This is a genomic window from Ensifer sp. GW821-FHT05G01, from assembly GCF_059419585.1.
The window spans coordinates 330,510-388,010 of the sequence record NZ_JBWKSC010000004.1 but is presented as its reverse complement, the minus strand read 5'-3'; the positions used below and the strand labels follow the sequence as shown (position 1 = coordinate 388,010).

General features: G+C 64.1%; 50 protein-coding genes and 1 riboswitch (2 of these 51 running past the window's edge). Of the genes, 27 read left to right on the top strand and 23 right to left on the bottom strand.

Annotated features, from left to right (window positions below; translation table 11 throughout):
- The 5 genes from AC07UR_RS13025 to AC07UR_RS13005 form a co-directional block, all read right to left on the bottom strand.
- On the bottom strand, positions 1-167 hold the beginning of the coding sequence (locus tag AC07UR_RS13025; protein WP_173420695.1) for an SRPBCC domain-containing protein. Its footprint begins 301 nt before the window's first position; only the first 167 of its 468 coding nucleotides appear in the window; it begins with the start codon at positions 165-167; its stop codon lies beyond the left edge, outside the window.
- 131 nt (positions 168-298) lie between these two features.
- The gene (locus AC07UR_RS13020) at positions 299-865 is read right to left on the bottom strand and encodes a TetR/AcrR family transcriptional regulator (RefSeq protein ID WP_209790649.1); all 567 of its coding nucleotides are present in this window, start codon (positions 863-865) and stop codon (positions 299-301) included.
- Positions 862-1,356: an HPP family protein gene (locus AC07UR_RS13015; RefSeq protein ID WP_173420693.1), complete on the bottom strand. Its 495-nt coding sequence runs from the start codon at positions 1,354-1,356 to the stop codon at positions 862-864. Before AC07UR_RS13015 ends, AC07UR_RS13020 begins: the two co-directional genes overlap by 4 nt.
- 66 nt (positions 1,357-1,422) lie before the next feature.
- A complete protein-coding gene (locus AC07UR_RS13010) occupies positions 1,423-3,417 on the bottom strand; it encodes a CocE/NonD family hydrolase (protein WP_209790650.1) in 1,995 nt (664 codons plus the stop codon).
- A gap of 109 nt (positions 3,418-3,526) precedes the next feature.
- Positions 3,527-5,116 (bottom strand): ABC transporter substrate-binding protein, encoded by a 1,590-nt coding sequence (locus AC07UR_RS13005; RefSeq protein ID WP_209790651.1) that lies wholly within the window; start codon positions 5,114-5,116, stop codon positions 3,527-3,529.
- Between the two features lie 128 nt (positions 5,117-5,244).
- Here AC07UR_RS13005 and AC07UR_RS13000 point away from each other — a divergent pair, with 128 nt between their 5' ends.
- Both AC07UR_RS13000 and AC07UR_RS12995 read left to right on the top strand, forming a co-directional pair.
- Positions 5,245-6,039, top strand: coding sequence for a helix-turn-helix domain-containing protein (locus tag AC07UR_RS13000; protein WP_209790652.1), 795 nt, complete (start codon positions 5,245-5,247; stop codon positions 6,037-6,039).
- 69 nt (positions 6,040-6,108) lie between these two features.
- A complete protein-coding gene (locus AC07UR_RS12995; RefSeq protein WP_209790653.1) occupies positions 6,109-6,447 on the top strand; it encodes a PAAR domain-containing protein in 339 nt (112 codons plus the stop codon).
- 51 nt (positions 6,448-6,498) lie between these two features.
- Here the strand turns inward: AC07UR_RS12995 and AC07UR_RS12990 are convergent, their stop codons facing one another.
- From AC07UR_RS12990 to bcoG, 9 genes are all read right to left on the bottom strand, one after another.
- Positions 6,499-8,124, bottom strand: a complete 1,626-nt coding sequence (locus AC07UR_RS12990; RefSeq protein ID WP_173421058.1) for an ABC transporter ATP-binding protein — start codon at positions 8,122-8,124, stop codon at positions 6,499-6,501.
- Positions 8,125-8,143: 19 nt separating this feature from the next.
- A complete protein-coding gene (locus tag AC07UR_RS12985; protein ID WP_173420688.1) occupies positions 8,144-8,971 on the bottom strand; it encodes an ABC transporter permease in 828 nt (275 codons plus the stop codon).
- Entirely contained in the window at positions 8,968-10,083 is a 1,116-nt protein-coding gene (locus tag AC07UR_RS12980; protein ID WP_209790654.1) for an ABC transporter permease, read from the bottom strand. The genes AC07UR_RS12985 and AC07UR_RS12980 overlap by 4 nt, the downstream gene beginning before the upstream one ends.
- Positions 10,083-11,672, bottom strand: coding sequence for an ABC transporter substrate-binding protein (locus AC07UR_RS12975; protein WP_173420686.1), 1,590 nt, complete (start codon positions 11,670-11,672; stop codon positions 10,083-10,085). The genes AC07UR_RS12980 and AC07UR_RS12975 overlap by 1 nt, the downstream gene beginning before the upstream one ends.
- 339 nt (positions 11,673-12,011) lie before the next feature.
- A complete protein-coding gene (locus AC07UR_RS12970; protein ID WP_173420685.1) occupies positions 12,012-12,794 on the bottom strand; it encodes a carnitinyl-CoA dehydratase in 783 nt (260 codons plus the stop codon).
- 4 nt (positions 12,795-12,798) lie between these two features.
- A complete protein-coding gene (locus tag AC07UR_RS12965; RefSeq protein WP_209790655.1) occupies positions 12,799-14,868 on the bottom strand; it encodes an acetate--CoA ligase family protein in 2,070 nt (689 codons plus the stop codon).
- A 267-nt stretch (positions 14,869-15,135) separates the two neighbouring features.
- A complete protein-coding gene (locus AC07UR_RS12960; protein WP_209790656.1) occupies positions 15,136-16,296 on the bottom strand; it encodes an acyl-CoA dehydrogenase family protein in 1,161 nt (386 codons plus the stop codon).
- A 284-nt stretch (positions 16,297-16,580) separates the two neighbouring features.
- Positions 16,581-18,071: a carnitine 3-dehydrogenase gene (locus tag AC07UR_RS12955; RefSeq protein ID WP_209790657.1), complete on the bottom strand. Its 1,491-nt coding sequence runs from the start codon at positions 18,069-18,071 to the stop codon at positions 16,581-16,583.
- A 169-nt stretch (positions 18,072-18,240) separates the two neighbouring features.
- Complete coding sequence (bcoG, locus tag AC07UR_RS12950) at positions 18,241-19,143, bottom strand: 3-dehydrocarnitine:acetyl-CoA trimethylamine transferase BcoG (protein ID WP_209790658.1); 903 nt, start codon at positions 19,141-19,143, stop codon at positions 18,241-18,243.
- A 108-nt stretch (positions 19,144-19,251) separates the two neighbouring features.
- On the opposite strand from bcoG, the gene AC07UR_RS12945 reads away from it, so the two are divergent.
- Positions 19,252-20,223, top strand: coding sequence for a GlxA family transcriptional regulator (locus AC07UR_RS12945; RefSeq protein WP_173420680.1), 972 nt, complete (start codon positions 19,252-19,254; stop codon positions 20,221-20,223).
- Between the two features lie 226 nt (positions 20,224-20,449).
- Here AC07UR_RS12945 and AC07UR_RS12940 read toward each other — a convergent pair whose 3' ends face one another.
- Complete coding sequence (locus AC07UR_RS12940; protein ID WP_209790659.1) at positions 20,450-21,682, bottom strand: LysR family transcriptional regulator; 1,233 nt, start codon at positions 21,680-21,682, stop codon at positions 20,450-20,452.
- A gap of 156 nt (positions 21,683-21,838) precedes the next feature.
- Here AC07UR_RS12940 and AC07UR_RS12935 point away from each other — a divergent pair, with 156 nt between their 5' ends.
- The 6 genes from AC07UR_RS12935 (at position 21,839) to ertB (ending at position 29,567) form a co-directional block, all read left to right on the top strand.
- Positions 21,839-23,377 carry an aromatic amino acid lyase gene (locus AC07UR_RS12935; RefSeq protein WP_209790660.1) on the top strand — a complete coding sequence of 513 codons (1,539 nt, stop codon included), beginning with the start codon at positions 21,839-21,841 and terminating at the stop codon, positions 23,375-23,377.
- 42 nt (positions 23,378-23,419) lie between these two features.
- Positions 23,420-24,799, top strand: coding sequence for a hydantoin-5-propionate amidohydrolase (ertD, locus tag AC07UR_RS12930; protein ID WP_209790661.1), 1,380 nt, complete (start codon positions 23,420-23,422; stop codon positions 24,797-24,799).
- A complete protein-coding gene (locus tag AC07UR_RS12925) occupies positions 24,796-26,067 on the top strand; it encodes a Zn-dependent hydrolase (protein ID WP_209790662.1) in 1,272 nt (423 codons plus the stop codon). The genes ertD and AC07UR_RS12925 overlap by 4 nt, the downstream gene beginning before the upstream one ends.
- A gap of 1 nt (position 26,068) precedes the next feature.
- Positions 26,069-27,163 (top strand): thiohydantoin desulfurase, encoded by a 1,095-nt coding sequence (gene ertC / locus AC07UR_RS12920; protein ID WP_209790663.1) that lies wholly within the window; start codon positions 26,069-26,071, stop codon positions 27,161-27,163.
- 16 nt (positions 27,164-27,179) lie between these two features.
- Complete coding sequence (locus AC07UR_RS12915) at positions 27,180-27,509, top strand: TfoX/Sxy family protein (RefSeq protein WP_209790664.1); 330 nt, start codon at positions 27,180-27,182, stop codon at positions 27,507-27,509.
- A gap of 399 nt (positions 27,510-27,908) precedes the next feature.
- Positions 27,909-29,567, top strand: coding sequence for a thiourocanate hydratase (gene ertB / locus AC07UR_RS12910; RefSeq protein WP_209790665.1), 1,659 nt, complete (start codon positions 27,909-27,911; stop codon positions 29,565-29,567).
- Positions 29,568-29,810: 243 nt separating this feature from the next.
- On the opposite strand, the gene AC07UR_RS12905 is transcribed toward ertB, so the two are convergent.
- The 5 genes from AC07UR_RS12905 to AC07UR_RS12885 form a co-directional block, all read right to left on the bottom strand.
- Positions 29,811-30,572, bottom strand: coding sequence for an SDR family NAD(P)-dependent oxidoreductase (locus AC07UR_RS12905; RefSeq protein WP_173420672.1), 762 nt, complete (start codon positions 30,570-30,572; stop codon positions 29,811-29,813).
- A gap of 4 nt (positions 30,573-30,576) precedes the next feature.
- On the bottom strand, positions 30,577-31,395 hold the full coding sequence (locus tag AC07UR_RS12900; protein WP_209790666.1) for an ABC transporter permease: 819 nt from the start codon (positions 31,393-31,395) through the stop codon (positions 30,577-30,579).
- Positions 31,395-32,261, bottom strand: coding sequence for an ABC transporter permease (locus AC07UR_RS12895; RefSeq protein WP_209790667.1), 867 nt, complete (start codon positions 32,259-32,261; stop codon positions 31,395-31,397). Before AC07UR_RS12895 ends, AC07UR_RS12900 begins: the two co-directional genes overlap by 1 nt.
- Positions 32,262-32,558: 297 nt before the next feature.
- Positions 32,559-33,719 carry a polyamine ABC transporter substrate-binding protein gene (locus AC07UR_RS12890; RefSeq protein WP_209790668.1) on the bottom strand — a complete coding sequence of 387 codons (1,161 nt, stop codon included), beginning with the start codon at positions 33,717-33,719 and terminating at the stop codon, positions 32,559-32,561.
- A gap of 65 nt (positions 33,720-33,784) precedes the next feature.
- Positions 33,785-34,873 (bottom strand): ABC transporter ATP-binding protein, encoded by a 1,089-nt coding sequence (locus AC07UR_RS12885; RefSeq protein WP_209790669.1) that lies wholly within the window; start codon positions 34,871-34,873, stop codon positions 33,785-33,787.
- A gap of 186 nt (positions 34,874-35,059) precedes the next feature.
- On the opposite strand from AC07UR_RS12885, the gene AC07UR_RS12880 reads away from it, so the two are divergent.
- The 18 genes from AC07UR_RS12880 to AC07UR_RS12795 all read left to right on the top strand — a co-directional run bounded on the left by AC07UR_RS12880 (position 35,060) and on the right by AC07UR_RS12795 (position 55,033).
- Positions 35,060-35,863 (top strand): helix-turn-helix transcriptional regulator, encoded by an 804-nt coding sequence (locus AC07UR_RS12880; protein WP_209790670.1) that lies wholly within the window; start codon positions 35,060-35,062, stop codon positions 35,861-35,863.
- Positions 35,864-36,284: 421 nt separating this feature from the next.
- Positions 36,285-37,253 (top strand): sugar-binding transcriptional regulator, encoded by a 969-nt coding sequence (locus AC07UR_RS12875; protein WP_173420666.1) that lies wholly within the window; start codon positions 36,285-36,287, stop codon positions 37,251-37,253.
- Positions 37,254-37,379: 126 nt separating this feature from the next.
- Positions 37,380-38,825 carry an ABC transporter substrate-binding protein gene (locus AC07UR_RS12870; RefSeq protein ID WP_209790671.1) on the top strand — a complete coding sequence of 482 codons (1,446 nt, stop codon included), beginning with the start codon at positions 37,380-37,382 and terminating at the stop codon, positions 38,823-38,825.
- 193 nt (positions 38,826-39,018) lie between these two features.
- Positions 39,019-39,942, top strand: coding sequence for a carbohydrate ABC transporter permease (locus AC07UR_RS12865; RefSeq protein ID WP_209790672.1), 924 nt, complete (start codon positions 39,019-39,021; stop codon positions 39,940-39,942).
- Between the two features lie 10 nt (positions 39,943-39,952).
- The gene (locus AC07UR_RS12860) at positions 39,953-40,810 is read left to right on the top strand and encodes a carbohydrate ABC transporter permease (RefSeq protein WP_173420664.1); all 858 of its coding nucleotides are present in this window, start codon (positions 39,953-39,955) and stop codon (positions 40,808-40,810) included.
- Positions 40,811-40,813: 3 nt separating this feature from the next.
- Positions 40,814-41,932, top strand: coding sequence for an ABC transporter ATP-binding protein (locus AC07UR_RS12855; RefSeq protein ID WP_209790673.1), 1,119 nt, complete (start codon positions 40,814-40,816; stop codon positions 41,930-41,932).
- The gene (locus AC07UR_RS12850) at positions 41,929-43,053 is read left to right on the top strand and encodes an ABC transporter ATP-binding protein (protein WP_209790674.1); all 1,125 of its coding nucleotides are present in this window, start codon (positions 41,929-41,931) and stop codon (positions 43,051-43,053) included. The genes AC07UR_RS12855 and AC07UR_RS12850 overlap by 4 nt, the downstream gene beginning before the upstream one ends.
- On the top strand, positions 43,053-44,630 hold the full coding sequence (locus AC07UR_RS12845; RefSeq protein ID WP_209790675.1) for an FGGY-family carbohydrate kinase: 1,578 nt from the start codon (positions 43,053-43,055) through the stop codon (positions 44,628-44,630). Before AC07UR_RS12850 ends, AC07UR_RS12845 begins: the two co-directional genes overlap by 1 nt.
- Positions 44,627-45,664, top strand: coding sequence for a 2-hydroxyacid dehydrogenase (locus tag AC07UR_RS12840; protein WP_209790676.1), 1,038 nt, complete (start codon positions 44,627-44,629; stop codon positions 45,662-45,664). The genes AC07UR_RS12845 and AC07UR_RS12840 overlap by 4 nt, the downstream gene beginning before the upstream one ends.
- Positions 45,664-47,196, top strand: coding sequence for a glycerol-3-phosphate dehydrogenase (locus AC07UR_RS12835; protein WP_209790677.1), 1,533 nt, complete (start codon positions 45,664-45,666; stop codon positions 47,194-47,196). Before AC07UR_RS12840 ends, AC07UR_RS12835 begins: the two co-directional genes overlap by 1 nt.
- A 12-nt stretch (positions 47,197-47,208) precedes the next feature.
- On the top strand, positions 47,209-48,261 hold the full coding sequence (locus tag AC07UR_RS12830) for a class II aldolase/adducin family protein (protein WP_209790678.1): 1,053 nt from the start codon (positions 47,209-47,211) through the stop codon (positions 48,259-48,261).
- On the top strand, positions 48,258-49,544 hold the full coding sequence (locus tag AC07UR_RS12825; protein WP_209790679.1) for an FGGY-family carbohydrate kinase: 1,287 nt from the start codon (positions 48,258-48,260) through the stop codon (positions 49,542-49,544). The genes AC07UR_RS12830 and AC07UR_RS12825 overlap by 4 nt, the downstream gene beginning before the upstream one ends.
- A complete protein-coding gene (locus tag AC07UR_RS12820; RefSeq protein ID WP_209790680.1) occupies positions 49,541-50,380 on the top strand; it encodes a TIGR01459 family HAD-type hydrolase in 840 nt (279 codons plus the stop codon). The genes AC07UR_RS12825 and AC07UR_RS12820 overlap by 4 nt, the downstream gene beginning before the upstream one ends.
- Positions 50,381-50,394: 14 nt before the next feature.
- Positions 50,395-51,333, top strand: coding sequence for a sugar phosphate isomerase/epimerase family protein (locus AC07UR_RS12815; protein ID WP_209790681.1), 939 nt, complete (start codon positions 50,395-50,397; stop codon positions 51,331-51,333).
- A gap of 103 nt (positions 51,334-51,436) precedes the next feature.
- Positions 51,437-52,222 (top strand): DeoR/GlpR family DNA-binding transcription regulator, encoded by a 786-nt coding sequence (locus AC07UR_RS12810; protein WP_173421057.1) that lies wholly within the window; start codon positions 51,437-51,439, stop codon positions 52,220-52,222.
- Positions 52,219-52,986 carry a triose-phosphate isomerase gene (locus AC07UR_RS12805; protein ID WP_173420654.1) on the top strand — a complete coding sequence of 256 codons (768 nt, stop codon included), beginning with the start codon at positions 52,219-52,221 and terminating at the stop codon, positions 52,984-52,986. The genes AC07UR_RS12810 and AC07UR_RS12805 overlap by 4 nt, the downstream gene beginning before the upstream one ends.
- 40 nt (positions 52,987-53,026) lie before the next feature.
- On the top strand, positions 53,027-53,464 hold the full coding sequence (derI, locus tag AC07UR_RS12800; protein ID WP_173420653.1) for a D-erythrulose-4-phosphate isomerase: 438 nt from the start codon (positions 53,027-53,029) through the stop codon (positions 53,462-53,464).
- 291 nt (positions 53,465-53,755) lie between these two features.
- Complete coding sequence (locus tag AC07UR_RS12795; protein ID WP_234941861.1) at positions 53,756-55,033, top strand: low temperature requirement protein A; 1,278 nt, start codon at positions 53,756-53,758, stop codon at positions 55,031-55,033.
- Positions 55,034-55,449: 416 nt separating this feature from the next.
- Here AC07UR_RS12795 and AC07UR_RS12790 read toward each other — a convergent pair whose 3' ends face one another.
- The 3 genes from AC07UR_RS12790 to AC07UR_RS12780 form a co-directional block, all read right to left on the bottom strand.
- A complete protein-coding gene (locus AC07UR_RS12790) occupies positions 55,450-55,923 on the bottom strand; it encodes a 6,7-dimethyl-8-ribityllumazine synthase (protein ID WP_209790682.1) in 474 nt (157 codons plus the stop codon).
- Between the two features lie 91 nt (positions 55,924-56,014).
- Positions 56,015-56,269: riboswitch (FMN riboswitch) on the bottom strand.
- Positions 56,270-56,403: 134 nt separating this feature from the next.
- Positions 56,404-57,465, bottom strand: coding sequence for an ABC transporter ATP-binding protein (locus AC07UR_RS12785; RefSeq protein WP_173420650.1), 1,062 nt, complete (start codon positions 57,463-57,465; stop codon positions 56,404-56,406).
- Between the two features lie 12 nt (positions 57,466-57,477).
- Positions 57,478-57,501 carry the 3' end of an ABC transporter permease gene (locus AC07UR_RS12780; RefSeq protein ID WP_173420649.1) on the bottom strand. It continues 759 nt past the right edge of the window, so the window shows 24 of its 783 coding nt (coding positions 760-783); its start codon lies beyond the right edge, outside the window; its stop codon occupies positions 57,478-57,480.

Here is a 57,501-nt window from a genome sequence, read left to right as displayed (position 1 = left end):
TCCATCTTCATGGAATGGGCGGTGAAGTCGCGCGGCCCCCACCAGCGCAAGGCGTGCTCGGGCGTAGACCAGACCTTGAAGACGAGGCTGCGCGGCGCATCGAAGATCCTGGTGATTTCGAGGCTCAGTCTGTGTTCGCGCGATGCGCTTTCCCCGGCCAATGCCATGACAAGCCTCCCGCGGCCAGCGCAATCGTCGTGCGTGGCGGTTCTTTAACTCGAACGTTATTTAACTTGAAGGTTAATAACTGGACGAGCAGGGCCTTGTCAAGGCGCGAGGGATCCCGACCTGATGTTTGTCAGTTTTGTGATGGCTGACAGCGCGACTTGAGGCGGGCGAGGATCCGGCTGAAGGCCTGGGGATCATCGAGGCTGCGCGCAAGGATGAGCGCGCCCTGAATGCCGCCGATGACCTCTTCGGCGAGCGCCTGCCGTTCTTTTTCCGCCATGCCCTGGCGGCCTAGCGCTTCGGCCAGCGCCGTCCGCCAGTCGGCGAAGTAGCGGTTGAGCTCGACCGAGAAGCGATCATGGGCGCCGCTCGCGGCAATGACGCCCATCAGGCAGAGGCGGCGACCCTGGCGAAAGTAGCCGTTGACGGAAGCAAACATGTCGTCGATCGCCGCTGCCGGCGTTTCGCTGTCGTTCAGCCGGTCGAAGATGTGGGTCTGGAACCATGAGGCGATGTCGCCAAGCACCGCCTCGGCCATCTCTTCCTTCCCGCCGGGAAAGAAGTGATAGAGGCTGCCCTTGCCGAGCCCGGTCTTCTCGGTGATCAGGCTCAGGCTCGCGCCGTCATAACCGTGCTCGCGAAAGACCTCGGCAAGCGTGGCGATGACGTCCTGGCGTTCGGCGACGACGCGGCTCATGCGGGCTTCCTCAAGAGCGGATACTCGACCTTGCCGAAACGATGAAACAGCGTGCCGACGGCGACCAGTATCAGCGAGCCGGTCAGCACGGGGAACAGTAGAAATTCGAAGCCGGGGTCGCTGGCAAAGACCACCAGCGGGTTGGCGCCGGCCGGCGGGTGGGTGATGCGCAGCGCCGCCATCAGCGCGATCGCCGCGCCGACGGCAAGGCCGACCGCCCACCATTCGTTGGGGAAGAGCGCGCGCAGGACGAGGCCGACGAATGTCGCGACCAGGTGGCCGCCGACGACGTTGGCGGGCTGGGAAAGCGGGCTGCCGGCCACCGAGAAGATCAGCACGCAACTGGCGCCGAACGGCGCCATCAGCAGTGGCTCGCCGACGATGTTGGTGAGGGCGCCGACGGCGGCGATGGCGACAAGGCCGCCGATGCCGGCGATCAGGCCGCGGCCGATGTGGATGGGAGGCTGGTGACGAAAGAAGAAATGGCGCATGACTGTACCGATCAGTAAATTGTTTACCGATTGGTACAGTCATGCGCCGTTGGAGTCAAGATGCGCTTACATCAGGTCGCGCGCGACCCGCTTGGAGAAGGTCTTCTCAAAGATCGGAGCGTCGTTTTCATAGGCGACGATCTTGGCTTCGGTGATCCAGTCGTTGGCGTCACAGGTGAGAACCGAGGTCGAGACGGTGCGCACCGACCAGCCGTCGCGCCTGGCGATGCAGGTCCAGGTCGAAGTGCCGACCATCGAATGCGGATCGTCGGGGGCGATCGACCAGGTCTCGTCGCGGATGTCCTGCGTCGAAAGACCGGTATCGGGGTGCTCGCTCAAGCCGCCATCCTCGTAGATCCGGTAGTGCGTGACGCCGTTGGTCATGTCGCGCTCGACGGTGCGGCTGGTGCTGCCGGCCGTATGCTCGATGTATTTCGGCAGCGGATCAGGGTTTTCCGGCTCCGGCACCACGACCTCGTTGTGCTGGCCGAGCAGCGGGAGAGACAACGCCAGGGTGGACGTGTCGATTGTCAGGCCGGGATCGCTCGGCGGCGGCAGGATCATCGGCCAATATGAGGTCGACAGCGACAGCCGGATGCGGTGACCGGCGCGCACGCGGTAGCCGCAGGCGTCGAGCACCAGGGTGATCCGGGTCCGCCGACCTTTTTCCATCGCTCGCGGTTCGGCATTGCCGTCGCGGTGCGCCAGGTTGAGCACGCCGAACGCAATGCGGGTGGATGTGCCATCCGGGTGCACATCGACGATGCGGGCGACGAGGTTGGCGGTGTCTGCGGCGCAGGTGACGTCGACCGAGAGGCTCGCCTGGCCGAGATAGTCTTCAGCCTCCAGCAGCGGCCGGGTTTCGAAGGTCAGCGCGCCGGCATCGTCGATGCGCTGGTCGCCGGCCATTTCGGCATCAGGTTTCAGGGTGAAGTACTCGCCTGACGCCGTACCGGTGTCGAGTGGCGATTTCAGGTAGACCTCGCCGATGCCCACGGCTTTGGTCTCCACCGCAAGCCGGCCGTCGAGTGTGACGCCGAGAACCTGCATCTCCGGCGTCTGCCAGACGTCCTTGGCGACCCAGCGGCCGGGGTCGTCGTCGCGCCGGACCGCCGGGCGCGGGCCGTCGAGGATATAGGCGCGCACCTGCGGCCCGCCCTCGGCGCCGTTGTTCTCGTCGCGCAGCCAGCGGTTCCACCAGCGGATCGCCTCGCCGTGGAAATCGGCGCGCGGCTTCGGCCAGGCGAAATGCGGATATTTGTGCACCCAGGGGCCGATCATCGCCTTGGCCTTCGTGCCGAGACCCTCGACGGCTTTCAGCGGCGTGTTGCGATAGCCGTCGGCCCAGCCGGCGATGACGAGCGCCGGCGTGTCGAAGCTGTCGAAATTGTCCGAGATCGAGCCGTGCTGCCAGAAGGCGTCGCGGCGCTGATGCTCAAGCCATTCCTCCATGAAATAGGGCTCGTTTTCCAGGCGCTCCAGCCACATTTCCTTCCAGCGATCGCCGACGATTTCAGGGTCCGGCGAGCGTGATTGATAGGCCAGCATCGTCGCTGCCCAGGAGAGTTGGGCAGAGAGATGGCAGCCGTTCTTGTAGTGGATGTCGTCGTTATAGCGGTCGACGGTGGAGGCGATGGAGATGACGGCTTTCAGCGCCGGCGGCTTCAAGGCTGCGACCTGCAGGCAGTTGAAGCCGCCCCAGGAGATGCCCATCATGCCGACCTTGCCGTTTGACCAGGGCTGGGCGGCGATCCACTCGATGATCTCGCAGCCGTCTGCAAGCTCGCGCGGCGTATACTCGCCGTCGATGACGCCGTCGCTTTCGCCCGAGCCGCGGATGTCGACACGCACGCCGGCAATGCCGGCGGCGGCAAACACCGGATAGGTCGATTCATCGCGCAGGCTGGTGCCGCCGCGCTTTCGGTAGGGCAGGTATTCGAGCACCGCCGGCACCGGATCGGCCTCCGTGCCGGCGGGCATCCAGATCCGGGCGGCAAGGCGGGTGCCGTCCTTCAATCGGATCCACTCGTTCTCGATCAGGGTGAAGTCACGGTCTGACATATCGCTTGTTCCGCTCATTCTCATGGTTTTCAGGCATTTCCGGCAAGACCGTCACGCGCGTTTGCTGGAAATGCCCTGTCTCTTTCTTTGCCGGCCAAAATCCGCCGTCTTAGCTGTCGAACCACACGCGGCTTGCGACATAGCCGTTCGACAGGTCGTTGCCGATGTCGTGCACGAAGCCCTTCAGCGAGGCGGTGGCCGCGTTCACGTAGTCGTTGAACACCGGCAGGATCAGGCCGCCTTCGTCGCGCACCGTCATCGCCATCGTCTTGTACATCTCCTTGCGCTTGGCATCGTCGAGTTCCGAGCGGGCCTGGAGCAGGAGCTTGTCGAAGTCTTCGCGCTTGAAGCGGGTGTCGTTCCACTCGGCGCTCGAGAGGTAGGAGGTGGAGTAACGCGAATCCTGCGTTGGGCGGCCGCCCCAGTAGGAGGCGCAGAAGGGCTGGACGTTCCAGACATTGGTCCAGTAGCCATCCTCCGGCTCGCGGCGAACCTCGAGCTCGATGCCGGCCTTCTTGGCGCTTTCCTGGAACAGGACCGCCGCGTCGATGGCGCCGGGGAAGGCGGCATCCGAGGTGCGCAAGAGGATCGGCCGGTCGTGGCCCGACTTCTTGAAGTGGAAGGCGGCCTTGTCGGGGTCGTAGGCGCGCTGCTCGATGCCCTCGGGCGCCAGCGCATAGTTCTCGTTGACGGGGTAGTCGTTGCCGAGCGTGCCGAAGCCGCCGACGACCCGGTCGAGGATCGCCTGACGGTCGATCGCATACTTCAGCGCCAGCCGGAGGTCGTTGTTGTCGAAGGGGGCGGTGTCGCAGTGCATCAGGAAGCTGTAGAAGCCCTTGCCGGCGGTCCTGAGGATCTCGACGCGCGGCGCGCGCTTCAAGAGCGGCACGGTCTTCGGATCGATGTTGTTGATGAAATGCACCTGGCCGGAGGAGAGCGCCGCAATGCGGGCGGTCGTGTCGTTCATCACGATGATTTCGACACTGTCGACGAAGCCACGATCCTGGCGCCAGTCGTTGGCATTCTTCTCGAAGGTCGAGCGCAGGCCCGCCTCGTAGCTTGCAAGCTTGTAGGGGCCGGTGCCGATCGGCGAGGCGGGGTTGTCGACGCCGCCGCGCGGCTGGATGATCAGGTGGTAATCGGTGAGCAGCAGCGGCAGGTCGGCATTGCCTTCGGTCAGCGTCAGCACCAGGCTGCCTGCCTTCTCCTCGATCGTCTTGATCGAGCGCATCAGGCCGAGCGCGCCCGATTTCGAACCTTCGTCCGAATGCCGCTTCAGCGTGGCGATGACATCGGCGATGGTCATCTTGTTGCCGTCATGGAAGCTGACGTCGCTGCGGATCTTGAAGGTCCATTGCGACGCATCCGCCGAGGGCTCCCAGGATTCGGCAAGGGCCGGCAGCGGCGCGCCGGTCTTCGGATCGGATTCGACCAGCGTGTCGCCCCAGAGATGGCCGATGACGAAGGAGACCGAGCCGCTGTAGCCGGCGGGATCGAGCGTATCGGTGGTGGCGCCGCCCTTGAGGCCGAGCTTCAGGTGGCCGCCGCGCTTGGGCTCTTCGGCGCGCGCATCGCCTGCCAGCATCGTGCCGCCAAGGCCTGCAGCCAGACCGAGGGCTGCGGTGCCGGCCAGAAAGCCGCGGCGGTTGATGCCGGCCGGTACCAGAAGGCCGTCGGGACGCTTGGTGAAATCGGTCATGTGCAGGTTCCCTCTTATGTGTTGTTTCAAGGGAAAACCTAACCGCTGCAGCAGGTCGCACAATTTCGCGACTTGACGCTGTTTTACGCGACTTTACGCTACCCGCTCAGGACCATTGGGAGCCGCATGTGCACGACGCCGACCTGTTTGCCGCCAACCTTCGTTTCGCCTGCGCGACGCGACGTTCGATCTCGCAGATCTGCCGCGAGATCGGCATCAATCGCCAGCAGTTCAACCGCTATATCAGCGGCGAGGCGCGGCCTTCAGCGCACAATGTCGCCCGCATCGCCAGTTTCTTCGGGCTGCAGGCGCAGGACTTTTCGCTGTCGCCGAAACTGTTCGAAGCCCGGGTGGTCAGGCCCGATCGCGACCGCTCTGAAGCCGGGCTGCTGCTCGAAGGCTTTCCAGGTGATCTCGCGAGCCTTCGCCGCCATGTCGGCTATTACCAGACCTATCATCTGTCGCCGTCCTGGCCGGGCCGCGTCGTCTGCTCCTGCGCCCGTATCCATGAGGAGAGCGGCTCGATCCGGGTGAAATCGATCGAGCGCATCCGCGACGCTGCCAACGAAATCCAGCAGTTTTCCAAGTATGTCGGCCTCGTCACCTTCTGGCGCAACCGCATCTTCATCGCCGAGCGCAGCGTCGGGCGCCAGCCTATGCTGTCGCAGACGATCCTGATGCCGTTCGAGGTGCATCAGCGCGTCTATCTGCGCGGCACGACCATGGGCGTCTCCTGGCGCAAGGAGAACCTGCCCTATGCCTCGCGGATGATCTGGCGCACGCTTGGTCAGGAGCCGGATCTGCGGCAGATGCTGTCGCGCTGCGGGGTGCTGGCTGCGGGGTCGCGGCAATTGCCAGCGACGGTGCGAACCTTTCTCGAAACGCCTGACGCCGACGTGCTGACGGTGCCGACCGATTATTGAGGTGGCGGCCTTGGCGTTGCCGTCCTAGATTGCGCCAGGAGCAAGTGACCGTATCGTTGAGGGAAGCCGATGAAATCTGCTGTTGTCGTGTCAGGATTTCTGTTCGTGGTCTCGGCCATGCCGTCGGAGACGCAAGACGCGCGCCCACCGATCCCGGCCTGCGCGCTTTCGGGCTCCACCAGTGTCATGATCGGCGGCCAACCGGCGCTCAGGCTTTCCGACGTCGCCAACTGCCCGCCGGAGCTTTACGAGGTGGTGCCGAGCATCATGATCGAGGGGCAGCCGGTGGTGCATTTTCGCTCCGGCAGTGGTGCTGCGGGAGATTGCACCGCCAAGGGAGAACCGACGGTGACCTTCGAAGGCCAGGCGGCGCAGCGGCTGGGCGATGTCGCCTGCAAGGCGAAATGATCGCTGCTTTCTCCCCTCCCTGTGAGCCGGGAGAGGAGACCGTGTCGGTCCTCAGTTGCCGGCGCTTTCCATGCGCCGCGTCTTCAGCACCCGTTCCAGCCAGCCGATTTCCATCTCGGGCACGGATTTGAGCAAGAGGTCGGTATAGTCGTCGAAGGGTGGCGCCAGCACTTTCGACTTCGGCCCGAACCGCACAAGCTTGCCGCGATGCATCACGGCGACGCTGTCGGCAATCGCCCTGACGATGGCGATATCGTGGGTGATAAAGACATAGGAAACAGCGGTTTCCTCCTGCAGCTTCAGAAGCAGATTCAGGATGCCTTCGGCCACCAGCGGATCGAGCGCCGAGGTCGGTTCGTCGCAGAGGATCAGTTCCGGCTCTGCGGCAAGCGCTCGTGCAATGGCGACACGCTGCTTCTGTCCGCCGGAAAGCTCGGCCGGATAACGATCGAGGAAACGCGTTCCCATCTCGATCTGGTCGAGCAGTTCCTTGACCCGCGCCGTCTTCTTGGCGCCGTGCATGCCGAAGTAGAAGGAGAGCGGCCTGCCGACGATGTCGCGCACCGTCTGGCGCGGATTCATCGCCGTATCGGCCATCTGGTAGATCATCTGGATCCGGCGCAGCTCGTCATTGCTGCGGCCCTTCAGCGCCCGCGGCAGTTCCTTGCCTTCGAAGGTGATGCGGCCCTCGGTCGGCGGTAGCAGGCCAGTGATGACGCGCGCCAGCGTCGACTTGCCAGAACCGCTTTCGCCGACGATCGCCAGTGTCTGGCCCTTGGGCAGATGCATGGAGACGTCGTGCAGCACCTTGAAGCCGTTGGCATAGCCGGCGCTGATATGCTCGATCTTCAGCTGCGTGCCGGTCTGATCAGGCGCCTCGTCGCGCTTGGTCTGGCGCACGCTGACGAGGGCGCGCGTATAGTCTTCCTTTGGTGCCTCGATGATCTGCTGGGTCGTGCCATATTCCACTGTCTTGCCGTGGCGCAGCACCATGATGTCGTCGGAGATCTGGGCGACGACCGCGAGATCGTGGGTGATGTAGAGGGCTGCGGTGTGCGTTTCCTCGATCGCGTGCTTGATGGCGGCAAGCACGTCGATCTGGGTGGTGACGTCGAGCGCCGTCGTCGGTTCGTCGAAGACGATCAGCTCCGGATTGGGGCAGAGTGCCATCGCGGTCATCGCCCGCTGCAACTGGCCGCCCGAGACCTGATGAGGGTAACGGTCGCCGAAGGTCTCCGGGTTCGGCAGGCCGAGCACCCGGAAGAGATAGAGTGCGCGCTTCTTCGCCTCTTCGCGGTTCATGATGCCGTGGCGAAGCGACGCCTCGATCACCTGGTCGCCGAGCCGGTGCGCCGGGTTGAAGGCGGCGGCTGCCGATTGGGCGACGTAGCAGACACGCGCGCCGCGGATCGAGCGGATGCCGTTCTTGTCAAGCGTCAGGATATCCTTGCCATCGAGCAGGGCCTGGCCGCCGGTGATGCGCACGCCGCCGCGGCCATAGGCGAGCGCCGACAGGCCGATGGTCGATTTGCCGGCACCGGATTCTCCGATCAGGCCGAGCACCTTTCCCTTCTCAAGGTCGAAGGACACACCTTCGACAAGCGTCACGGTTTTCGGTGGTTCGCCCGGTGGATAGCTGGTTGCTTCGATCTTCAGGTTTCTGACCGAAAGAAGCATGTTCTTTGCAGATGAAGACTCAGGCATCGCCGCGTCCTCCCTTGAGGCTGGAGGTTCGCTTCATCAGCCAGTCGACCACGAGGTTGACGCAGATCGCCAGCGTCGCGATCGCCGCACCCGGGATGAGGGCTGCGGAGATGCCGAAGATGATGCCGTCCTTGTTGTCCTTGACCATGCCACCCCAGTCGGCTGCAGGCGGCTGGATGCCGAGGCCGAGGAAGGAGAGGGTGGAGAGAAACAGGATGGAAAAGGCAAAGCGCAGGCCGAACTCGGCCAAGAGCGGTGACAACGTGTTGGGCAGGATTTCGCGGAAGATGATCCACGTGCTGCCTTCGCCGCGCAGCCGTGCCGCCTCGACGAACTCCATGACGGCAACATCGAGTGCGACGGCTCGGCCGATACGGAAAACGCGGGTGCTATCGAGCACCGCCATGACCAGGATCAGGATCCACAGATGCTGCGGCAGCACCGCCAGCACGACGAGGGCGAAGATCAGCGTCGGGATCGCCATCATCAGATCGTTGAAGCGGGAAAAGAACTGGTCGACGAAGCCGCCCATGACAGCCGCCGTGAACGACAGGATCATGCCGAGCGAGAAGGACAGCACGGTTGCCGCCAAAGCCACGAAGATGGTGGTGCGGGCGCCATAGATCAGGCGCGACAGCAGGTCGCGACCGAGATTGTCGGTGCCGAGCAGGAAGTCGCCGCCGGCAGGAAGCCAGACGTCGCCGACGACTTCGCGTTCGCCGAACGGGGCGATAACAGGCGCAAACAGCGCGCAGAAGATCGCGATCGTTATGCCGGCAATGCCGATCCAGGCGCTCAGAGGGATGGATCTCAGGTTCATCGCGGGTGCCTCAGTCTCGGATTGGCGAGAATGGCGATAATGTCCGCCGCCATGTTGAGGAAGATGTAGAAGGCCGCAAAGATCAGGCCGCAGGCCTGAACCACCGGCATGTCACGCACGGTCACCGCATCCACCATGTACTGCCCCATGCCGGGATAGACGAACACCACCTCGACCACGACGACCCCGACGACGAGATAGGCGAGATTGAGGGCGATGACGTTGATGACGGGCGCCACGGCATTGGGAGCGGCGTGGCGGGCGATGATACGGAACATGCCGAGGCCCTTGAGCTCGGCCGTCTCGACATAGGCCGACGACATGACGTTGAGGATCGCGGCCCTGGTCATGCGCATCATGTGGGCGAGAACGACGAGCACGAGGGTTGCGACCGGCAGCGCGATCGCGGAGAGGCGCTCGGTGAAGCTCATGCTGTCATAAACCGTCGCCGGGAAGGTGGCGACGCCGAATTTGACGGCGAAGAACATGATCAGAAGATAACCGACGAAGAACTCGGGCAGCGAGATGGCCGCAAGCGAGACGACGTTGATGATCTTGTCGGGCAGCCGGTTGCGGAACTGCACCGCCAGCATGCCGAGGCCGACGGCAAGCGGTACGGAGACGATTGCGGCGAAGAAGGCGAGGAACAGCGAATTGCCGAGCCGCTTGCCGATCTGTTCGCCGACCGAATTCTTGCTGGCCCAGGAGGTGCCGAAGTCACCCTGCACGGCACCACCGAGCCAGGAGAGATATCGCTCGCTCCAGGGCTTGTCGAGGCCAAGATCCTTGCGGATGTTTTCGACGGCCTGCGGCGTTGCCGACTGGCCGAGATAGGTGGTGGCGAAATCGCCCGGAAGCGCCTCGATGCCGCCGAAAATCATCAGCGACACGGCAAAAAGCAGCCCGACGCTCAAGCCGAGGCGCTGCAGGATCAGCGCCGCGAGCGGGCGGCGAAAGGTGAAGCGCCGCCAGAAGGTGCCGTCGATTTCACCCTTGGCATCGGCGGGGTTGGGTTTTGCTGGTACACCGGAAAGAGCGGCAGACCGCGGATGTGTTCCATCCGCGGTCCCATCCGTCGGAACCGGACCAGTGAGCGGTCCGCTTTCCATCATCAGGCGTCGAGCCAGACGCGGGTGGCGACGTAGCCGTTCGACATGTCGTTGCCGATATCGTGGACGAAGCCCTTCACCTGCTTGGTGGAGGCGTTCACGAAGTCGTTGAACATCGGCAGGATCAGGCCGCCTTCGTCGCGCACCATCATTGCCATGGTGCGATACATGTCCTTGCGCTTGGCCTCATCCAGTTCGGCGCGGGCCTCGAGCAGGATCTTGTCGAAGTCGGGCCTGAGGAAGCGGGTGTCGTTCCAGTCGGCGGTCGACAGATAGGCCGTCGAATACATCTGATCCTGGGTCGGGCGACCGCCCCAGTAGGATGTCGAGAAGGGCTGGACGTTCCAGACGTTGGTCCAGTAGCCGTCGCCCGGTTCGCGCTTGACCTCGATCTCGATGCCGGCCTTCTTGGCGCTTTCCTGGTAGAGAACGGCCGCGTCGACCGCGCCCGGGAAGGCGACGTCGGAGGTGCGCAGCAGCACCGGGCCGCTGTGGCCGGACTTCTTGTAGTGGAAGGCCGCCTTGTCAGGGTCGTAGGCGCGCTGCTCGATGCCTTCGGGGAAGAGGGCATAGGTGTCGTTGATCGGGAAGTCGTTGCCGACCTTGCCGTAGCCGCCGAGGATGCGCTGGACCATGGTTTCGCGGTCCATCGAATATTTCAGCGCCATGCGCAGGTCGTTGTTGTCGAACGGCGCGGTGTTGGCGTGCATGATGAAGACGTAATGGCCGCGGCCGGACGTATTCAGGATTTCGACGGTCGGCGCCTTCTTCAGGAGGTTGACGGTTTTCGGGTCCACGCGGTTGATGAAGTGGACCTGACCGGAGGACAGGGCCGCGATGCGGGCCGTGGCGTCGTTCATTGCGATCAGTTCGACCGAATCGACGAAGCCGCGATCGGTGCGCCAGTCGTCGGCATTGCGCTCGAACGTTGCGCGCACGCCGGCTTCGAAGCTTGCGACCTTGTAGGGGCCGGTGCCGATCATGGCGTCGGGAGCGTCGAGACCGCCGTTCGGCTGGATGATCAGGTGGTAATCGGTCAGGAGCAGCGGCAGGTCGGCATTGCCTTCCGTCAGGGTCAAGACCAGCTTGTCGCCGTCCGCCTTGATCTCCTTGATCGACTTCATCACGCCAAGCGCGCCGGACTCCGACTTTTCGTCGGTGTGGCGCTGCAGTGTCTTGATGACGTCGTCGATCGTCAGTTCCTTGCCGTCGTGAAACTTCACGCCCTTGCGGATGGCGAAGGTCCAGGTCGAGGCGTCGGCTGACGGCTCCCAGGATTCGGCAAGCGCCGGCACCGGCGCGCCTGTGGTCGGATGGCTTTCGACGAGCATGTCGCCCCAGTTGCGGCCGACTACGAACATGAATTGTGAGAGTGCCTTTGCCGGGTCCTTGCTGTCGGTGGCGGCAGCGCCTTCGAGGCCAAGCTTCAGATGGCCGCCGCGCTTGGGCTCCTGGGCCTCTGCGCTTGTGGCAAACAGCGTGCCGGCGGTCGATGCGAGGATGCCGGCTGCAGCCGCGCGTCCGAGAAATTCACGCCGGTTCATCTTGCCGAGCATGACCTGTCGTGTGAGGTAATCCTTGTAATCGCTCATTCCCCTGTTCCCTTCTTTGTCGGCATTCGCCGTTCGTTGTGGTTGGTAGAGATTGCTGCGTACCGCCACCTTGCGGATGGCTTTCGGATCGGCCGTTCGGGCCATTTTTCATCTTCGATTGCCTGTTGTCTCCTTTCCCGGGCGGACGCTTTTGGCTTCAGATCGATAAGCCTAATCGCTTGGATGAACCTTGTAACGTCCTAAATTATCATTTATTTCCATAAGCATGACTTATGCATGACCTTCGGCGGCGCGCGAGTATGCCCCCGCGCGTTCCATGCCGTCGTTTGGCCGGATCACCGGCACGTTTTTCAGTCCTGCGTCGCCGCACGCAGCGTGTCAGCGCCCCTTCCAGACCGGGTCGCGCTTTTCGGCAAAGGCCTTTGCGCCCTCCAGCTGGTCCTCGCTCGAATAGAGAATGTCGACGGTCTTGAACTGCCGGCGGGTGATCTTGTTCATCGTCGTCTGGAAGGTCTCGCCCTCGGCAGCGCGCACCACTTCCTTGATCGCGGCATAGACGAGCGGTGGGCCGCTTTCGAGCAGCCGTGCCAGCTCCCAGGCGCGTGCCATCAGCTTATCCGCGGGCAGGATCTCGTTGACGAAGCCCCAGCGGTTTGCCTCGACGACATCGAGCCAGCGGCCGGTCAGGAGCATGTCCATGGCGATGTGATAGGGGATGCGCTTCGGCAGCTTGATGGAGGCGGCGTCGGCAACGGTGCCCGAGCGGATTTCCGGCAGCGCGAAGGTCGCATGCTCTGCCGCCAGGATCAGGTCGGTGGAGAGCGCAATCTCGAGACCGCCACCGCAGCAGATGCCGTTGACGGCGGCGATGACCGGCTTGTTGAGGTCGCGCAGCTCCTGCAGGCCACCGAAGCCGCCGATGCCGTAATCGCCATCGACCGCATCGCCGGCGGCAGCCGCCTTCAGGTCCCATCCCGGACAGAAGAATTTTTCGCCGGCGCCGGTGATGATGGCGACGCGTAAGCTGTCGTCGTCCCGGAAGTCGGCGAAGATTTCGCCCATGACCCGGCTGGTCTTCAGGTCGATGGCATTCGCCTTCGGCCGGTCGATCGTCACTTCCAGAATGCCGCCTTCGCGGCGTGTCAGGATCGGTCCGGTCATGGCGTCAGTTCCTCCGGCGTATCAGGGCGTCGGCGGCGATGGCTCCATGGCCTTCCGGTAACACCATCAAAGGATTGATATCGAGTTCTTCGAGCATTGAAGCGTTTGAAACGACATAGGATGCTGCAGCGGCGACAGCGTCGGCAAGGGCGGCAAAATCCCCCTTCGGTCCACCGCGATAGCCGTCGAGAAGCTTGCGGATCTTCAGGCCGTCGATCGCCTCGCGGATGAGATCCGGCGTCGTCGGCAGCGTCAGGATGGCGGAATCATCCAGCAGTTCCACGAGGATGCCGCCGGCACCGATGGTCAGCACCGGGCCGGCCACCGGATCGCGCATCGCGCCGATGATCAGTTCGGCCACCGGCTTTGCCACCATCTTCTCGACGAGATAGCCCGACGCCACAGAAGCCATGGCTTCCGCCGCCGCAAGCACCTCCTCGCGGGTTGCCAGATTGAGCTTGACCGCGCCCGCCTCGGTCTTGTGGGCAACGCCCAGACCCTTGAGAACGACCGGAAAGCCGAGGCTTTCGGCAGCATTGGCAGCATCCTGCGGCGTCGATGCAGTTCTGCCTGCCGGGATGCTCAAGCCCGAGGCGGAAAGCTCCGTCTTGGCGTCATGCTCGCTGAGCGTGATCGACGCTCCGCCACCGCCGGAAACACCGCCATTGAGGAGCTTCGGCGGTGCTGGCTTTGCCCAGGCCGCGCCGATGCCGGCCGCGGTTTCGACCGCCGCCAAAGCCTCGTCGATGCCGAAGAAGGGGATGACGCCGGCGGCCATCAGCGACAGCGCCGTCTGTTCCGGCATGTTTTCGCCAAGGCTTGCGACGATGCCGGCGCGGGCGCCGGTTGCCGTCGCCGCGTCGATCACCGCGTCGCAGGTCGTCACCCAGTCGGCCGCGTCGCAGCGGTCCTGGCGGGGAAAGTCGAGCACGATCAGGTTCAGCGCATAGCCGCCCTTCATCATGGCGCTGAAGGCCGTCGTCTGCTTCTCGCGATTGCCCCAGACGAAGGTGTGGTAGTCGAGCGGGTTGGCGATCGTGACCATCTCGCCGAGCGCTTCCTTCAAGGGGCGGCGTTGCTCGTCTCGCAGCGCCCGGTAGTTCACCCGGTAGCGCACGCCGGCATCGGCCATCAGCGAGGCCTCGCCACCCGAGCAGCTCATCGAGGAGATCTCGTTGCTCTCGAGCGGGCCGGCCACATGCAGCAGCTTCAGCGTTTCGAGCAGCGCCGGCAGCGTGTCGACGCGGCCGATGCCGAGGCGGGCAAGCAGTGCCGACGAGACCCGGTCGTTGCCGGCAAGCGAGGCCGTGTGCGAGACGGTGGCAAGCTGGGCTGCCTCCGACTTGCCGACCTTCAGCGTCACCACCGGCTTGCCGAGTTCGCGGGCGCGCGCTGCTAACCGCTCGAGGCTGGCAATGCTGTCGAAGCCTTCGATATGCAGGCCGACGGCCGTGACGCGCGGGTCTTCGAGCACGGCGCAGGCAATGTCTGAGAGGCCCGTCTGCGCCTGGTTGCCGGCGGTCATCAGGTAGGCAAGCGGCAGGCCGCGCGTCTGCATCGAGATGTTGCAGGCGATGTTGGAGGATTGTGTCAGCACGGCGACGCCCCTGTCGACACGCTGCATGCCATGCTGGTCGGGCCAGAGCAGGGCGCCATCGAGCATGTTGATGAAGCCGTAGCAATTGGGGCCAACGATCGGCATGTCGCCGGCCGCCGCGACCAACGCCTCCTGCATGTCGTTGCCGTCGTCGAGTTCGCTTGCCGCCTCGCGGAAACCCGAGGCATAGCAGACAGCGCCGCCGGCACCGCGCGAAGCCAGCGCCGCAATGATATCGATGGTGAGCTGTCGGTTGACGCCGACGAAGGAGGCATCCGGGGCGCCGGGCAGTTCCGCCACCGAGCGGTAGCATTTGCGGCCGAGGATCCGGTCCTCTCTCGGATGCACCGGCCAGATATCGCCGGCAAAACCCATCTTGTCACATTGTTCGATGACCCGACGCGCCTCCTTGCCGCCGAAGACGGCGATGGATTTCGGTCGGATCAGACGGTCGAGGGAACGGGGAGCGTGGATCATGCCGCTTCGCACTCCCTCATGTCGATGGCCGCAGGAGCGCCTGGCGCCGGGTCGCTGGCCGTCTGACTGCTAGCCGCCAACGCCCTCATTCCTGTGCTTGTCAGAGGAATCCAGCCGGCTTGCGTCGGCAAGCCCGTAGGTGCGCTCTTTTTCACGGCGCCAACGCCGGTCCGGTTCTGGTCTTGCGCGGCACGGACGTGCCGCTGCTGGATTCCTGTGACGAGCACAGGAATGAGGAAGGGAGAGGACGCCTGCTCGATCATCCGATCACGCTCCCAGCGGCCTGAGCAGATCGCGGCTGATGATGTGGCGCTGGATTTCGGAGGTGCCGTCCCAGATGCGCTCGACGCGGGCGTCGCGCCAGAAACGGGCGAGCGGCAGGTCGTCCATCAGCCCCATGCCGCCGAAGATCTGGATCGCCTCGTCGGTGACGCGGGCGAGCATTTCGGTGGCGTAGACCTTGGCAGACGCGATCTCGCGGTTGGACGGCAGGCCCTGGTCGAGGCGCCAGGCGGCCGACAGCGTCAGGAGATCGGCGGCGTCGATCTCGGTGATCATGTCGGCGAGCTTGAAGGAGACGCCCTGGTTGGCGCCGATCGGCTTGCCGAACTGCTTGCGCTCGGCGGCATAGTTGAGCGCATAGTCGAAGGCGCGACGGGCGCGGCCGACCGACGTTGCCGCCACCGTCAGCCGGGTTGCGAACAGCCAGTCGTTGGCGACGTCGAAGCCCTTGTGCACCTCGCCGAGGATCTGGGCGGAGGGCAGGCGGCAGTCGTCAAAGGTCAGGACGCAATTGTTGTAGCCGCGGTGCGAGACGGAGTTGTAGCCCTTGCGGATCTCGAAGCCCGGCGTGCCGCGGTCAACGAGGAAGCAGGTGATCTTCTTCTTCGGGCCGCGCGGCGTGTCCTCCTCGCCGGTGGCGATGAAGACGATGACGAAATCGGCGATGTCGGCATGGCTGATGAAATGCTTGGTGCCGTTGACGATCCAGTCGTCGCCGTCCTTGCGGGCAAAACACTTCATGCCCCGCACGTCGGAGCCGGCGTCCGGCTCGGTCATGGCGAGTGCGTCGAACTTGTCGCCCTTGACAGCCGGAAGCAGGTATTTTTCGCGCTGCTCGTCGTTGCAGGCCATCAGGATGCCCGAAGGACGGCCGAAGAAGACGGTGAGGCCCATCGAGCCGCGGCCAAGCTCGCGCTCGACCAGCGTGAAGGACGTGTGATCCAGACCGGCGCCGCCGACTTCTTCGGGGAAATTGCAGCCGAAGAATCCAAGCTCCTTGCACTTGCGGGCAATGTCCTGGCCGAGTTCGCGCGGCACCACGCCGGTGCGCTCGACCTCGTCTTCATGCGGATAGATTTCGGTTTCTACAAAGCTCCTGACCGTGTCGACGATCATCTGCTGTTCTTCGGTCAGTGCAAAATTCATGTGTTCTCCCTCGCAATTCGTTTGGCGCGTTCTGCGGTCAATCTCCCCATCGACCGCAGGCGTGCTTATTCTGCCCCTCACCCTAACCCTCTCCCCGCAGGCGGGGAGAGGGGACGCCTCTCGCGCAGCTCATCGCTGCGGCCACCAGAACCGCTGCGACCTTTGAAGGAGCCAGCGGTTGCGGCAGATCCCTTCTCCCCGTCTACGGGGAGAAGGTCGCGGCAGCGGGATGAGGGGCTTGACCCGACGTTACCCGCGATCCCTCCGAAGGTGGAGGCCCAATCTCAGCGCTTCTGCCCGACAAACCGTCCGACGCCTTCGGGTGTCGGCAAGCCGGCATGCGCCTCGGTGATCGCCTTCAGCTTGTCGAGGACCTTGGCAGGCGCTGCGACCGACTTGCCGGCCTTGCTGTCGACATGCAGCATCATCTGCTCGGCAGTCGCGACCGCTTCCTTCGTTTCGGCATTGTAGATCGTCGAGAACAGATGCAGGCGCTTTTCGTCCGAGGACAGGAGCTGGCAGGTCGAGTAGAGCGCGTCCCCAAGCTTGGCCTCGCCGAGATTACGGATATGGGTCTCGACCGTATAGTAGCTGTGGCCGTCGCGGACGTATTCGAGGTCGACGCCGATCAGGCGCAAGAGGCCATCCGAGGTGTCGCCGAAGACCTGGAGATAGCGGTGTTCGGTCATGTGGCCGTTGTAGTCGACCCAGGCGGCGCTGACCTTGGTGTCGAGAATGTGCAGCGGCTTGACGTCGCCGAGATCGGCTTCAGGTTTCTTGGCGTTGGCCCAGAGCTTCGCCTCGAAATCGGCGAGCAGCTTGCCGGCCCCCCAGCCTTCGCCGCCATTGCCCGATTTCAGCGCGTGCATGATGCCGACGAGGTTTTCGTCGCGGATGCGCTCAAGCTCGCGGATGGAGCGGCCGGCGGCCTGCGCGTCCGACTGGGCGCCGATCTTCTCCACCAGTGCATCGTCGAGGTCGACGACGTCGGTGAACTTGGTCCAGGGCCATTTCAGGCAGGGTCCGAACTGGGCGAGGAAGTGGCGCATGCCGGCTTCGCCGCCGGCAATGCGGTAGGTCTCGAACAGGCCCATCTGCGCCCAGCGCATGCCGAAGGAATAGCGCATGACGTTGTCGAGCGTCTCGGTATCGCAGATATCGTCCTGGATCAGCCACAGCGCCTCGCGCCACAGCGCTTCCAGCAGGCGGTCACCGACGAAGGCCTCGATCTCCTTGGCGATGACGACGCCCTTCATGCCGATCTGCTCGACGCCCTGCATGGCGCGCTCGATCGTCGCCTTCGAGGTCTTCTTGCCGCCGACGAGTTCGACCAACGGCAGCAGGTAGACGGGGTTATAGGGATGCGCCACGAACATGCGCTCGGGATGTTTCATCTCGGCTTGCAGGTCGGAGGGCAGCAGGCCCGAGGTCGACGAACCGATCAGCGCGTCGGGCCTTGCCGCCGCATCGATCTGCGTGATCACGCCACGCTTGAGCTCGAGCCGCTCGGGCACGCTTTCCTGAATCCAATCAGCGTCCTTGACGGTTTCTTCGATGCTTTTGCAGAAGGTGAGTTTTCCCTTCGGCGGCAGCGGCGCCATGGTCAGCATGGCATAGGCGCGCTCGGCATTGGCCATGACTTCGCCGATGATGCGCTCGGCTTCCGGATGCGGATCGAAGATCTTCACGTCGATGCCGGCAAGGGCGAAGCGCGCCACCCAGGCGCCGCCGATAACACCGCCACCAACGCAGGCTGCATTCTTGATTTCAGTCATTCCTCACCTCGACTTGTAAAATGGCAAACTGCTCTTGACCTGACCCTGTCCCCGCTCCGGTGGGGAGGGGACTGTGCGCCTTCGGCCTTCTTCCCGTCCTGCGGGGAGAAGGTGCCGGCAGGCGGATGAGGGGCCTCCCTCACCGCGCGGATGAGGGGTCGCGGCAGGCTCAGCGCTTCGTCAGCTTCAGTTTCTTGCGGACTTCATCCGGCCCGATGATCTTGGCGCCCATGCCCTCGATGACGCCGACAGCCTTTTCGACGAGCTGGCCGTTGGTGGCGAGCTGGCCCTTGCCGATATAGAGGTTGTCTTCGAGGCCGACGCGAACGTTGCCGCCGGCAAGGACGGCTGCTGCCGGATAGGCAACCGCGTTGCGACCGATGGAGAAGGCCGAGAAGGTCCAGTTGGAAGGCACGTTGTTGACCATGGCCATGTAGGTGTTGAGATCGTCGGGCGCACCCCACGGAATGCCCATGCAGAGCTGGATCAGCACCGGATCCTCGATCAGGCCTTCCTCGGCGAGCTGCTTGGCGAACCAGAGATGGCCCGTATCGAAGGCCTCGATTTCAGGCCGAACGCCGAGCGCCGTCATCTGGCGGGCCATTTCGCGCAGCATCGACGGCGTGTTGGTCATGACGTAGTCGCCGAGCGAGAAGTTCATGGTGCCGCAATCGAGCGTGCAGATCTCCGGCAGGCAGTCGGCCACATGGGCGACACGCTCGGTGGCGCCGGCCATGTCTGTGAATTTCTCGTTGACGGGCAAGGGGCTCTCGACATTGCCGAACACCAGGTCGCCGCCCATGCCGGCCGTCAGGTTCAGCACGATGTCGATATCGGCGGAGCGAATACGGTCGGTGACTTCCCTGTAGAGATCGAGCCTGCGGGAGGGTGCGCCGGTCTCCGGATCGCGAACGTGGCAGTGGATCACGGCGGCGCCGGCCTTGGCTGCCTCGACCGCCGCTTCGGCGATCTGTTTCGGCGTGATCGGAACGTGGCTGGACTTTGAAACGGTGTCTCCCGAGCCGGTGACGGCACAGGTGATGAATACCTCGCGGTTCATGCTGAGCGGCATTGCTGTCTCCCTTTTATTGCCCTCATTACGAGCCAAGAAAGAGCGCGCTGCTTTTCATTATCGGTTCCATCCTATACATTATCGGCGGTAGGCTGGAGAAGTTTGGGCATGGATCAGAACGTTTCGCAGGTGCAGCACGTCGATATCCTGGTGCTGCCGGAGACCAATCTGATCCTGGTTGCCTCGGTTATCGAGCCGATGCGCGCCGCCAACCGCATCGCAGGGCGGCCGCTCTATGACTGGACGATCTACAGCCCTGACGGCGAGCCGATCGAGACAAAAAGCGGCATTCCTATTCCCGTCTCCGGCGCCTTCCGGCCGCAGCGCGAGACGGCGCCACTGTTCATTCTCTCAAGCTACAACTGGCAGAGGAGCGCCACCTCGCAGCTGAAGATGATGCTGTCGCAAACGGCCCGGCACCGTGAGATGATGGCGGGCATCGAGTCCGGCTCGTGGCTGCTGGCAGAAACCAGCTTGCTCGACAGTTCGAAGGCCACCACCCACTGGGAAGACTTCGAGGATTTTACCGCCAGCTATCCGCAGGTGACGATGGTGCCCGAACGCTTCGTCATCGACGGCAAGCGCATCACGACGGGAGGATCGCTGCCGACGCTCGACCTGATGCTGGAGTTGATCCGCCGGGCGCACGGCTACTCGCTGGCGCTCGAAGTGTCGCGACTGTTCATCTACGAGCAGGAGCGCACGCGCGGCGACCTCTTGCAGATGCCGGCAATCGGCAACATGCGCATTCTCGACCCCCGCGTCGGCACTGCCGTCAAGCTCATGGAAGAAACAGTGGAAGCGCCGCTGACACTCGCGCGTCTCGCCCGCCGCATCGGCGTCAGCGTCCGTCACCTGCAGGACCTGTTTCGCGACACAATGGGGGTGGGGCCGCACGAGCATTACCTGGCGCTGCGGCTCAACGCTGCACGGCGCAAGGTGATCGAGACGCGCATGGAATTTGCCGATATCGCCGCGATCTCCGGCTTCAACTCGTCGTCGTCCTTCTCGCGCAGCTATCGTGCCCATTATCGCGAAAGCCCGAGCGAGACGCGCAGGCGACTGAAGCTGAAGGGCTGAAAGCGCACTTCAAGTACTGATTCAGGGTACGAATTCGGGAGTCGTTTCAGGTGGTTGGCCGCGGATGATCAGGAATTGATTCCAAAGCCGTTGCTTCAGTCATTGGGCCTGCCTTCGTCGACGATGGGTTCTCCATCCCTCATTCCTGTGCTCGTCACAGGAATGAGGGATGGAGAACCCGAGTTCGCGAAATTTTGTGCTGAACCCTGCGTGACACCGCACGCCGTCACGTCTGCGCGCTTGTTCGCATCATCGAAATCATCAGCTCGCCGACCTCGCTGGAAAAGGCGCCACGCGGCCAGATCAGCGTCAGCGACTGGCGGTATTGGGGCCCGAGCCTGATCATCGCGGGTGGACGGTGGATGCGCGACAGGGAGGTTTCCGGCAGCACCGAGAGATAGCCGTGATGCGTGACCAGGTTGATGATGACGGGGATGGAATCGACCTCGACCAACGTCACCCGGCGCCGCTCCGCATCGCTCAACCTGTCTTCGAGAAAGCGCGTGACCTCGCGGCGCAGACCGCTGCGTGCGCTCGGCACGGCGATCGGGCAGGTGGCGAGCAGCCGCGGGAAATCGCCACCCATATCGGACAAGGCCGGCGCCGGGCCGGCAAGCACCAGCGGTGTCTCTGTGACGAGCCGGCCGTCGAAATCGGGGGGGATGCCGGCGATGTCGAGCAGGGCTGCGTCGAAGCGCCGGCTCTTGAGGCCGGCCAGAAGCTCATCGGCGGTGGTGCTGGAAATGAACAGCGACTGGCGCGGGCGGGAGCGGTGCCAGGTGGCCGTCAATGCCGCCAGCATGCGGGCGATCTCGCTTTCCGGCCCGAGCGGCATTACGGCGCCGAGGCGCCAGGTGGTGACGTCGCGCCGGAAGCGGTCGGCAGACGCGCGCGTCAACCGCGCCCAGATGTCGAGCAGGCGTTCGACGTCGGGGATGAGGTCGAGAGCGGCCTTCGTGCAGGCGATGCCGCCATGGGAGCGCTCGAACAGCCGGCATTGCAGATGGTGTTCGAGATCGGCGATCTGTCGCGTCAGCTGTGGCTGGCCTAGGCCGAGGACGCGGGCGGCAGCTCGGATGCTGCCGGCGCGAGCGATGCGCACGAACCGATCGAGCGCGACGAGGCCGACAGGCGGGATTGCCGCTGTCGGTTCGGTGTTGGCGGTGGCGAGCAGTGCCCGGATGGTGGTGCTCGCCGCCGCCACATCGGCCTGGCGCGAGCGGGCCTCGAGGGTGAGCGCCAGGAGGTTGCCATCGCGACGAAAGAGCGGGATCGAAACGGCCTGCTCGAAGCGGCGAACGGCGGCGCTGACACTCGAGGGTGCACGTTTGGTCGAGGCGGCAGCGCGCCGGATGCCGCCTTCGTTCATCAGGGCCTCGACGAGCAGGATCGTGGCAATATCCATCGCAAAGGGTTCTCCGCCGCTAGCGCCACCCGAACCACGTTCGGCTTTAGGCATCAGCCGTTCCGGATTTGGGATATATCACGAGAGCGAACAAAACGCATAGCATGCCTGCAGGCGATCCCTCGCCCAACGGGGCGGGATAGGATCAAGTCTTTGCATCCACGCATCGTTTCGACGTCGGGGCGGCTCGCGTGGTAAGGTTCTCTAGGCATGCTGCAACAGGTCAAGTCCATCGTTCTCTGCGGGAAACCGCTCGACTTCGCGACGCTCGAGGAAATCGGCTCCGGGGCGGCGCGGCCTGTTGCGGACGAGGGCGGCATGGAGCGGGTCGCGGCTGCCCATAAGGTGATTGCCGATCGCGTCGCGCTCGGCCTGCCGGTTTACGGCTCCAACACCGGCGTCGGCTCGATGAAGGACCGGTTGTGGACGGCGGACGATCTGGCCGAGTTCAACACTTCGCTGGTGCGCGCCCACCATTTCGGCACCGGCGAGTTCTTCACGGTGCCGATCGTGCGCAAGGCGATCGCCATCCGCTGCAACACCGCGATGCGCGGGCATACCGGCTGCAGCCCCGACCTGATCACCGCTTTCCTCGCCCTCATCGAACACGACATCATTCCGGCGGTGCGTCGCCACGGCTCGATGGGCTGCGCCGATATCGGCCTGATGGGGCAGATTGCCGCCGTGTTGACTGGGGTCGGCGAAGCCTATCATCGTGGCCGGCTGGTGCCGGCCGAAACAGCCCTTGCCGATGCCGGGCTCAGTCCCCTGGTGATGCGGCCGCGCGATGCGCTGGCCGCCCTCAGCGTCAACGCAATCGCCTATTCGGCAGCAGGTGACGTGTTGCGCGAGGCGGCAGCGGCCATTCGCGTTTTGCTCGTCACCGGTGTCATGTCCTCCCAGGCGCTCGGCGCCTCTGCCGATCCGTGGCGGGTGGCAGCGACGCTGTCGACACGCGGCGAGGCGCTGGTCGGCTCCTGGCTCTACGGCCAGTCCGGCGTTGCCGACTGGCCGTTGCCGACGGCGATCCACGATCCCTTGAGCCTGCGCATGACTGCCCAGGTGTTCGGCGCCGTCGTCGATACGCTGCTGGTCGCCGCCGGCCGGCTGGTCGAGGCGACCTATCTTTCCGACGACAATCCGGTGGTGCTCGGCGGCCAGGTGCATGCCTCGGGCGCGTCGCTGCCCCTGACGACGACGCTCTATGTCGAGACGGCGCAGATCGCCTTTTCGCATGTGGCGCGCAACGTGCTCAATCGCTGCATCCTCCTGTCGAACGGCGGGCGCCGCAACCTGTCGGTCAATCTGGTGGCACCGGGGGAAGTCGCGACTGGTCTCGGCCCGCTGATGAAGCTTGCCGTCGAACTCTACATGCGCGTGCAGTCGATGGCGGTACCGCTCTCTGCCCAGTCGATCGTCGTTGCCGGCGGGCTGGAAGAAGAGGCGACGTTCCTGCCTCTGATCGTCGAACGCATGGAAACCCAGGTGCGCGATCTCCGACAGCTGGCGGCGATCGAGGCGATCCTGTCGTCGCAGGCAATCGATCTTGTCGGCGATGCGCCGCAGGGGATCGTCAAGCTTGCGCATGAGCGCACCCGGTCGATCAGCCCGATGTACATCAAGGACAGGCCGCTTTCGAAGGAGATCGAGGCGCTACAGCAGGCCTTCACCTGCCATGACCTCTTGCGCACCTTCGTCGCCATGGCGCCGATGCCGGAGTTCGACGACTTCTTTGCGCTGAGCAAGTGACCGAGCACTGATCCAACCAGCCTGATCCGAGGGAAGAGCACGATGTCCGATTTCGATCTTGTCCTGAAAGGCACCGTGGTCCTTCCGCACCGGATCGTCGAGGGTGGACATGTGGCGGTGCGCGACGGCAAGGTCGTGCATGTCGGGCAGGGGGTGGCACCCGCAGCCCGCGAGCGCCACGATCTCGGGACCGCGATGATCCTGCCCGGCGCCGTTGATGCGCAGGTGCATTCGCTGTCGCAGAAGAACCAGGAGGATTTCGTCTGGTCGACACGGTCGGCTGCGGCCGGGGGCGTGACGACGATTGTCGACATGCCCTATGACGAGGGCAATCTCGTCTGCTCGGCCGAGGCGGTTGCCTACAAGGTGGAGCATGCGAGCCCGCAGGCGCGCGTCGACTTCGCACTCTACGGCACCGTCGATCCCGAGGAGGGACCGGCCCGCATCCTCGAAATGGTCGAGGCCGGCGTTGCCGCCTTCAAGTTCTCCACCTTCGGCACCGATCCCAAGCGCTTTCCGCGCATTCCGGCAGCCCTGCTCGAGGATTGCTTTCGCGCCATCGCGCCGACGGGACTGGCCGCAGGCGTGCACAATGAGGATGACGAGGCGGTGCGCGCTGCGATCGAGCGCGTGAGGGCCGCTGGCATTGCCGACTATCGCGCCCACGGCCTGTCGCGCCCGCCGCTGACGGAGTTGCTTGCCACCAACCAGATTTACGAGACCGGGGCTGCGACCGGATGCCCGGCGCATGTGGTGCATTGCTCGCTCGGGCGCGGCTACGAGATCGCCGCCGCCTACCGCGCTCAAGGCCATGCGGCGACGATCGAGTGCTGCATCCACTATCTGACGCTGGATGAAGAGAACGACGTTCGCCGCCTCGGCGGCAAGGCCAAGATCAACCCGCCGATCCGCCCGCGCGCCGAGGTGGAAAAGCTTTGGCGGCATGTGGCTGACGGCACGGTGACGATGGTTTCGACCGATCATGTGAGCTGGTCCGAGGATCGCAAGACCAATCCTGATATGCTCGCCAACGCCTCCGGCGTGCCGGGCCTCGAAGTGATGGTGCCGCTGTTCGTCAAGGGCGCGCTGGAGCGCGGCATTCCGTTGACGCGGGCGGCCGAGCTGATGACGCTGAACCCGGCGCGGCATTTCCGGCTCGACCATTGCAAGGGCGCGCTCGAAGCCGGCAAGGATGCCGACATCATCGTCATGACGCCGGAGCCCTATGTCTACGATGCGGCAGCGAGCGGCAACAATGTCGTGGGATGGTCGCCCTATAACGGCATCCGGCTGCCCTGGCGGGTGTCTGCCACCTATCTGCGCGGTGCGCTTGTCTTCGATGGACGCACCGTCGTCGCCAAACCCGGCACCGGCGCCTTTGTTCGTCCGCTTCAGACCCTGGCCCTGCAGGAGGCCCGATGACAACCAACGTCAAGACCAATCTGCCGGTGGACGCCAACCGGATCGCCGGCATCGTCAACGGGCTCGCCGGCATTACCGAGCCGGACCGCCCCTATACCCGTCGCGCCTTCACGCCGCTGTTCCTGGAGGGCCGGGCGTTCCTCGATCGCCGCTTCCGCGCGGCCGGGCTCGAAACCCGCATCGATGCGGCCGGCAATCTCATCGGCCGGCGCAAGGGGCGGAAATCGGCATTGGGTACGCTGATGCTCGGCTCTCATTCCGACACGGTGCCGGAGGGCGGGCGCTTCGACGGCATCGCCGGCGTTGCCGCGGCCCTCGAGGTGGCGCGCGCATTGACAGACGCCGGCATCGAACTCGACCACGACCTGGAGATCGTCGACTTCCTGGCGGAGGAAGTGTCGATCTTCGGTGTTTCCTGCGTCGGCAGCCGCGGCATGGCCGGCATCCTGCCGGATGGCTGGCTGAGCCGGGTGCAGGGTGAATTGAGCCTGCGGCAGGGCATCGTCGAAGTCGGTGGCGATCCGTCACGGCTGTCAGCGCTGAAACGCTCCGACATCAAGGCGTTTCTGGAGCTGCATATCGAGCAGGGGCCGGTGCTGGAGACCGGGCGGCTTGATATCGGCGTGGTCACGGCCATCTCCGGCATCACCCGCATCGAGATCATCGTCGAGGGCCAGGCGGACCACGCCGGCACGACGCCGATGGGCCACCGGCGTGACGCGCTGGTTGCGGCCTCGCGGCTGGTGCTCGCGATCGAGGCGCTGGCGACAGAGTTTTCCAGGGGCGAGGGGCATTTCACCGCGACGGTCGGCGAGTTCTCGATCGAGCCGAACGCAGCCAATGTGGTGCCGTCGAAGGTGCGGTTGCTGATCGACGCCCGCGCCGAGTTGCGGCCGCAGATGGAACGGTTCCTCGCGGAGCTCGGGCCACTTTGCCTCGATGTCGCCGGCGATGCCGGCGTGACGATCGCGCCTGCCAATGTGATTTCCGACAATCACCCAACGCCCGGCGATGCGCTGTTGCTGTCGACGCTGGAAGAAAGCTGCGACGGGATCGGTGCCCGGCACCGGCGTATGGCATCGGGCGCCGGACACGACACCGCCTGGATGGGCCGTATAACCCGCTCGGCGATGATCTTCATCCCGTGCCTCGGCGGGCGCTCGCATGCCCCCGAGGAGTGGGCCGAGAACGATGACATCGCGCTCGGCGCCGCCGTCCTCTTCGAGGCGGTGAAGACGCTCGACAAGAAATTGCAGGAGAAGGTTTGAGATGGGCCGGATACTCAAGGAAAAGGATGTGGAGGCAGCGGTCAAAGGCGGCTCCGTCTATGCTGCGGGCGGTGGCGGCTGGGCCGATCATGGCCGCATGCTCGGCTATGCCGCGGTCTCGATCGGCAAGCCGGAGTTGGTGTCGATCGACGAACTGGATGCGAACGACTGGGTGGCGACGGCGGCTGCCATCGGCGCACCGGCATCGACCACGCCCTGGGAAATGCGCGGCGTCGACTATGTGAAGGCGGTGCAAATGCTGCAGGAGGCGCTCGGTGAAAAGCTTTCCGGTCTGATCATCGGCCAGAACGGCAAGTCCTCGACGCTGAACGGCTGGCTGCCATCCGCAATCCTCGGCACCAAGGTGGTCGATGCGGTCGGCGACATCCGGGCGCACCCGACCGGCGACATGGGCTCGATCGGCCTTGCCGGTTCGCCGGAACCGATGATCCAGACTGCGGTCGGCGGAAACCGCGACGAGAACCGCTATATCGAGCTGGTGGTGCGCGGCGCAACGGCCAAGGTGTCGCCGATCCTGCGCACGGCGTCGGACATGTCGGGCGGCTTCATCGCCTCCTGCCGCAATCCGGTGCGCGCCTCCTATGTCAGGGACAATGCGGCGCTCGGCGGTATCTCGTTGGCCCTGGCGCTGGGTGAAGCGATCATTGCCGCCGAAGCCAAAGGCGGCAGCGCCATCATCGACGCGATCGTCAAGACGACCAAGGGCGCGCTGCTTGCCGAAGGGGTGATTACCGACAAGTCTGTGGTCTACACCAAGGAAGCCTTCGACATTGGCACGGTGACGCTGGGGAAGGGATCTGACTCAACGGTATTGCACGTGATGAACGAATACATGGCGGTTGACTCTGCGGAAGGCACGCGGCTGGCGACCTTCCCCGATGTCATCACCACACTGTCGTCGGAGGGCGAACCCTTGAGTGTCGGCCAGTTGCATGTCGGCATGAAAATCTTCGTGCTGCATGTGCCGAAGACCGTCATTCCGCTTGCCTCGAGCGTTCTCGATCCGACGGTTTATCCTTCGGTGGAAAAAGCCATGGGCATCGAGCTTGCCCGCTACGCGCTCGCCGGGCGGTAATCAAGGGAGCGCCGTCATGGCACGGGATGCGGGACTTGAGGAACTGATCAAGGACGAGCTCGCCGGTCGACCGGGGCTTTCGGAAAAGGCGATGTTCGGCGGCTGGGCGTTTCTGCTCAACGGCAACCTGCTCCTGGGCGCGCGCGAAGGATCACTGCTGGTCAGGCTCGGCAAGGGCAATGACGGGTGGGCGCTTGATCTGCCCGATATCGAGCTGATGGTGATGAACGACCGGGCGATGCACGGCTGGGTGCGCGCCGGGGCGGAAGCTTATGGCGACGATGCCTTGCGTAGGAGATTGCTGGATGGTGCCATCGCGTTTGTGGAGACGTTGCCGCCGAAGTGAATTCTGAGAGGCGGGTGCGTTTGAGCGGCCCATCACCGATGTGGTGGTGAATTGCCCCTCACCCTAGCCCTCTCCCCGCTTGCGGGGAGAGGGGACGTGCCAGCTATCATCCGCGGTGCGCGAGGCAGGGGCGAGCGCGTCACTCGCCCCTGTGATTCGAGGAGACGTCGAGGTGGCGTGTGACCGGGGCGGCAAACACAACGGATCCCCTCTCCCCGCTAGCGGGGAGAGGGTGAGGGGCCGTCGCGACCCGCCACCACAAACGTCGGGGCCGGCGACTTTCGCGCCACGAATGCAAGGGAGCGTGACCTCCCGCCATCATAAGCGAGAGGGGGCAGCGACCCGTCGCCGTGAATGCCTGGGGCAAACGCCCCCGAGACAACAACGAGGAACGAAACGATGCCCAAGGCCAATCCCCGTCATCCTGGCTTCCCCATTCCCGGCGGCTCGGAGCTTCGCGCCAAGGGCTGGCGGCAGGAAGCGTTGCTGCGGCTGCTCGAAAACGTGCTTTCCGTCGGCGAGGACCCGGACAATCTCATCGTCTATGCCGCGCTCGGCAAGGCGGCGCGCAGCTGGCCGGCGCATCGCGCCATCGTCAAGGCGCTGACCGAGATGGACGAGGACCAGACGCTGATCATCCAGTCCGGCAAGCCCGTGGGATTGCTCAAGACTCATGCCAAGGCGCCGCTCGTCATCATGGCCAATTGCAACATCGTCGGCCAGTGGGCGAAGGCCGAGGTGTTCTATGAATTGCAGCGCAAGGGTCTGATCTGCTGGGGCGGGCTGACGGCCGGCGCCTGGCAGTATATCGGCAGCCAGGGGGTGATCCAGGGCACCTACGAGATCTTCATGCGCATCGCCGAGCGCCGCTTCGGAGGCGACCTTGCCGGCCGCTTCGTGCTGACGGCAGGCCTCGGCGGCATGGGCGGGGCGCAGCCGCTTGCCGGCCGCATGGCCGGGGCTGCCATCCTTTGCGTCGATATCGATGCGGAGCGGGCCAGGAAGCGCCGGGAGATCGGCTATCTCCAGGAGATCGCGCCGGATCTCGATACGGCACTGTCGATGATCGACGCGGCGGTGAAGGACAAGCGGGCGCTGTCCGTCGGCCTCGTCGGCAATGCTGCGGAAATCTATCCGGAGATTGCCCGGCGCGGCATCGTGCCCGATGTGGTGACCGACCAGACTTCCGCGCACGATCTCGTCTACGGCTACGTGCCGAAGGGCATGACTATTGATCAGGTGAAATCGCTGCGCGACGACGGTCAGGGACAGTTGATGGCGGCAAGCCGGGCCTCGATCGTCGAGCACGTCAAGGCGATGCTTGACTTCCAGAGACAAGGCGCTGAGGTCTTCGACAACGGCAACCTGATCCGCACCCAGGCGCGCGAGGGTGGCGTCGCCAACGCTTTCGACATTCCGATCTTCACCGAGGCCTATCTGCGCCCGCTCTTTGCCCGGGCAATCGGCCCCTTCCGCTGGATGGCGCTGTCGGGCGAAGAGAGCGACATCGCCCGCATCGACGACCTGCTCCTCGACATGTTCCCGAACAACAAGATCGTCACCAACTGGATCAGGCTTGCGCGCCAACATATCCCGTTCGAGGGCCTGCCGGCCCGCATCGCCTGGCTCGGCCATGGCGAGCGCACGGCGCTGGCCCGCCGCGTCAACGTGCTGGTGGCATCCGGCGAACTGAAAGGCCCGGTCGCCTTTTCGCGCGACCATCTCGATGCCGGCGCCATGGCGCATCCCAACATCATGACCGAGCGGATGAAGGACGGATCGGACGCGATCGCTGACTGGCCGTTGCTCGACGCCATGCTGCTCTGCTCGTCGATGGCCGATCTCGTTGTCGTGCATTCCGGCGGTGGCGGCTATGCCGGGTATATGACCAGCTGCGGCGTGACGGTGATTGCCGACGGCACAGTCGAGGCCGACGAGCGGCTCGACCATGCGCTCACCAACGATACGTCGCTCGGTGTCATCCGCTATGCCGATGCGGGGTACGAGGAGAGTTTCGAGGAGATTGCTGCAAAAGGCATCGGGCATGTGAAGGTGTGAGGGCCTTTGCTGCGCGCCGACCCTCATCCCTGTGCTCGTCACAGGGATCCAGCGGTGGCCGCGTCGGCGGCGCCAGCGACTCGCTCGCCCCGTGTCCCGCAACAGTCATTCACGGCGCGGACGCGCCGTGGCTGGATCCCTGTGACGAGCACAGGAACGAGGAGGTGTGGGACCGCTGCGGGCCTACTAGGCACTCACCAACCTGAGGCGGCGGGATGTACTGCATCCCTGCACACCTGACCATCACACCACCGTCTCGCCGCCATCGACCACCAGGATCTGGCCGGTCATGTAGGACGAGCGATCCGAGACGAGAAAAAGGACCGACTCGGCGATCTCCTCGACGCTCGCCCAGCGGCCGAGCGGCACCTTTTCGCGGATATAGGCCTCGATCGCGCCGCGGCCGCCCATTTGCGCAATGAAGGGCTCGTTGAAGGGGGTATCGACCCAGCCGGGGCAGAGCGCGTTGACGCGGATGCCATGGCGGGCGTAATCGCCGGCCATCTGCTTGGTCATGGCGATAACGGCGTGTTTCGTCGTGGTGTAGGCGATCATCTCGCGGTCGTAGAGCACGCCTGACGATGACGAGGTGTTGACGATGACACCACGGCCGGCGGCCTTCATCGACGGCACGACCAGGCGGGCGGCCATGAAATGGGCGCGGACATTGAGGCTCCAGGAGCGGTCGAAGCCGGAGACCTCCACGTCTTCAAGGCTGCCCGCAACCTGTGCGCCGGCGTGGTTGTGCAGGATATCGATGCGGCCGTGGCGATAGAGGACATCAGCGATGCCGTCTGCAAGTGCTGCGTCGTCGGTGACATCGAGCGTGACAGCCTCGGCCTTGCCGCCCATGGCGCGAATGGTGTCGACGGTCAGGCTGCCGGCCTCGACGCTGCGGTCAACGACGACGACGTGCGCGCCCTCGCGCGCCATGATGGCAGCGCCTGCCTTTCCAATCCCGGAGCCCGCTCCGGTCACGATCGCGACCCGGTCTTTCAGGATCATCTGTTCACTCCCCGGATTTCGGTTTTTTATACCGCATCAGGATGCGGGCGGTCAGGATCAGGAGCAGCGAGGCGACGAGGACGAGCGTCGCGATCGCGTTGATCTCGGGCGTCACGCCGCGGCGGATCGAGGCGAAGACGTAGATCGGCAGCGTCGTCTTCGAGCCGGCGACGAAGAAGGCGATGATGAAATCGTCGAAGGAGAAGGTGAAGGCGAGCAGGAAGCCGGCGAGGATCGACGGCAGGATCTGCGGCAGCACGATCAGCCGGAAGGTGGTTAGCGGCGTGGCGTAGAGATCGCTGGAGGCTTCGACGATGTCGCGCCCGAGGCTGGCGATACGGGCTTTGACGATCATGGTGACGAGTGCCATCGAGAAAAGGCCGTGGGCGGCGATGATGGAACCATAGCCGAGCCCGAGTTGCGGCGGCTGCTCGCCCGGCCAGATCGTTGCCAGCGCCGGGTTGACGAAGGAGAAGACGGCAACGAGTGCCACCAGCGTGGCGATGCCGATGACGACGCCGGGAACGACGATGGCCGCTGCAAAGAGCGCATCGAAGATCGCGCGGTTGCGCGGCGCCAGCCGCTCCATGCCGAGTGCGGCCATGGTGCCGAAGATTGCCGCGAGCGTCGCGCTTGTAAAGGCGATCATCAGGCTGTTCTGCAGCGCCGAGACCAGGAAGGTATTGCCGAGCGCCTTGCCGTACCAGGCGGTCGAAAACCCGGTGAACTCGCTGGCGCTGCGTCCGGCATTGAACGAGAACAAGACGACGAGTGCGATCGGCGCGTAAAGGAAGATGTAGACCGAGGAGATGAAGGCGCGCATCAGACGAGATCCACTTGTCTTGTACCGGCGACCCTGAAGGCGATGCGCATCGCCACCATCAGGATCACCACGACCACGGCCACCAGCGTTACGGCGATCGCCGAGCCGAAGGGCCAGTTTCGCGATTGCAGGAAGAGATCGACCAGCGCATTGCCGATGAAGAACACCTTGCCCCCGCCAAGCAATTGCGGGATCAGGTATTCACCAAGCAGCAGGATGGTGACGAGCGCGACGCCGGTCATCACGCCCGGTAGCGACAAGGGCAGAGTGACGCCGAAGAACGTCGATACCGGTTTGGCGCCGAGATCGGCGGAGGCTTCGAGCAGTCGGCGGTCGAGCTTTTCGAGACTGACATAGATCGGCATGATCATCAGCGGCAGATAGCCATAGACGATGCCGAGCAGCACGGCGCCGGGCGTATTCAACAGCCGCACATCCTCAAGGCCGATCATCGACAGGAGGTTCGGGATGCCGCGCGAGCCGAGGATGTACATCCAGGCATAGGTGCGCACGAGCAGGCTCGTCCAGAAGGGCACGACCACCAGCGACACGAGGATCAGCCGGTAGCGCGGGTTGGCCTTGACGGCGAGGTAATAGGCGACTGGATAGGCTATGAGCAGGCAGGCGAGCGCGCCGATCGGCGCGAGAACGAGCGTGTTCCAGAAGGCGGCCGCCCGCGTCGGAAGTCTTGCAAACTGGGCGAAGGTGAAGGCTGCCTGATAGCCGCCTTCCGGCGCGCGTTCGCCAAAGGCGAAGACCAGCATGGCGATGAACGGCAGCACGAGAAAGATCATCAGCCATGCCGCCGCCGGCGCCACCAGCGCCGCCGTCACCAGGTTTCTCTTCGTGTTCGTTGCCACAGGCATAAAGCTCATCCGTTCGCATTTCAGTCGTGTTTTCGGGCCCATCGGCGCAGCGAGGGAGCCCCCTCATCCACACGGTGAGGGAAGCCCCTCATCCGGCCTGCCGGCCACCTTCTCCCCGCAGGCGGGGCGAAGGAGACTCGTGGCGCCCGCCCGGTCCCACGCATGAACAGCGGGAAAGGGAGCGGTGAGCCCGCCACTTGTCCCTTCTCCCCGTCAGAACGGGGAGAAGGTGCCGGCAGGCGGATGAGGGGCGCTTCCCTCTCGACGCAAGTGAGGACAGTACGGTCCGGGCGCTGATCAAGCCGACTTGAACCGCGCCATCAGTTCGGCGCGGCCCGGATCCGTCAGCGTCACGGCGGCGCCGAACTCGAGCGGCGTCAGCGAAGCTTCGTCCGGATAGACGATCTTGTTGCCGGTAACATCAGCCGGAAGCAGCTTCAGCACGCGGCTGTCGGTGGTGGGCGCGCCGTTGGCGATGTGTTCCTTGACTGCGTTTTCCGGCGCCATCAGGTAGTTGAGCAGCGCGTAGCCGGCCGCCTTGTTGGCGGCACTCTTCGGGATCGCGTAGAAATCCGACCAGATCTCGCCGCCGTCCTTGCCGAGCACGAACTGGATTTCCGGCATGTCGCGGTTGAGTTGCGCGCCGTCATTGGTCCAGCACATGGTCATCCAGGCATCGGTCGCGCGCATCGATGGCTGGTAATCGCTGTTGATGGCGTAGAGATGCGGCTTCACCTTGATCAAGAGTTCCTCGGCCTTGGCGAGTTCGTCCGGCTTGGTCGAGTTGAAGGAATAGCCGAGCGACACCAGCGCATTGCCGATGGTGGTCAGCTGGTAGTCGTGCACCATGGCACGGCCGTCAGCCTCGGTCATGGCCACCTCGAAGAAGTCCTTCCAGCTGGCGATCGGGGTCTTGATCTTGGTCGAGTTGAGCGCAATGCCGGTGGTGCCCCAGTTCTTCGGCACGGCATAGGTCTTGCCGTCGACGACGCCCTCGTTGGTGAAGCGCGCGGTCTCGGTCGCAGCGTCGTAGTTCGGCAGCTTGGAGAGATCGAGTTCGTCGATCAGCCCGAGCTTCACATAGGTGGAGATCGTGTAGTTGGTCGGCACGAACAGGTCCCAGCCGGTGCCGCCGGCCTGGAGTTTCGCCAGCATCTCCTCGTTGGAGCCAAAGACATTGACCTCGACGGCAACGCCGGTTGCGGCCTGGAACGCCTCGAAGGTGGCGGGGTCATGGTAGTTCGGCCAGGTGGCGATCGACATCTGGGTGCCGAGATCCTGCGCGAAAGCGGTCGAGGAGAACAGGCCGGGCTGGCGCGCCAGCACTGCGGTTGCAAGGCCAAGGCCGGTAACGCCGAGGAAATGACGGCGGGTGACCGAACCGCGCTTCAGGCGCATCAGTTCGTCGGCGAGCTGCTCGGCGGTGATCGGGGCATTTTCTCTGTACCATTTGGTCATGACGCTGTTCCCTTTATTGTTTGACGTTCATGCAAGGTCCCGGCCGGCTTGGCCGGGAAGAGATTTCAGGCCGGAAAGACGTGAAGCGCGTTGGGATCGAAGGCGAGCCCGACCTTGTCGCCAGGCTCGACAAGATCGCTGTCGCCGAGCGCCCTGCGATCGGCGGTAACGAGGAAATCACCGAGGCCGTCGACGTCGACGGAGTATTCGACCGACGATCCGAGGAAAATGCGGTGCGTGACGGTGCCGGAGAGGGCAGCGGTGCCTGCCGCGCCGTTGCGTTTCAGGCTGATTGCTTCCGGGCGCAGGGCGACCATGGCTGAACCGGCGCTCGGCGTCGTCGTGGCGGGTGATGCAATCCGGGTGCCATCGGCAAAGACGAGCGAGGCGCCACCGTTGTCGACGGTGGCAGCGATCCGGTTAGTCTTGCCGACGAAATCGGCGACGAACAGGCTTGCCGGGCGGTCGTATATCTCCTGCGGCGGCCCGACCTGGACGATACGGCCGGCATTCATGACGCAGACGAAGTCGCTCATCGATAGCGCTTCTTCCTGGTCGTGGGTCACGAGCACGAAGGTGATGCCGAGCTCTCGCTGCAACGTCTGCAGTTCGATCTGCATGGCGGTGCGCAGCTTCTTGTCGAGCGCTGCCAACGGCTCGTCGAGCAGGAGCACCTTCGGCTTGTTGACGATGGCGCGGGCAAGCGCCACGCGCTGTTGCTGGCCGCCGGACATCTCGTGGATCCGGCGCTTGCCGAAGCCGCCGAGGCGAACCATCTCCAGCGCCTCCTGGGCGCGGCGCGTAATCTCGGCGCTCGCGATGCGCGGCCGCATCTGCCTCAGGCCGTAGGAGACGTTCTGCTCGACGTCGAGATGGGGAAACAGCGCATACTGCTGGAACACCATGTTGACCGGGCGCCGGTAGGCGGCAACGCCGTTCATCGGCTCGCCGCTGATGTAGACAGTGCCTTCGCTCGGCTGCTCGAAGCCGCCGATCATGCGCAGGCAGGTTGTCTTGCCGCAGCCGGAAGGGCCAAGCAGCGCCATGAAGGCGCCCTTGGGCACCGCGAAGTTGATGTCCGAAACGGCGGTCACGCTGCCATAGCGTTTGGCGACCGAACGGAACTCGATGTCGTTCGTCGAAGCGGATGTCACGTCTGTTCCCTGCGGTTGTTGTCGGATACCGCCAAGGCTCGGATGCCCTTGCGTTCCACCGTCATTGACAGGCAGCCTAGTCAAAGCGCCCGGTCCCGGTATATACCCCGAGAGAGGTATTTTAACTCAGAATGGCTTGTGGGAGGAGTATACCCCTAAACAGGGCCGGATCGGCGGGAGAGCGGTTTGGGCATCGATCTCGAGGGGTTATTTCAGGTCATGGCGCCCATGGTCGACGGGGCGGCGATGGACGACGAGGCCGTGGGCTCGGCCTATCGGCAATTGATGTCGGCGCTGATGACATTCGATTACGTGGTGGTGTTCGCCTATCGCGGCAAGGAACGGCCGATCGACCTCTACAGCACCTTCAATGCCAAGGATCACGTGCTGTTCGTCAGCCTCTACCAGGCGGGTCCCTATCTGCTCGACCCGTTCTACCACGCGGCCTGCGAAGGCAAGCCGGGCGTCTGGCGGATGCGCGAGCGGGCGCCGGACCGGTTTTTCTCCAGCGAGTATTACCGGACCTATTACGTCCAGACGGGGCTGGCCGAGGAAGTCGGGTTCTTCGTGCCGATCAGCGACGAGATCACGATCGTGCTGTCGCTGATGCGGCGCGAGGCGACGGGGGCCTTCAGTCCTGCAGAATTCGCCCTGTTGAAGAAGGCCGAGCCGCTGGTCTCGGCACTGGTGCGCCACCATTGGGCCGATCTCGGGCGCCGGTTCGACGCGGCGTTGGCAAAGACCGGGCGCAGCCGCCGGAAGTCCACGCATCCACCGGCCGACGGCGTCTGGCAACATCTCAATCTGACCGAGCGCGAATCCTCGATCATCGAACTGGTGCTGCAGGGGCATTCGTCGGAATCGATCGGGCTGAAGCTCGGCATCTCGACCGGGACCGTCAAGGTTCACCGCCGCAATGTCTACCGCAAGCTCGGCATCTCCTCGCAGACGCAGCTTCTCTCGCTCTATCTGCGCAATCTCGGCCAGTAGGGGCGTACGAGACCTTTCAGAGGGGGCTTGGAGGTGTTGCACAATCCATTCTCCCTCGTTCCCGCCTTGTGCCGGAATCCAGAGACCTGACGTCTGTCGCGTTAAAAGCGCTTTCAGTGCAATGATTTAGGTTGGTTGCAACCCTGTAGCGGGCACAGGGATTCGGCGCTTCGCGGCGCCCGCTGCTTTCCATTGGTCCGCCGAAGGCAGCAGTCTCGTTGCCATCTTTTCTCGGCCAGCGGCACCCTCGTCGCCGATCCCTTCTCCTCATTACGACCACCGATCCACAAACCGTGATTGCCGCTTGCGCGTTCTCGCTTGACATTTTTTTCACGACATGAAATTTCTTTCATCAACGAGATAAAAATATCATGCAGTGCAAAAAATATCGGGCACTGCAACATAAAATCGGGTGGGAACGATGGCGATCATCGGCGGTACAAACCTTCGCGACGACGAAACCAGCATGGCGACGCGGGCGGCTTGGCTGCACTATGCCGGCGGTCTAACCCAGGCGGAGGTCGCCAAACGGCTGGGGCTGACATCGCTCAAGGCCCACCGCCTGATCATGAAGGCCAACCAGGAAGGCCTGGTGAAGGTCTATATCGACGGCGAAGTGTCGGAATGTGTCGAGCTGGAGCAGAAGCTCTCGGCGCGCTACGGCCTCGACTATTGCGAGGTTGTTCCGGATTTCGATGCGGACGACCTGCCGCTGAAGGCGCTCGGCATATCCGGCGCGCAGTTCCTCAAGCGCGAGATCGAACGCGGCGAGACCGCGCTCGTCGGCGTCGGCCATGGCCGTACGCTTGCCGCGTGCGTCGAATATCTGCCGCGAACGACCAGCAACAACACCCGGTTCGTCTCACTGCTCGGCGGGCTCACCCGCAAGTTCTCGGCCAACCCGCATGACGTGATCCACCGGCTGGCCGAGCGCACGGGTGCCGAGGCCTATGTCATGCCCGTACCGTTCTTCGCCAACACGGTCGAGGATCGCGACGTGCTCTTCAGCCAGCGCGGCGTGCGCGAGGTCTTCGATCTCGCCAAGACAGCAGACCTGCTGATGGTCGGCATCGGCACGGCGGAGCGCGAGGCGTCGCTGGTGTCGACCGGGATGATCGAAATGAGCGAGATCGAGGAAATTCAAAGGGGAGGCGGCAAGGGCGAGTTGCTCGGCCACTTCTTCGATGAGGATGGCCGCCCGATCGAGACGACGCTGTCGAACCGCACCTTCACGCTCAGCCGCGACGACCTGAAGGATCGTCGCACGGTGGCGGTCGCCGGCGGCAAGATCAAGACGCCCGCCATTCGCGCCGTGCTTGGCAGTGGCCTGTTGAGCGGGCTCATCACCGACGAAAAGACGGCACGGGCGCTCGCCGCCGACGTCAAATGAGGAGTGTCTGACACGTCGAGGGGCGAGGGCGAAGAGGTGTCGCTCTCAAGCCTCAAGGGGAGGAATACCGGTCGGGTAGCCGGTGATCGCATGATGCAATCATACCCGCAACGGAGGAGAAGACTTATGTACGAGAAGGAGAAAGACCTCATCAGCGCGTTTCTGCGCGGAGAGGTAGATCGTCGCGGCATGCTCAAGGGTCTCGGTGCTGCGGGCCTTGCCGCCGGCACCGCCGGTACGCTCTTCAACATGATGTCGACCCAGGCGCTGGCCGCCGATTTCGACTGGAAGGCGCATTCCGGAAAGTCGCTGAAGCTGCTTTTGAACAAGCATCCCTATGCCGACGCGATGATTGCCAACCTTCAGGCCTTCAAGGATCTGACCGGTATCGAAGTCACCTATGACGTGTTCCCGGAAGACGTCTATTTCGACAAGGTGACGGCAGCGCTGTCCTCGGGTTCCACCGAGTACGACGCCTTCATGACCGGCGCCTACATGACCTGGACCTACGGTCCCGCAGGCTGGATCACCGATCTCAACGAATGGATCAAGGATCCGACCAAGACCAATCCGCAATATGCCTGGGACGACTTCCTGCCGGGCGTGAAGAACTCCTGCGCCTGGAACGGCCAGCCGGGCGGCGCGCTCGGTTCGGAAGACGCCAAGCAATGGTGCATTCCGTGGGGCTACGAGCAGAACAACCTCTCATACAACCAGGAAATGTTCGACAAGGCGGGCGTCGCCGTTCCGAAGAACCTCGACGAGCTTTCCGCAGCTGCGGCGAAACTCACCAAGGATGTTGGTGGCGGTGTCTACGGCATCGGCGTGCGTGGTTCGCGCTCGTGGGCGACGATCCATCCGGGCTTCCTGTCGGGTTACGCCAATTTCGGCCAAAAGGACCTGAACGTCTCGGCTGACGGCAAGCTTTCCGCGGCGATGAACACTGCCGAATCCAAGGCCTTCCACACCAAATGGGTGTCGATGATCCAGGAAAGCGGGCCGAAGGACTGGTCGACCTACACCTGGTATCAGGTCGGCACCGATCTTGGCGCCGGAGCCTCCGCCATGATCTACGATGCCGACATTCTCGGCTACTTCATGAACGGCGGCGACAACAAGATGGCGGGCAAGCTGGCTTACGCGCCGTTCGCCGCCAATCCGGCCACTTCCGCACCGACGCCGAACATCTGGATCTGGTCGCTTGCCATGTCCAACTTCGCCAAGGACAAGGACGCGACCTGGTACTTCCTGCAGTGGGCGACCGGTCTCGAGCATGCCATCTTCGGCGCGACCAAGATGGACTTCGTCAACCCGGTTCGTGCATCGGTCTGGAAGGACGAGATCTTCCGCGAGCGGCTGAACAAGAGCTATCCGGGTTATGTGGAGATGCACGACATTTCCGCACCGGGCGCGAAGATCCACTTCACCGCGCAGCCGCTGTTCTTCGACGTCACCACCGAATGGGCGGCGACGCTGCAGAAGATGGTCGCCAAGCAGGTGCCGGTCGATGAAGGTCTCGACCAGCTCGTCGAAAGCATCGATCGCCAGCTGAAGGAAGCTGGTCTCGGCTGATAGGCCTCCCAAGCGATGCCCGGCGACTTGAGAGCCGCGTGTTCACATGAACGCAAAAGGCACTTGAGCGTCGGGCGTCCCGTGACCGGCCGGTGGCCGCCCAAAGCAACCTGAGATGCCGATGGACTGGCGCGGGCGCGAGACGCCTCGCGTGCCGCGTGCTTTCTTCAAGAGTTAGAGAACGGAGCTCGACATGGCTTCAACAGCAACCCTCCGCAAACCGGCGTCAGGTTTCAGGATCAGCAGGAAGATGCTTCCCTATGTGCTGAGCCTGCCGGCGCTTCTGGTGTGCATCGGCATTCTCATCCCCTTCTTCACGGCGGTCATCTATTCGTTCCAGCGCTACCGGCTGAGCCAGCCTTGGGCGCGCCAGTTCAACTGGGGCGAAAACTACCTGAACTTCGTCACCGATCCGGCCTTCTGGAACACGCTGAGGGTATCGCTGCTTTATGCCGGCATCACCGTGACGCTGGAACTGCTGCTCGGCCTCGGCATCGCGCTGCTCCTGCAGCGCCGCTCGACCATCAACAACTTCATCTCGATCATGCTGCTTCTGCCGCTGATGATCGCGCCGGCGCTGGCGGCGCTGATGTGGAAGCTGATGACCAATCCGAGCTTCGGCATTCTCAGCTATCTCGCAAGCCTGATCGGTCTGCATGATTTCCGCTGGGCCTCGTCACCGGATACCGCACTTCTGACCGTGGTTCTGGTCGATATCTGGGTCTACACGCCCTTCATCATGATCCTGCTTCTGGCCGGGCTCCGGTCGCTGCCGACCCAGCCGTTCGAGGCGGCTGCCCTTGACGGCGTGCCGAGAAGCTTTGTGTTTTTCCGCATCACCTTGCCGATGCTGACGCCCTATATCCTGACGGCGACCTTGTTCCGCCTGCTCGACAGCATCCAGCAGTTCGACATCATCTATGCGATGACGCAAGGGGGGCCCGGCAATACGCTGACCGTCTTCCAGGTGGAGGCCTATCTCAATTTCTTCCAGTCGACCAACGTCGGCCGTTCGGCAGCGCTTCTGATCATCCTGTGGGCGATCACCTACACGCTCTCCAACGTCTTCATCAAAAACTGGCTGCGCCTGCGCGAACGCGCCCGCGGCGAAGCGTAAGGAGGTTCCAATGGATACCATGTCTCCTGTCGAACGGGTCTTGCGCGCACTCGCCCTGACGCTCGTCGTCGTCTTCTTCATGTTCCCGATCTTCTGGATCTTCCTGATGTCGTTCCAGACGAACGAGACGATCCTGTCGATCCCGCCGTCGATCGTGTTTTCGCCGACGCTGTCGAACTATGCGGCGCTGATCACCGGCAAGCTGCAGACGGCGGCCGGCACGCTCGACATCGCGTTCATGCGCAACCTCGGCAACTCGATCTTCCTGTCGGTGACCTCCGTTGCCGTGGCGCTGGTGCTCGGTGTTCCCGCCGCCTATGCCTTCGCCCGGCACAAGTTCAAGGGATCGGAGGACATCGCGTTCACGCTTCTGTCGTTCCGCTTCGCGCCGCCGCTTTTGGTGCTCCTGCCGCTGACCCAATATTTCCAGTGGCTCGGGCTTTCCAACACCTATTTCGGCCTGATCTGGGTCTACCAGCTGATCTGCCTGCCGCTCATCCTGTGGATCGTACGCGGCTACTTTGAGGATATCTCGGCCGACGTCGAATATGCCTACCGCATCGCCGGCCACTCCTGGTTTGCGACCTTCCGCAAGATCGCCCTGCCGCTTGCCGGTCCGGGCATTGCGGCGGCCGGCCTGCTCGCCTTCATCTTCGCCTGGAACAATTTCGTCTTTGCGCTGGTGTTGGCATCGGCCGACAAGCAGCCGGTGACCGTGGGCGCACTTGCCTTCATCACCTCTTCGGGCATCCAATACGGGCAGATCGCCTCGGCCATCGTTCTCTCGGTGACGCCGACGCTGGCGCTCGCACTCTACGCTCAGCGCTACCTCGTCGAAGGCCTGTCGCTTGGCGCGGTGAAAGGGTAAGACATGACGACGCTTCACTTGCAAAACATCGTCAAGCGCTACAAGAGCCATACGGTTCTCGACGACCTGTCGCTCGACGTCGCCAATGGCGAACGCCTGGTGCTCTTCGGCCCGTCCGGTGCCGGCAAGACGGTGCTCCTGCGCCTGGTCGCCGGCGTCATCGAGCCGGACGAGGGCAGGGTGCTGATCGGCGGCGAGGACATGACCGATGTCGATGCCGAGCATCGCGGTGTCGGCATGGCCTTCCAGAACTTTGCGCTCTTTCCGCACATGAGCGCCTTCGACAACATCGCCAGCCCGCTGACGGCGACGCGGTCGTCGAAGGATGCGATTGCCGCCGGCGTGCACAAGGTCGCAAAGCTGCTCAAGATCGACCATGTGCTGAACCATCACCCGAAGGCGCTGTCCAACGGCCAGAAGCAGCGCACGGCGCTTGCCCGTGCGCTCGTCGGCTCGCCGCCGCTGCTGCTGCTCGACGATCCCTTGCGCAACGTCGATGCGAAGCTGCGCTTCGAAATGCGGTTGGAACTGCCGCGGCTGTTGGCCGCCCAGGGCGCGACCGTCGTCTACGTCACCCAGGACTACAAGGAAGCGATGGCGCTCGGCGACCGGATCGCGGTGATGTCGCAGGGCCGCATCCGCCAGATCGGAACCCCGCAGCAGATCTACAACGCGCCCGCCGATATCGAGATTGCCCGCCTCTTCGGCGATCCGACGATCAACCTACTGGATGTGACGCCGCAAAAGAGCGGCGACGGCGTCTTCGTCGAACTTTCCAACGTCCGGGTGCGCCTTTCCGATTATGACGGCGATGTCTCGGACAAGGCCTGCGTTCTCGGTCTTCGCCCTGAGGCCATCGTCTTTGTCGACGCATCGGCGCCGGGCGCCATTCCCGTGACGGTCGAGGCGGAAACGCCGCTCAACGAAAAGACCGTGACACTGGCGATGACGGCGCGCGGTCGCGAAATCCTGGTGTCGCGCCCGGCCGGAACGCCCGGGCCGGTGGCGGGCCCCGCGCATATCGCCGTCAACGGCGCCCAGGCCTTTCTCTTCGACAAGGCGAGCGGCCGGCTGTTGCCGCGCGCCGACATGGAATCCAAGCGCAATGGAGAAGCGGCATGACTGACACCGCTCTTTTGATCCGGGACGTCGACAAGTTTTATGGACCCGTCGATTACGGCGTGCACGCCGTCAAGAAGCTCAACATGGACGTCAGGAAGGGTGAGATCATCGCACTTCTGGGCTCGTCCGGTTGCGGCAAGACCTCGACGTTGCGCATGATCGCCGGCTTCGAGGCTGTGTCGCGCGGCACGATCTCGCTTGGCGGACGCGAGGTGCAGACCTTTGCACCGGTGCGTCGCAACGTCGCCATGGCCTTCGAGGGCTATTCGCTCTACCCGCCGCTGACGGTGCGCGAGAACATCGCCTTCGCGCTCAAGGCTTCCAAGCTGTCGCAAAGCGTCGTCGACGACAAGGTGGCCGGTATCGCCAAGCTCTTGGAAATCGAGGACATTCTCGGGCGCTATCCGAGCTCGATCTCCGGCGGCCAGCAGCAGCGCGCCTCGCTCGGCCGAGCGCTGATCCGCGACGCCAGCCTGCACCTGCTCGACGAGCCGATGGGCCAACTTGAGCCGCAGCTGCGCGCGGTGCTGCGCGGCCGTATCAAGCACTACATCAAGGAGCGCGGGCTGACGGCGATCCTCGTCACTCACGACCAGACGGAGGCAAACGCTCTTGCCGACCGCATTGCCGTCATGGAGGGCGGCGTGCTGCAGCAGTTCGATACGCCGCAGAAGATCAAGGAGCGTCCGGCCAACCTCTTCACCGGCACCTTCGTCGGCGAGCCGCCGATGAACGTGTTCGAGGCGAGCATCACCGGTTCCGATGCTAAGGTCTCATTCGGCCTCAAGGATGGCGTCAGGCTCGAATATCCGGCGTCGGACTTTTCCCATGCCGTGCGTGATGCGCTGATGAAGCGGCAGAAGGTGGTGCTCGGCATTAGACCTTACTCCGTGCGCCGCAGCGCCGACGGGGTCGCCGGCCGGGTGGCCGTCAACCAGTGGCTCGGCGACCAGACGCATATCGCCGCGGATTTTGCCGGTGGCACCATGGTGCTGGTGGAGCATGACCGCACAGAACTTGCCGTCGGCCAGCCGATCGGCATTCGCCTCGACCCGTCCAGCCTGCACGTGTTCGACGGCGACAGCGGCAAGGCGATCAGCCATGGCGAGGAGCTTGCCTGATGCGGGACATCCTCATCGGTATCGATGCGGGAACGTCGGTCATCAAGTCGGTGGCCTTCGACCTCGGCGGGCGGCAGCTTGCCATGGCCGCGGTGCCGAACGCCTATGAGGCCGTCGGCCGAACCGGCAGCGTGCAGGATCTCGACCGCACCTGGGCCGATACGGTCACCACCCTGACCGAGCTTTCGGCCAGGATCGACAACCTCCCTGGCCGTGTTGCCGCGATTGCGGTGACCGGCCAGGGCGATGGCACCTGGATGATCGACAAGGCGGGCGATCCCATCGGCAAGGGCTGGCTCTGGCTCGACGCGCGCGCCGGCGACACGGTCGAGCGGCTGCGCAGCGACAGCGGCGACGTCGAACGGTTTGCCAGCACCGGCTCCGGGCTTGCCGCCTGCCAGCAGGGCGCGCAACTGCGCTGGATGAGCGACAACGCGCCGGAAATGCTATCGGGTGTCGCGACCACGTTCCACTGCAAGGACTGGCTCTATTTCAAGTTGACGCAGATGCGCGCGACGGATCCGTCCGAAGCCAATTTCACCTTCGGCAACTTCCGCACCCGCAGCTATAACGACGACGTCATCCGTTTTCTCGGCCTGCAAGAGCTCAAGCATTTCCTGCCGGAGATCGTCGACGGGGCGACATCGCATCATCTGCTCTCGACGGATGCGGCTGCCGCCAGCGGCCTTCCCACGGGCACACCGGTTGTGCTCGGCTATGTCGACGTGGTCTGCACGGCCCTTGGCGCCGGGCTTTACGATCCCGGCACCGACACCGGCTGCTCAATCATCGGCTCGACAGGCATGCACATGCGACTTGCGACCAGCGCCGACGACGTGCGGCTCAACCGCGATCTCACCGGCTACACCATGTGCATGCCGATTGCCGACACCTACGCGCAGATGCAGTCGAACATGGCGGCAACGCTGAATATCGACTGGATCCTTTCGGTTGCTGGCGGGCTCCTGAAGGGCATGGGCGTCGAGAAGACCAAGGCTGAGCTTCTGTCCCACGTCGACGGCTGGCTGGCTGAGGCCAAGGATAGCTCGCTCATGTTCCAGCCCTATATCTCGGAAGCCGGCGAGCGCGGGCCCTTCGTCGACGCTTCGGCGCGGGCGTCCTTTGTCGGGCTGTCGATCACCCACGGTTTCGGCGATATGGTGAAGGCGGTGTTCGACGGGCTCGCCATGGCCGCACGCGATTGTTACGCCGAGATGGGGCCGCTTCCCGGCCGCATCCGGCTGACGGGTGGTGCGGCGCGCAGCGCCTCGCTTCGGCGCATTCTCGGGGGCGCCCTCGGCGCCAGCGTCCAGACCAGCGAGCGCGAGGAAGCGGGGGCGGCGGGTGCCGCCATGATCGCCGCCGTGTCGCTCGGCATCTATCCCTCGATGGCAGACTGCGTGCGCGACTGGGTGTCGCCGCACCAGCGTGCCGCCGAACCGGCCGACGAGGCGCTGGCGCGCCGTTACGACGGCCTTTTCCCCTCCTACCAGCAGTCGCGCATCGCGCTTCGCCCTGTCTGGCACGCACTTTCCCAGGGTGCGGCCGCGGGACCACAACAGGAAAGACTGAAATGAAGAAGATAGCCATCATCGGCGACCGGTTCATGCTGCCGGACGTGTTTCGCGACAAGATCGTCGAAGCAAGCGGCGACGGCCATGACATCCGCACCCTCGAACTGCCCTGGCCGGATGTGCCGATGGAGCACGGATACGCCGTCGAAGGCATGGACGGCCTGAAGGAATATCTGGGGAAGGCCGACGATATCGTCGAGTTCATCGGCGACGCGGAAATCCTGGTGACGCAGCTGGCGCCGCTCTCGCGTGGCATGCTGACCTCACTTCCCGGGCTGAAGCTCGTTGCCGTCTCGCGCGGCGGCCCCGTCAACATCGACATGGCGGCGGCCCGTGACGCCGGCGTCAGCGTCGTCAACACGCCCGGCCGCAATGCGAGCGCCGTTGCCGAATTCACGCTTGGCGCGATCCTCGCCGAGACGCGGTTGATCCGCACCGGCCACGAGGCGCTGCGCAAGGGGGAGTGGCGCGGCGATCTCTACCGGGCCGACCGCACCGGCCGCGAACTCTCAGAATTGACCGTCGGCGTCATCGGCTACGGCAATATCGGCACCAAGGTGGTGCGGTTGCTCCGGGCGTTTGGCACCAAAGTCCTGGTCCTCGACCCCTATGTGCAACTGTCGGCCGACGACCTCAACGGCGGGGTCGAGCAAGTCTCGCTCGACAACCTCCTGTCGCGCTCCGACGTCGTGACGCTGCACCCGCGCGTGACCGAGGAAACCCGGAACATGATGAATGCCGAGACCTTCGCCAAGATGAAACCCGGCGCGATCTTCGTCAACACGGCGCGAGGGCCGCTCTGCGACTATGACGCGCTCTATGAGAACCTGGTGAGCGGGCATCTCTCGGCGGCAATGCTCGAGACCTTCTCGGTGGAGCCGGTGCCGGAGGACTGGCCGCTGCTGCAGCTGCCGAACGTGACGCTGACGCCGCATATCGCCGGCGCCTCGGTGCGCACCGTCACCTTTGCCGCCGAGATGGCGGCGGAAGAAGTGCGCCGCTACATCGCCGGCCTGCCGCCGGTCAATCCGTGCTGATGACGGGGGACAAGACCGTGGGTTCCGAGACTGCACTCTATGATCTTTTCGTCGTCGGCGGCGGCGTCAACGGTGCGGGCATCGCGCGCGACGCCGCCGGACGCGGGCTCTCGGTGCTTTTGTGCGAAAAGGACGACCTGGCGCAGGGCACGAGTTCGCGCTCGGGCAAGCTTGTGCATGGTGGCTTGCGCTATCTTGAGTATTACGAGTTCCGGCTGGTGCGCGAGGCGCTGATCGAGCGCGAGGTGCTGCTCTCCTCCGCGCCGCATATCATCTGGCCGATGCGTTTCGTGCTGCCGCACAATCCGGCCGACCGGCCCGCCTGGCTCGTCCGGCTCGGGCTTTTCCTCTACGACCACCTCGGCGGTCGCAAGCGCCTGCCGGGCACACGCAGCCTCGATCTGAGAACCGCACCGGAGGGCGCTCCGATCAAGCGGGACTACCGCAAGGCCTTTGAATATTCTGACTGTTGGGTGGATGACGCCCGGCTCGTCGTGCTCAACGCGCTCGATGCGCAGAAGAAGGGCGCGCGCGTCCTGACCCGTACCGCCTGCAGCGCCATCCGCCGCGTCGACGGCCTCTGGCAAGTGGAGATGACGGACCTGCGCACCGGCGCGAAATCCGAGGTCCGGGCGCGTTCGGTCGTCAACACCGCCGGGCCATGGGTCAACGACGTGATCGGGCGGATCGCCGGGCTCAATTCCAGCCGCAGCGTGCGGCTGGTCAAGGGCAGCCATATCGTCGTGCCGAAATTCTGGGAGGGACGGCAGGCCTATCTGGTGCAGAATCCGGACAAGCGGGTGATCTTCATCAATCCCTACCAGAACGATCTGGCACTGATCGGCACCACTGACATCCCCTACGAGGGACGCCCCGAGGACGTGTCGGCCGACGGCAACGAGATCGCCTATCTCCTGAAATCGGTCAACCGCTACTTCAAGCAGCAACTGACCGAGGACGATATCGTCCATTCCTTCTCCGGCGTGCGGCCGCTCTATGACGACAATGCCGAGAACCCGTCGGCGGTGACGCGCGACTATATCTTCGAGGTCGATGCCGCCAATGGCCAGGCGCCGCTTCTTTCGGTCTTCGGCGGCAAGATCACCACGTTCCGCAAGCTGTCGGAGCATGCACTGGAGCGGCTGAAACCGTTTTTCCCTCAGATGGGCGCGGCCTGGACGGCAAAGGCGCATCTGCCCGGGGGCGACATGGCCGATGCGGATTTCGAGCAGTTTCTTGGCGATCTCAGGGCACGCTATCGCTGGCTGACGGCCGATCTCGCCAAGCACTATGCGCGGCTCTACGGTACGCGCGCGCATGACCTGATCGGCAATGCCCGGTCGCTCGACGACCTCGGTGCCGTCTTCAGCCCGCTGTTTCGCGAATGCGAGGCCCGCTTCCTGATTGACAACGAATGGGCCATGACTGCTGACGACCTCCTGGAGCGTCGCACGAAACATGGCCTGCACATGACGCCGGCCGAACGACAGGCTTTCACCGGCTGGCTGGAACGCCAGCAGGCGGCGGCCTGAAGGAGAGTGGGAATGCGCAGTCTGGAATTCGAGGCCTTGCTTGATATCTCGGCGCGTGTCGGCGCCGATCCACTACTGGTGCAGGGGGCGGGCGGCAACACGTCGATCAAGGAGGTCGGCACGCTCTGGATCAAGGCCTCAGGCCTCTGGCTCGCCCACGCCCGCCAGCGCGACGTCATGGTGCCGGTGGCGCTCGACCCTTTGCTGGAGGCATTGGACCGAAACGATCCCGCCTGCGAGAAGGCGCAGGACTTCGTCATGTCGGAGATGAACCCTTCGGGTCTGCGGCCCTCGATCGAGACCACAGTGCACGCGCTGATGCCGCAGAAGGTGGTGATCCACGTCCATTGTGTCGAGACCATCGCGACCGCGGTGCAGACGAACGGTGCTGCCATCGCCGCCGAGCGTCTCGCCGGCATCCCGCATGTCTTCGTGCCCTATGCCCGGCCGGGCCTGCCGCTTGCCCGGGCGATTGCCGAGCGAATGCAGGAGAAGACCTCAGTGCTCATCCTCGGCAATCACGGCCTGGCCGTTGCCGCCGAGACCGTCGCCGATGCGGCGATCCTTCTGACCGATGTCTCTCGGCGGCTGACCGTACAACGCCGGACGGCGCCCGCGGCGGACCTCGCGGTGTTGTCGCGCCTTGCCGTTGATAGTGGCTATTGCCTGCCCGACGATATCAGGCTGCATGCGGTCGCAACCGATCTGGAAAGCTGCCGGATTGCCGCCGGCGGCAGCCTCTATCCAGACCATGTCATCTTCCTCGGCAAGGGGGCCGTTATCGCCGCGCCCGGCGAGACAGCGGCTTCGATCGAGAAGGGCAGGACGGAGCGGGGCGAAAGCCTGCCGCCGCTTCTGCTCTTTCCCGGAAAGGGCGTGCTGGTCGAGAAGGGCATTTCCGCCGGTGCGCTCGCCATGGCCCGCTGCCTTGCCGACGTTACGGCCCGCATCCCGGCGAGCGGGCGGCTGCGCTACCTGAGCGCCGCCGAAAATGCGGAGCTGCTCGGTTGGGACGCGGAGAAATATCGCCAGAAACTCAACCGGGCAGGGCAGGCGCTGCAATGAGTGGAGAACACGACGCTCTCGTCGTCGGTATCGATATCGGCACCTCGGGTGCGCGCGCCGTCGCGATGGCATCCGATGGCGCGATTGCCGCGTCTGGCGCCGCCAGGCTTTCTGCCTTCTCGGACGATCACCGCGATCCTATCGGCTGGTGGAAGGCGGTGCAGGCGGCACTTGGCGACGTGCTCGTCGCGGTCGATCGCGGTGTGATCCGGGCGATCAGCATCGACGGCACCTCTGGAACGATGCTGCCGGTGACCGCCGACGGTGCGCCGCTCGCCCGCCCGATGATGTACAACGATGCGGTTGGCGATGCTGCAATCCTGCAGGCGATTGCCGCCCATGCGCCAAAGGAAAGTGCCGCTCATGGCGCGACATCAGGGCTTGCCAAGGCGCTGACATTCCAGTCGGTGCCGGGCGTCTTCCGCGTGATCCACCAGGCCGACTGGCTGGCCGGGCATTTTACCGGGCTTTACGATGTGTCCGACGAGAACAATGCCTTGAAGACAGGCTACGATCCGGTTGCGCGATGCTGGCCCGATTGGATCGAGAAGACCGGGGCGCGCACCGGATTTCTGCCGGAGGTGCTTGCGGCCGGCGAGCCTGTCGCGACGATCTCGCCTTCAGCCGCCGAGGCACTGGGCCTTTCGCGCGAGGTAGTCGTCGTTGCCGGCACCACCGACGGCTGCGCTTCGTTCCTGGCCACCGGTGCCGATCGTCCGGGCGATGGCGTGACCGCGCTTGGCACGACCTTGACGGTGAAGGTGCTTTCCGACCGGCCGCTGTTTGCGCCGGAATACGGGCTCTACAGCCATCGCATCGGCGACATGTGGCTGGCCGGCGGCGCATCCAACACCGGCGGCGTGGTTCTGGCGGCGCATTTCTCCGGCGAACAAATCGAGGCGCTCTCCGCCCGCATCGATCCGGCCAGCGATACCGGGCTCGACTACTATCCGTTGACCAAGCCGGGCGAGCGCTTTCCGATCGCCGATCCGCACTTGGCACCGCGCATGACACCGCGGCCTGAGGATGATGCCGTGTTTCTGCAGGCGATCTTCGAGGGCATCGCCGGTGTCGAAAGTCTCGCCTATGACAGGCTGACAGCACTTGGCGGGCCGAAGCTCAGCTCCATCCGCACCGTCGGTGGCGGTGCTAAAAATGGCGTGTGGTCGTCAATCCGCGCACGCAAGCTCGGCGTGCCGTTCCTGGCGGTGCGCTCCGAAGAAGCCGCGGCCGGCGCGGCGCGGCTGGCGCTCATGGGCGCAAGACAGGCAGGTATATTATGACAACCGACATCACCGGCCTTGCCGATATCGCCGATCGTTACGATGCGTTCCTGATCGATCAGTTCGGTGTGCTGCGCGACGGTCGCGGGCCTTATCCCGGCGCCGCCGAGACGCTGGTGCGGCTGAAGGATCAGGGCAAGCGCATCGTCATTCTCTCCAATTCCGGCAAGCGCTCGGCGGAAAACGATCGTCGCCTCGTCGACCTCGGCTTCGTCGCCGGCAGCTGGGACTGGTTTTTAACCTCGGGCGAGGTGGCCTGGCAGATCCTGAAGCGCGAAGGCAGGCAGGCAAGCGGGCTGCCCCGCAAATGCCTCCTGGTCAGCCGTGACGGCGACCTCTCGCCGCTGAAGGGGCTCGATCTTGAGCGCACTCACTGGGGTGAAGAGGCGCACTTTGTGCTGCTGGCGGCAAGCGAAGGCGATGTGCTGCCGCTGTCGCACTACGAGGCGCTGCTGGCGCCGGCGGCGCGACGCGGCGTGCCATGCCTCTGCACCAACCCCGACAAGGTCATGCTGACGAAGACCGGAACGGCATTCGGCGCCGGGCGGATCGCCGAGCTTTACGAGGACATTGGCGGCAAGGTGCGCTGGATCGGCAAACCCTTCTCCGACATCTACGATTTTGCCCTCGACTTTCTCGGCCGTCCCGATCCGTCGCGTGTCTGCGCCATCGGCGATAGCATCGAGCACGATATCGTTGGCGCGGCGAGTGCCGGGCTCGGCTCGGTGCTGGTGACCACGGGCATATTGGAACATGCCTCCGACGCGGAGCGGCAAGCGCTTTTTGCCGACCATGGCGCTACTCCCGATTTCATCCTCCCGAAGTTTCTCTGGTAGTCAGGAGTACGGCCTTGGCTTTCACGCTGTCGCTCAACACCAATCCGCTGGTCAACCGCTTTGCCGAGCCCGACGACCTGATCGAGACGATCGGCGAACAAATCCGCATCGGTTACGTGCAATTGACGCACGAGTTCGTCAATCCGGGCTGGCCGGCGGCGACGATCTCCAAGACCATACGCCAGTTCAGGGCGGCACTCGCCCGCACCGGCGTGAAGATCACCTCGGGCATGACCGGGCCCTATGGCAGGCTCAATCATTTCGGCCACCCGGATCCGGATGTGCGGCGTTACTACGTCGACTGGTTCAAGACCTTCGCTGATATCTCCGCCGAGCTCGGCGCTTCCGGCATGGGCACGCAGTTCGCGATCTTCACGCTCCGGGATTACGACGACCCGGCGCGGCGCGAGGAGCTGATGAAGATCGCCATCGACTGCTGGCGCGAGGTGGCGGAGCACGGCAAGGCGGCCGGTCTTTCCTATGTCTTCTGGGAACCGATGTCGGTCGGCCGCGAGTTCGGCCACACGATCGCCGAGTGCCGTGCGCTCGACCGGCGGCTGGCAGAGGCCGGCCTGCCGATCCCGATGAAGATGATGGTCGATATCGACCACGGCGACGTCACCTCCGACGATCCCGATGATATCGACCCCTATGCCTGGGCTGGCGCCTTTCCTGAGCGCTCGCCGATCATCCACATCAAGCAGTCGTCGATGAACAAGGGCGGGCACTGGCCGTTCACCGCCGCCTACAACAAGGACGGACGCATCACGCCGGAAAAGCTGATCGACGCGGTCAAGGCCGGCGGCGGCACCGATAACGAGATCTGCCTGGAGCTTTCCTTCCGCGAGCGTGAGCCAACGGATCACAATGTCGTCGATATGATCCGGGAATCCGTGGAGTTCTGGGAGCCCTACATCGACACGGGCTTCAATCGGTCATCAAAATCACATTAAAAAATCACAAAATCTCACCATCGATATTGAAATATAACATTACGATGTTATCTTCCCGGGAGTGATGGCGTACTCCTACGCCATCGGATCGAGGCGGATGGCGATGAAGCCGGAAGACAGGCGACAGGCGATCATGGATGTTCTGATGGAGGCCGGCACGGCGTCCGTCGAGGATCTTTCGCTCCGTTTCGGCGTCAGCAAGATGACTGTGCATCGCGACCTCGACGACCTTGAACAGGCCGGCCTGTTGCGCAAGGTGCATGGTGGCGCCTCGATCCAGTCGAGCCCGCAGTTCGAAAGCGATTTCCGCTACCGTGAGAAGATTGCCGCCGCCGAGAAGAACCGGATCGCCGAATATGCGGCTGGTCTGATCGAGCCGGGGCAGAGCATCCTCATCGACGACAGTTCGACCGCTGGCGCGATTGCTGCCTGCATCCGGGACATCAGGCCGCTCACCGTCATCACCAACAATCTCGGCGTCATCTCAGGCCTCTCCGGCGCGCCGGGTATCAACGTGATCGCGCTCGGCGGCCAGTACAGCAAGAAGTTCAATGGCTTCTTTGGCATTGTGACGGAAGAGGCGCTGCGCTCGCTGCGCGTCGACATCGCCTTCCTCTCCAGCTCCGCCGTCGCTGGCACGGCAGCCTTCCACCAGGACCAGGAGGTCGTGCAGGCGAAGCGCCTGATGGTGAAATCGGCGGCGCGCAAGTATCTGCTTGTTGATCACGACAAGTTCGGGCGATCCGCCCTGCATTTCCTGACCGGGCTCGACGCCTTCGACGCGGTGCTGACAGGCGCCGAAGTGGCGGATGAGCATGCCGACGCGCTGAGCGAAGCCGGCGTACGCCTGGTCAAGGTCGACACACAAAAAGTATCGGAGAAAACATGACCAAGCCGCAGCTCTGGGTGGGCACAAGCTGGAAGATGAACAAGACGCTGGCCGAGGCCATGGTCTTTGCCGACGGACTGGCGGCAGCGGACGCAGCGCGCGACGATCGCATCCAGCGTTTCGTCATTCCGCCCTTTACCGCCGTTCGTCAGGTCAAGGACCGGCTGGCTCAAACCAGCGTCAAGGTCGGCGCACAGAACATGCATTGGGATGATGCCGGCGCCTGGACCGGCGAGGTGTCGCCGGTGATGCTGAGGGACTGCAATCTCGACGTGGTCGAGCTCGGCCACAGCGAACGGCGCGAGCATTTCGGCGAGACCGACCGGACCGTTGGCCTGAAGACGGCGGCAGCCGTGCGCCACGGCCTCGTGCCGCTGATCTGCATCGGCGAGACGCTTGCCGAGCGCGAGGCGGGCGAGGCGGATGCCGTGTTGAAGCGGCAGGTGGAAGGGGCGCTGGCGCTTCTTGACGGCGACGCCCGCAAGGCGACGATCCTGCTTGCCTACGAGCCGGTCTGGGCGATCGGCGTCAACGGCATCCCGGCAACATCCGATTATGCCGACCAGCGCCACAAGCGCATCGCCGATGTGGCTGAAGCCGCACTCGGCGTGCGCGTGCCCGTGCTCTACGGCGGCAGCGTCAATCCCGGCAATTGCGAGGAACTGATCGCTGAGAAGCATATCGACGGCCTGTTCATCGGCCGCTCGGCCTGGGACGTCAACGGCTATCTCGACATTCTCAAGCGTGTCTCCGGGGCGATCTGAGCCCCTTGCACGCCAACCAAAACGACGGAAAGGAACCATCATGAAGATTGCAATCGGAGCAGACAGCGCCGGCAAGCCCTTGCTCGACGTCATCGCCGCGCACCTGAAGAGCAAAGCTGGCCTCGAGGTCAGCGACCTCAGCCAGTCCGGCTTCTACGCCGACCTGTCGCAGAAGCTGGCGCAGACCATCGTCGACGGCGAGAACGAGCGCGGCATCCTGTTTTGCGGCACCGGCATCGGCGTCTGCATCTCGGCTAACAAGGTGCCGGGCATCCGCGCCGCGCTGACCCACGACACCTATTCCGCCGAGCGGGCTGCTAAGTCGAACAACGCGCAGATCATCACCATGGGCGCACGCGTCATCGGGCCGGAACTGGCCAAATCGATCGTCGATGCCTGGCTCGCCTCCGAGTTCGACCCGAACGGCCCGTCGGCCGGCAATGTCGACGCGATCGATCGTCTCGACGCGGCGAAGTAATTCAACCGGGCAAGAGAGCGTTTCCGGCCTGAACCGGGCCACGGAGACGCTCTCTCGCATCGTTTTACGCAATTCCTGGCGGCGAACGGCTTCGCATGTGTCCTGGAAATGCGGTGATACCGCCATGCACGTTGATCCTCCCTCGCGCATTGCGGCGAGACGCCCGGCAGAGATGCCGGGCGTTTTCATGTTCAGCCAAAACCGGGTGATCTGGCACTGCCCGCTTGACGAAGCTTCTGAAAATATTTGAATATTCTTGCGTATCATCCCGTCTGCGAGGAATGCCGATCCATGTCCGACGCTACCACGACGCCACCCCGTGCCACAGCCCACCGCCTGGCACGCATGAGCGGCCGCGACACGCACGAACACCACCGCACGGCAACGACGCTCGAGCTTCTGTTCGACCTGACCTTCGTCATCGCCTTCAGCCTTGCCGCATCGCAACTTGCGCATCTGATGGCCGAAGGACATTTCAGGGCAGGGCTGATCGGCTTTACGCTCGCGATCTTCGCCATCTGCTGGGCCTGGATCAATTTCACCTGGTTCGCGTCAGCCTATGACACTGACGACTGGGTGTTTCGCTGCGTCACCATGGTGCAGATGGTCGGCGTGCTGATCCTGGCAATCGGCCTTCCTGCCATGTTCCACTCGATCGACGTGGGTGGGCATCTCGACAATGGCGTGATGGTGCTCGGCTATGTCGTCATGCGCGTGGCGATGATCTTCCAGTGGCTGCGCGCCACCCGGCAGGATCCGCAGCGGCGCGGTGCCTGCATGACCTATGTGATCGCCATCGGCATCGCCCAGCTCGGCTGGATCGTGCTGATCTTCTTCGATTTCTCGCTCACCGTGTCCATTGCCATGGTGGTGGTACTGACGGCGATCGAGATGCTTGGGCCCTATATCGCCGAGACGCGGTATGGTGGCACGCCCTGGCATGCGCACCATATCGCCGAGCGCTACGGCCTCCTGGCGATCATCGCGCTTGGCGAAGGTGTGGTCGGCACGGTCGCCTCGATCACCGCCGTTGTCGACGGGGAGGGCTGGAACCTCGACGTGGCGCTCGTATGCCTCGCCGGCACCGGCCTCACCTTCGGCATGTGGTGGATCTATTTCCTGCTGCCGAGTGCGGAGGTGCTACATGCGCACCGCAAGCGGTCCTTCGTCTGGGGCTATGGCCACATGTTCATCTTCGCCGCGATCGTTGCGACCGGCGCCGGCCTGCATGTCGCTGCCTACTACATCGAGCACAAGGCACATATCGGCTCGCTGGCAACGGTGCTGACTGTGGTCATCCCGGTCGGCGCGTACATCGGCCTCGTCTACGGCATGTATGCTTATCTGCTGCGGCAGGCGGAGCCGCTGCATGCGTGGCTGCTCGCCGGAACGGTGCTTGTGCTGGCAGCGTCGATCGCAGCGGCGATGGCAGGCGTCGACATGGCGGTCTGCCTGATTGTCGTGATGTTCGCGCCGTTCGTGACAGTCGTCGGCTTCGAGGCGGCGGGCCATCGTCACCGCATGGCGGCGTTGGAACGTTGCCTCGCCGAGGCCGAGCCGGCGCAGTGAGCCGCTGGAATTACTGAGTCGAAACAGCGGTTTGAGGGCCGTTGCTGGCGGGTCGATTCAGGTGGTTCAGAGGTTGATTCAAGAATGGGGTCGGGGCCTTCACTTGGATTTGTTCTTCACCCGTTTTGCGCAAAGCTGCCCCTCACCCTAGCCCTCTCCCCGCAGGCGGGGAGAGGGGACGGTCGCGTGCGCTTTCACTCGCCGTAAGCCCTGCGGTGCTATTTCGTCCGACAGCCTCGCCATCCGTTTTGCGGGTACCGACGACCGCAGCGTAGGGTGGTAAAGGCTGTGGCCATCGGATGACGGTGCTTGGACGCGAGAGCGCGCCACGCACGTCCTTCTCCCCGCCAGGCGGGGAGAAGGTGGCCGGCAGGCCGGATGAGGGGCTGCCGGTTACGATACGGTGTGGCGTCAGATCAGGCGTTGACCAGCGCCAGCTTGGCGCGGGCGTCGAGGATCTGGGCGCAGGCATTCGCGGCTTCTTCTCCCTTGGTGACGAAGTGTTCGCGGAAGAAGGCGATCAGCGGCGCGCTTTCCTGGAAATTGTGCGGGGTCAGCACGGCGGAAAGCACCGGCACGTCGGTGTCGAGCTGAACGCGCATCATGCCGTCGAGCACGGTGCCGGCGACGAAGTCATGCCGGTAGATGCCGCCATCGACGACGAAGGCGGTGCCGAGGATCGCGGCGTAGCGGCCGGTCTTGGCGAGCTTCTGGGCGTGCAGCGGGATTTCGAGTGCGCCCGGCACGTCGAAGATCTCGACATCGGCAGCCGAGCCGCCGAGCTTCGTCCATTGCGCGACGAAGGCGTCGACGCAGCGGTCGACGATGTCGGCGTGCCAACGGGCACGAACGATCGCAATCTTGGCGGTGGGGTGGGAAAGAATAGTCATGGTCTCAAGCCTTCCAGGGTTTGGCGTTTCCAATTTTCCCGTCGGGCGAACATGCATGCGCGCAAAACCCCGGCGTGGGGTTCACGATCCTGCTTGCTCTCTTCCATCCGGACTCTAACCGTCGGCTCCGGAATCTGACCGGATCTGCTGACCCCTGGAACCACTGCCGGCTCCAAGGCGCTCGCGGGCTTCGATCGCTGCATGTATCCTCAAATCTCACCGATTTAAGGACAAAACATGCAGCACGTTCAAGTTCTACAGCGACCTTTGCGCGTCTGTTAAGACGCGCGGCGCTGTAGCGATCGCTACCGCCGGTGGGGACTTTCACCCCGCCCTGAGAACAGGGCCGACTATATAGATCGGCCACGCGTGGTCAAACGCGTGGCGCGACGAAAATCCTGGAAATTACGACAGATTTTTCCAAGGCCGGCCGCCGCCGGGCGAAATGATTCCAGCGACGGTTGACCTTTCAACGCTCGGCTACTCGCGGATGACCAGCAGATCCTTGGCGGCGAAACGCAGCGTGACGTTGTCGCCGAAGGTCGGCGGCGTCAGGCCGGGGTCGTTGAACATGTCGAAAGAGATGACATCGCCGCCGATCCGCAGCTTGGTGCGGATGACCGAGCCGAGGAAGCTGGTCGAAACCACTTCACCGGTCAGTGCCGTATCACCCTTGGCGCTGTCGGCGATCGAGCCTGCCTCCGGGCGCAGCGCCAGCGAAATCGGGTCGCCACCCTTCATGCCGGCAATCTGCTCCTTCAGCGAGACCTGCTGGTTGCCAATGGCGACGGCGCCCGTGGCCGGGTCTGCGACCTTGGCCTCGATGATGTTGAGCGTGCCGACGAAGGAGGCGACGAAGCGGGTGGCAGGTGTGTTGTAGATCTCGAACGGCGTCCCGATCTGGTCAGCACGGCCGCCATTCATCACGACGATGCGATCCGAGATCGACAACGCCTCTTCCTGGTCATGGGTGACGAAGACGGTGGTGATGCCGAGTTGCTGCTGGATCTGGCGGATCTCCTCGCGCAGCGACACGCGGATCTTGGCGTCGAGCGCCGACAGCGGCTCGTCGAGCAAAAGCACCTGCGGCTTGACGGCGAGCGCGCGGGCGAGTGCCACGCGCTGCTGCTGGCCGCCGGACAGCTGGTAGGGGAAACGGTCGGCCAGGTGCTCGAGCTTGATCAGGCTCAGCATCTGCTTGACGCGCGTGTCGGTCTCCGCCTTCGGCGCACCGGCGACCTTCAGGCCGAAGGCTACGTTGTCGTGCACGTTCATGTTCGGAAACAGAGCGTAGGCCTGGAACACCATGCCGATATTGCGCTGGTTCGGTTTCAGCGTGCCCTGGTCCTTGCCGTTGATGACGATGGATCCGCTGGAGGGCGTCTCGAAACCGGCGATCATGCGCAAGACGGTGGTCTTGCCGCAGCCCGAGGGCCCAAGGAACGAGACGAACTCGCCTTTCTCGATCGCCATGTCGAAGCCATGCACGACTTGCACGGGGCCGAAGGATTTCTGGATGTTGGTCAGTGTCAGGAAACTCATATGAACCGATCCTCAGGCCTTGGGAGGCGCGCTTTT

Bases quoted from the DNA above. Each gene is read 5' to 3' on its own strand.
- AC07UR_RS13020 (WP_209790649.1), bottom strand. From the start codon at position 865: ATGAGCCGCGTCGTCGCCGAACGCCAGGACGTCATCGCCACGCTTGCC.
- AC07UR_RS13015 (WP_173420693.1), bottom strand. From the start codon at position 1,356: ATGCGCCATTTCTTCTTTCGTCACCAGCCTCCCATCCACATCGGCCGC.
- AC07UR_RS13010 (WP_209790650.1), bottom strand. From the start codon at position 3,417: ATGTCAGACCGTGACTTCACCCTGATCGAGAACGAGTGGATCCGATTG.
- AC07UR_RS13005 (WP_209790651.1), bottom strand. From the start codon at position 5,116: ATGACCGATTTCACCAAGCGTCCCGACGGCCTTCTGGTACCGGCCGGC.
- AC07UR_RS12995 (WP_209790653.1), top strand. From the start codon at position 6,109: ATGAAATCTGCTGTTGTCGTGTCAGGATTTCTGTTCGTGGTCTCGGCC.
- AC07UR_RS12990 (WP_173421058.1), bottom strand. From the start codon at position 8,124: ATGCTTCTTTCGGTCAGAAACCTGAAGATCGAAGCAACCAGCTATCCA.
- AC07UR_RS12985 (WP_173420688.1), bottom strand. From the start codon at position 8,971: ATGAACCTGAGATCCATCCCTCTGAGCGCCTGGATCGGCATTGCCGGC.
- AC07UR_RS12980 (WP_209790654.1), bottom strand. From the start codon at position 10,083: ATGATGGAAAGCGGACCGCTCACTGGTCCGGTTCCGACGGATGGGACC.
- AC07UR_RS12975 (WP_173420686.1), bottom strand. From the start codon at position 11,672: ATGAGCGATTACAAGGATTACCTCACACGACAGGTCATGCTCGGCAAG.
- AC07UR_RS12970 (WP_173420685.1), bottom strand. From the start codon at position 12,794: ATGACCGGACCGATCCTGACACGCCGCGAAGGCGGCATTCTGGAAGTG.
- AC07UR_RS12965 (WP_209790655.1), bottom strand. From the start codon at position 14,868: ATGATCCACGCTCCCCGTTCCCTCGACCGTCTGATCCGACCGAAATCC.
- AC07UR_RS12960 (WP_209790656.1), bottom strand. From the start codon at position 16,296: ATGAATTTTGCACTGACCGAAGAACAGCAGATGATCGTCGACACGGTC.
- AC07UR_RS12955 (WP_209790657.1), bottom strand. From the start codon at position 18,071: ATGACTGAAATCAAGAATGCAGCCTGCGTTGGTGGCGGTGTTATCGGC.
- bcoG (WP_209790658.1), bottom strand. From the start codon at position 19,143: ATGCCGCTCAGCATGAACCGCGAGGTATTCATCACCTGTGCCGTCACC.
- AC07UR_RS12945 (WP_173420680.1), top strand. From the start codon at position 19,252: ATGGATCAGAACGTTTCGCAGGTGCAGCACGTCGATATCCTGGTGCTG.
- AC07UR_RS12940 (WP_209790659.1), bottom strand. From the start codon at position 21,682: ATGCCTAAAGCCGAACGTGGTTCGGGTGGCGCTAGCGGCGGAGAACCC.
- AC07UR_RS12935 (WP_209790660.1), top strand. From the start codon at position 21,839: ATGCTGCAACAGGTCAAGTCCATCGTTCTCTGCGGGAAACCGCTCGAC.
- ertD (WP_209790661.1), top strand. From the start codon at position 23,420: ATGTCCGATTTCGATCTTGTCCTGAAAGGCACCGTGGTCCTTCCGCAC.
- AC07UR_RS12925 (WP_209790662.1), top strand. From the start codon at position 24,796: ATGACAACCAACGTCAAGACCAATCTGCCGGTGGACGCCAACCGGATC.
- ertC (WP_209790663.1), top strand. From the start codon at position 26,069: ATGGGCCGGATACTCAAGGAAAAGGATGTGGAGGCAGCGGTCAAAGGC.
- AC07UR_RS12915 (WP_209790664.1), top strand. From the start codon at position 27,180: ATGGCACGGGATGCGGGACTTGAGGAACTGATCAAGGACGAGCTCGCC.
- ertB (WP_209790665.1), top strand. From the start codon at position 27,909: ATGCCCAAGGCCAATCCCCGTCATCCTGGCTTCCCCATTCCCGGCGGC.
- AC07UR_RS12905 (WP_173420672.1), bottom strand. From the start codon at position 30,572: ATGATCCTGAAAGACCGGGTCGCGATCGTGACCGGAGCGGGCTCCGGG.
- AC07UR_RS12900 (WP_209790666.1), bottom strand. From the start codon at position 31,395: ATGCGCGCCTTCATCTCCTCGGTCTACATCTTCCTTTACGCGCCGATC.
- AC07UR_RS12895 (WP_209790667.1), bottom strand. From the start codon at position 32,261: ATGCCTGTGGCAACGAACACGAAGAGAAACCTGGTGACGGCGGCGCTG.
- AC07UR_RS12890 (WP_209790668.1), bottom strand. From the start codon at position 33,719: ATGACCAAATGGTACAGAGAAAATGCCCCGATCACCGCCGAGCAGCTC.
- AC07UR_RS12875 (WP_173420666.1), top strand. From the start codon at position 36,285: ATGGCGATCATCGGCGGTACAAACCTTCGCGACGACGAAACCAGCATG.
- AC07UR_RS12870 (WP_209790671.1), top strand. From the start codon at position 37,380: ATGTACGAGAAGGAGAAAGACCTCATCAGCGCGTTTCTGCGCGGAGAG.
- AC07UR_RS12865 (WP_209790672.1), top strand. From the start codon at position 39,019: ATGGCTTCAACAGCAACCCTCCGCAAACCGGCGTCAGGTTTCAGGATC.
- AC07UR_RS12860 (WP_173420664.1), top strand. From the start codon at position 39,953: ATGGATACCATGTCTCCTGTCGAACGGGTCTTGCGCGCACTCGCCCTG.
- AC07UR_RS12855 (WP_209790673.1), top strand. From the start codon at position 40,814: ATGACGACGCTTCACTTGCAAAACATCGTCAAGCGCTACAAGAGCCAT.
- AC07UR_RS12850 (WP_209790674.1), top strand. From the start codon at position 41,929: ATGACTGACACCGCTCTTTTGATCCGGGACGTCGACAAGTTTTATGGA.
- AC07UR_RS12845 (WP_209790675.1), top strand. From the start codon at position 43,053: ATGCGGGACATCCTCATCGGTATCGATGCGGGAACGTCGGTCATCAAG.
- AC07UR_RS12840 (WP_209790676.1), top strand. From the start codon at position 44,627: ATGAAGAAGATAGCCATCATCGGCGACCGGTTCATGCTGCCGGACGTG.
- AC07UR_RS12835 (WP_209790677.1), top strand. From the start codon at position 45,664: ATGACGGGGGACAAGACCGTGGGTTCCGAGACTGCACTCTATGATCTT.
- AC07UR_RS12830 (WP_209790678.1), top strand. From the start codon at position 47,209: ATGCGCAGTCTGGAATTCGAGGCCTTGCTTGATATCTCGGCGCGTGTC.
- AC07UR_RS12825 (WP_209790679.1), top strand. From the start codon at position 48,258: ATGAGTGGAGAACACGACGCTCTCGTCGTCGGTATCGATATCGGCACC.
- AC07UR_RS12820 (WP_209790680.1), top strand. From the start codon at position 49,541: ATGACAACCGACATCACCGGCCTTGCCGATATCGCCGATCGTTACGAT.
- AC07UR_RS12810 (WP_173421057.1), top strand. From the start codon at position 51,437: ATGAAGCCGGAAGACAGGCGACAGGCGATCATGGATGTTCTGATGGAG.
- AC07UR_RS12805 (WP_173420654.1), top strand. From the start codon at position 52,219: ATGACCAAGCCGCAGCTCTGGGTGGGCACAAGCTGGAAGATGAACAAG.
- derI (WP_173420653.1), top strand. From the start codon at position 53,027: ATGAAGATTGCAATCGGAGCAGACAGCGCCGGCAAGCCCTTGCTCGAC.
- AC07UR_RS12795 (WP_234941861.1), top strand. From the start codon at position 53,756: ATGTCCGACGCTACCACGACGCCACCCCGTGCCACAGCCCACCGCCTG.
- AC07UR_RS12790 (WP_209790682.1), bottom strand. From the start codon at position 55,923: ATGACTATTCTTTCCCACCCCACCGCCAAGATTGCGATCGTTCGTGCC.
- AC07UR_RS12785 (WP_173420650.1), bottom strand. From the start codon at position 57,465: ATGAGTTTCCTGACACTGACCAACATCCAGAAATCCTTCGGCCCCGTG.